We start from the raw sequence: 54,177 nt of genomic DNA on the forward strand, positions 1-54,177 counted from the left end.
AGGAATACTTCTTCCTCAAGATCCGCGCCGCCTTCCCCGGAATTCCTCGATGAACCTTTTTTTGACACTGGCTGGCGGCGCTTACTTGCTCTTGCCTGCGTGCTTATGCTGCATGGATTTGCCATGCTGGTGCGCACGGTCTGCCGCACGCGCCCTACCTTTGTCGTGGTCCAGGCTGTCGTTGCCGTTGGTGTTGGCCATGCCCTGGCTGCTGATGTGCGCCGCTGATCCACCACCCGCGTTGCCCTTGGCCTGCGCCGACAGCGAAACGGTGCACAGCGCAGTCATGGCTGCAGCCACCATCCATTGTGCTCGGGTCATTTGCATCCTCCTTCTGGTTTTTGGTTCCACCGATTGTAAGTAGGCACAGATGAGAATGTGCTTTTCTGTGCAACCAAACGTAACGGCCTCTCGCGATGCGGGCAAGGTGCGTGTCTGCGACGAAGCTGGCTACACGGAAGCGGTGATCGACGCCCGCGTTCAGGGACCAGGGACATGCAGGCAGACGGAAACCATGGGCTGTGGATCGGACCCAAGCTGCGGCTCGCGCTCATCGCTTGCAAGGACAAGGGGCGCTTCAGCGTGGCAGAGCAACTTCGGTATTTTCCAGACCACTTTGCTGTTTTCCCGATCCCTTTGGCCGTATCGACAGCGGTTCAGCCGTTCGAACCCTCAGCAATATCGCACGTCCCTTGGTAAAATCTATCGACATCCCCAAGCCGATTGATCGCCATGACGCTCACCGAACTCAAGTACATCGTCGCCGTTGCGCGGGAACGCCACTTTGGGCGTGCCGCCGAAGCCTGCTTCGTCTCGCAACCGACGTTGTCGGTCGCCATCAAGAAGCTGGAAGACGAGCTGGCCGTGCAGATTTTCGAGCGCGGCGCGTCAGAAGTGAGCGTCACACCCGTTGGCGAGCAGATCGTCACCCAAGCGCAGCGGGTGCTTGAACAGACCATGGCGATCCGCGAGATTGCCAAGCAGGGCATGGACCCTTTGGCTGGGCCGCTGCGCCTGGGGGTGATCTACACGATTGGGCCGTACCTGCTGCCCGCGCTGGTCAAGCAGATGATCGATACCGTCCCGCAGATGCCGCTGATGCTGCAGGAGAACTTCACTGTGCGGCTGGTGGAGCTACTCAAGCAGGGCGAGATCGACTGCGCCATCATGGCCGAGCCGTTTCCTGAAGCCGGGCTGATGACGGTGCCGCTATACGACGAACCGTTTGTCGTGGCGGTGCCGCGCGACCACGACTTGGCCAAGGCGTCGTCGGTGGACCCGGAGGCGCTCAAGCTGCAGACCATGCTGCTGCTCGGCAACGGGCATTGCTTCCGCGACCACGTGCTGGGCGTGTGTCCGGAGCTGTCGCGCTTCTCGCAGAACGCTGACGGCATTCAGAAAACGTTCGAAGGCTCGTCGCTCGAGACGATCCGCCACATGGTGGCCAGCGGCGTGGGCATTACTGTGCTGCCGCGCACATCTGTGCCGAACATGCAGCCGGCCGCTACCGATCTGCTGGCCTATGTGCCTTTCCAGGAGCCGGCGCCCGACCGGCGCGTCGTGCTGGCCTGGCGCAAGAGCTTTACGCGCATCGCCGCGATCGAAGCAGTGGCCAAGGCGGTCGCGCAATGTGAACTGCCTGGCATCAAGCCCCTGCCTTTCACGCCGCTCGTTCATTGATGACTGCGTGTTTGCCGTCTGTCGCCATAGCGAAGAAAATTAGAAAAAACGCTATCTTGCTTAGAGAAAATAGCAAAGTAAGTTAGAAAAAATAGCGAAGTTTGCTGAACTGGATGGCGTAGATCGTGTTGCGGTGTCAATGCTGGGCCATTCCGGCTTGCTTCGCTCGTGCTAGTACAGGCTTCGCGCTCGCGCCGGGACTCGACACTGGTGACCTGCTCCCGGTAACAGGGCCAGAGGGCTTCTAGTAAAGCCCAATTCAAGTTTGCTCCTGAGCGGCAGGAGCCACCGCTGTTGCCCGATACCGCGCCGCGAACTCTGCGGGCGATTGGTAATTCAATGCGCTGTGTGGCCGCGCCTCGTTGTAATCCTGGCGCCAGGCTGCGATGACAGCGCGTGCACGTGCAAGGCTCGTGAACCAGTGCTCGTTCAGGCATTCGTCCCGGAACTTGCCGTTGAACGACTCGATGTAGGCATTCTGCGTCGGCTTGCCGGCCTGAATCAATTTCAAGGTTACGCCGTTGGCGTAGGCCCATTGGTCCAGCGCTCGGCTCGTGAACTCCGGCCCCTGGTCCGTGCGCAGCGCTTTGGGGTAGCCCCTGAAGCGCGCCGCGTGGTCCAGCGCTCGCGCCACATACAAGCCCGAGATGCCGTGGTCCACGACGATGTCGACCGACTCCTTCGTGAAGTCGTCGACAATGGTCAGGCACTTCAGACGCCGTCCGTTGGACAGCGCATCCATCACAAAATCAATCGACCATACCTCGTTCGGCGCGGCCGGCAGCGCCAGTGGCTCGCGCTCCACCATCACCCCGTGGCGCCGCCGCCGGCGCCGCACAGCCAAACCTGCCTCGCGGTACAACCGGTGCACGCGCTTGTGATTTGCATGTGTACCTTCGCGCTCTAGGAGGGCGTGCAGTCGCCGGTAGCCGAAACGCCGGCGCTCATGCGCCAGCTCGACCAGCCTCGCTTTGAGCATCTCGTTTCCGGAGTCACTTTGGGCTGCGTAGTGCAGCACGCTGCGGGACAGCCCGACAAGCCGGCAGGCGCGACGCTCGGAGATGTTGACCTTCTGCCGAATCGCCACGACCGCCTCGCGCTTGGCTTGTGGGCTCAGGGCTTTCCCTTGACCACCACCTTCAGCGCTTCCATGTCCAACATCGCCTCGGCCAGCAGCTTCTTCAGCTTGGCGTTCTCGGCTTCCTTCAGGAACCCGATGATTTGCTCTTCCGTAAATCGCTTCTTCATGTCCGCCTTCCTCTCCGAAAACGGACTCTACTAGCTTCCCGGTGGACCGGTTTATTGGGGGCAGGTCACTGGCAACCCTCCATGGCCGCCTATAACCTAGCTCGACAAGCTTGGCAACGCGATATCCAAATGCATGCCGTGCTCGGCATCAAGGATTACGCATGGCAAAGCCTGTATCACTTTACCGTTGGCTGCGCCATGATCGATCAACGCTTGTCGACGCTTGCTCAATATGAGGTTCAGGCTTGACACGGATGTTCTGCTCCGGGAAAGCTCCGCCAATCCATCAGCTTTCGGACTCCGCTTGGCAAGGACACCGCAATCCAGGCTTTGGAACTCGTGTGGGTTGCGGGGGCAGAATTGTGGAGGCGCGTTGGCGCGCCACGCGCGACGCACCACATCCCGGCCTGTCAGAGCTTTCCAGGAGTCTGCGACTATGCATATGGCAGCGTCCCAAGCCTCGGCCAGGCAAATCCACCACGTCGGGTGTATGGTCGCCTTGGCCTGCGGGCCAAATATTCGTGATGCTGTGTGTGTGTTGGCGTTGTAAGGGGCCTAGCTCCACCACCATGGGCTGCGATCGAGCAGTCAGCCCGCAAAGGATTTCGCAAGGCACTCCACGATCAGATCGCGCAAAGAATTCGCAGTCAGGTCGCTCAGATCAAGGGTGATCTCAGAGGTTGACGCCGTTCCGCTACGGTTGGAAACCACCATGTGCACGTGAACTTTTTGGTCGAGCGCGTCGCCTATCAACGTGATCTTGGGGTATTGGTTGGCGTGCCCTGAGTCATATTCCTGTGCCTCCCTGCCGGCGGGAAAAACATGGAGCGTCGTGCTCAGTGCCGTCATTTCGACTTTGAAGCCATGGCCGCGTTTCTGCAGGTGGGCGCCGATGTCTTCAAAGACGGGATGCGCTGTCTTCATTCGGAACGCCGCGAAATCGGTCCGAAATTTTTCCACTGCGATCTGCTTGTCGGCAGCGTCTTCCTTCTCTTCGGCCTTGCGCTTGTCGAACGCATTCATTGCTGCGTCAAGCTTGTCATAAGAGCTCATATTCGTCCCTCGCTAGGATGGGGATCTACACCGCGAGCCGGCTCAGGATTGTCCTGGACTGGACTGCCACATCGATCATGGGCGCTGCCGCCATGGCGATGTTCCTATCATTGTAGGCATCGACACGCAAACACATTGTGCGCATCTCGACGCTGACCTCTTGCAACGGGTTGGCGCCGTGCCTCCCTCAATGGCACTGCCTGCTTCAGCGCGCAAACTCAGCGCACTGTTGCCCCGGTCGTATCCCAGCGCTGAATGCGATGCCAGAGGAAATGGATCCTTCCGGGATAGCGGCCCCTGCCCAGCCTGTGGCACGTCCATCATTGGGCGTGAAGCGATATTCGGAAAACCATCGCCGGTCACTACGCTGCGTCGTGCGCACTTCGAGCGCTCCGTTGGGCAGGTCAAGCGAGCTAATTATGGAGATCCTCGTTGCGGTCACCCTGGTATGCCGGAACGTGCCGGTTCACTGTTATTTGTGATTCCAACGTAGTTTGCTGGTGAGGACCTGTCGGCTCGGTACCGTACAGAAGTCGGTCGGTTGTTGGTCCCTTAGATCGAAGCTGTTGCACCGCCACCGTCATGCACAAACACATCGGAGCAGACCACGCGATCAATGCGTCTGCTGCCGTACCGACACCTTCCCAGCGATCAAGGATCTTGGTTCTTGGGACATTCGCGCGACACATGCCTATTGCCGCACGGGTGCCCCCCTCCAACGGAGATCGCCATGGATGCCTATCCGACTTGCCAATACAAGGGGTACGACGTTTATCCCTTGATCTACCTGTTTGACCCGCCTCGGGAATGGCACGAGCGTCGTCCAGATCGGTCATACAGCGCCTCTGTGATGATCTGCCTCGAAGGCGCATTTCCGGATGCGGAGCATTCCCGTATTTTTCGCCTGAGCGGTGAACCATGGGAGAGCATCGGTACGGCCAAGCGTGCCGCCATGAAGGGCGCTGAAGAGATCATCAACGGCTTCGTTCCCGTTCAGTCCATGGCCTTCGCGTGATCGCCCACCAGTTTTTGGGCAACGGTCGGGACTCCGCGACGCGGCTATTCACCCATCACTTTTTTTCCAACAACCATGTGGCTCCGGGGGCTACAGGAGGGTCGTATGGTTCGCATGCGCTACTCAGTCCGCTTGGCCTATGAGGTACGTGATCCAACTGCGGATTTCATTTTTAATGTTCACGCCGCGAAGACGTCTCGCCAGACGATCGTCGCCGAGTCACTGCATCTGACGCCGGCGATGTCGGCCGTGCCTCATACCGAACCGACCTTGCGCAATCGCCGTTTGCGTGTACGGGCGCCTCGGGGCAACTTCACCTTGACCTATGAGGCGACGGTGGACATAGAACACCTATTGACGCCCGCCGAACTGCTGCACGAAGTCCCTATTGCGGATTTACCGCTGTACGTTGTCCCATTCTTGACCCCTAGTCGCTATTGCGAGTCGGACCGGCTCATGGAGTTTGCGCAGCAGGAATTTGGCGGCTGCCAACGTGGCTATCCGCTGGTTATCCGGATTCGTGACTGGGTCTGTCGTTACGTGCGATTTGTACCGCAGTCAACGAGCGAGCGAACGTCTGCGGTCGGCACGCTCGTGGAGCGAAAGGGCGTGTGCCGCGACTATGCGCACTTGATGATTGCATTGTGCCGCGCGCTGAGCATACCGGCGCGCTTCGCAACCAGTCTCGACTATGGTGCCGATCCATCGCTGGGATTGCCTGACTTCCACGCCTTCGTGGAGGTTTTTCTGGGAAACCAATGGTATCTGGTCGACCCCTCGCAGGCGGCGGTGCCCATGGGGCTTCTGCGAATCGGTACCGGACGCGATGCGGCGGACGTGCCCATTGCCCTGGTGTTTGGTAACGTCAAATTGTCGCGGCCGATCGTGGAAGTTCAGGCCCTTGAGAACGCGGATCTGAAAACCAGCGTGCCAATTGACACTGTCCAAGGAATCAGTACGTGGTGAGAGGTGGATGTGGCGACTTATCGCTCGTCCGTCGCGGGAGACTCCTCTTCTGGGCCGAGAATCACGTCTACTGCGGCGCGGCCTGCCAGTTCGCCAATCAGGTGCGCCCAGCGTCGAGAAAAAGGGCTGCCGTGGACCTTGATGCGCTTGCCTATCGCAGCGACACCAGGCGGCTTCATGGGGCCGTCGATGCTGAACCACAGATCGAACATGTCCTTCTGCGTCCCAATCAATTGCAGATGAATTTCGAAGCCTCGGTACTCGGTTGTACGGGTCATGCTGCGCCTCCATTCTTCGCTGCCGCCTCTGCAAGCGTAGTGCATCAAACGGGGAGAAATGACCGTTATTGCAACGGTCGTGCGCATCTTATGCGGCAAACCAGAATGGATCGTGCAGTTCGGAGCGCCAAGTAGGCCCAATCCAAGCGGTAGTTCGATCGCTTCTTGCCGGACGTTTAGGCAGCCTGAACTGCCTTCTTCCAGCGTGTCTCGGTTCTTCCCACCACGATCCTTTAAGCCTCCCGTCGGTAGGACGTTACGTACGGTACCGGACCGTCTTTACGCTCCCAAGCATTTACCCTGGATCAAGGTGGAACTACGTATTCTCAATGAGAGTTCTTGCGGCTCCGGGCTCGATTTGGCACTGGAAGCGTGTTGGACGCAGGTTCGCCAGGATGTGCACGGGAGCCTGCCAGAGGAGCGCGTCATGTCTGTCGGTGTCCTGCTACTTACCATCTTGGCCATCGCTCTCGTCGGGGCGATTCCGGTGTGGCCCTACAGCGCTGAGTGGACTTACTGGCCAAGCGGAGCCATTGGCGTTCTTGTTCTTTTCGTGCTCGTGCTGATGCTCACGGGGCAAATCTGAACGCGCGCGGCAGAGTTTCGTCAATGATTTTCCAAAATAATCAGTTATGCGAGGGATGTCATGCCAGATACGAACGTAAGGCGTACTTTTCGAGGGCTCCCGTTGACCGCTGCCCAGGATGCCGAGATCCGTCATTACATCAAAGCCAAAACGCGGCGGCATGAACCGTGGGACACGCCAGAGTTGGAGGCCATGCTCAAAGACATGCTGACGCCTCCTATTGGTGCGCAAGAGGAGTCGGTGGAATTTCTGGAGCAAGCGAAGGCATCCGCAGAGCGTGCCGAATCTTCAGTGGACGAGGCAATGGACCCTACCGAGGCCTATGAGGAGCGAAACGCGGCCAAAGAAGCGGAGGCAATGAAAAGGCCACGGGGGTGAACCCTTTCGTCCCCAAGCCGGGCGCTTGCAGCGCTTCCTGTGCCTCCGGTGTTGCTTGCTGGTCTTGGATGCGCTTCTCTTCATTCAATGCGCAGACCAATGCACAGGGATGTTGCAGAACAGCTTTTGCGGACCCGCGATGCTTCTGGTCCTCGGTAGAGCGCTATGATCATCTCCAGCCGACCTTCGGTGAACAAGGACTCCCAGAATGGATGCCAGTGGACACCACCGGGTCAATCTTTATCGCACCTTGCGGGCGCGGTTGAGAGATCATCCCTTGTCCCGCGTTGGCCCTGGCCTCATCACCGGGGTGGCCGATGACGATCCGAGCGGGGTCGCGACCTATTCGCAGGCCGGCGCACAGTTTGGGTTGGACATGCTTTGGACGATGCCGCTCGCTTTCCCCTTGATGGCCGCGATTCAATCCATGTGCGCAAACATGGGACGTGTCACCGGAAAGGGGCTCGCCGCCAACATCAAGGATGTCTTCCCGCCGAGTGTGCTGCGCGGTGTCGTGCTGCTATTGCTGGTCGCAAACACACTGAATATCGCCGCAGACGTCGCGGCGATGGGCGAGGTCGTAGAACTTGTTTCCGGTGTCGACCGGCACCTCATGACGGCATTCGTCGTGTTTGGCACGCTGGCGCTGCAGATATTCGTTCCTTACCATCGTTACGTCTTCTTTCTGAAGTGGCTGACAGCTTCCTTGCTGGCCTACGCAGCCGTCTTGTTTACAGTGCATGTCCCGTGGGGCCAAGTTGCGCTGCATACGGTGTGGCCCCACTTCAAGCTCAAAGCGAGCGCCGCATCCATGGTCGTTGCGGTCTTCGGGACCACCATCAGCCCCTATCTCTTCTTTTGGCAGGCTTCCGAGGAGGTTGAGGACATGCACGCGCGCCCATCGCTGAAACGCGATGGCGCCAAGGCTGGCACGGAGCTACGGCGTATCCGGTGGGACACGTGGAGCGGCATGCTTTATTCGAACGTGACCGCGTATTTCATCATCCTGGCGACAGGCGTGACCCTTCATGTGTCCGGCGTCACCGACATCACGACGGCGGCACAGGCCGCCAGTGCATTACGGCCGCTTGCAGGAGACTTTGCGTACCTGCTGTTCACCATCGGCATTTTGGGCGTCGGTCTCATCGGCGTACCCGTGCTGGCCGGCTCGGGCGCCTACGCGCTTTCCGAAACCATGGGTTGGAAGGAGGGGCTGGAACGCAAGGTAAGCGACGCACGTGGGTTCTACAGCATCATCGCGGTCAGCGTACTTGCAGGGCTTGCAATTCAGTACTCTCCGATCAGCCCGATGAAAGCGCTCTTTTGGAGCGCAGTCATCAATGGCGTGGTGGCGGTACCGCTGATGGTGGTCATCATCCTGCTGGTCTCGAAACCCGCTGTCATGGGGCCTTACACCGCAAGCCGACCCATGATCGTTCTGGGCTGGACCGCCACGGCGATCATGGGCGCTGCCGCCATGGCGATGCTCCTATGATACGAGTCGACACGTAGACACATTGTGAGCATGCCGATGTTGACCTCGTGCGGCGGTACCTCTCCCACAATGGCACTACCTGCTTCAGCGGGTAAGCTCAGCGCATTGTTGCCCCAGTAGTATCCCCGCGCTGAATGCAAGACCAGAAGAAACGAATCCTTCCGGAATCGCAGCCTGTGCCCAAGCGGTGACACGTCCATTGTTGGGCGTAAAGCGATATTCAGAAAACCATCGCCTGTCACTCCGCTGCGTCGTGCGTATTTCAAGCATTCCGTTTGACAGGCTAAGTGAACTGTTCATAGAGATCCTTGTTGCGATTCCCTCGGTATGCCGGGATGTGCCGGCTCACTGCAATTTGTGACTGCAGCGTAACGTGATGGGGGAGTCGCTGTCGGCCCGGTACCGTACAGAACTCGCTCTTTCTATTCCTTGCTCGAACCCGCGGCACCGCCGACTAGATGCGCGAACACAATCGAGCATCAAGCCCCGTGCATTTGCGTCTGCCGCCGTACCGACACCGTTGCTGTGACCGAGGATATTGATCCTTGAGGCATTCGCGCGACACCTACCTATTGCCGCAGGGGTGCCCTGATGGGCTGTACGCCGTTCATGGTCTGTACAGAAAATTCAAGTCTCGCGTCAGCGTTCTCTGCAACAAGATGCTTGGGGTGCGATCGAGACGGAGGTGCACAAAATGCGTAACGATCGAATAGCAGGACTGTGCGGCGCGATGGTGTTGATCGCGACGCTTGCGACTGGGTGTGCCGGGATGTCTCGACGCGGTACGGATACCGCAATCGGTGCGGGTGTCGGCGGTGTCGCCGGCGCAGTGCTGACAGGCGGGAGTGCCGTGGGGACAGTGGGCGGTGCAGTCGTTGGCGGGGTGGTGGGCAACCAGGTTGGAAAATAGGGCTTAGCCGAGACCATGGAAGCGGAACACGGCATTCCCACATCTGCGGGAATGCCGTGTTCCGTATCGCTACGCCGCAGCTACCGCCGTCTTGATCGGCACGACAGGACTCGCCGGCTCTGTACTGCTGGAAACCCCGAACGCGACCGCAACGGGATTCATGCTGTCGACCATCGACGTTGGCATCAAGATCGTCGCACCGCGCTCCTTAGTGGTCTCGTAGATGATGTTCATTGCGCGCAACTGCAGCGCTTGTGGATGCCCCTCGTACATGCCGGCAGCCTCGACAAACTTGGCTGCAATGGCCGCTTCGGCCGAGCCCAGAATGACGCGGGCTTGCTTTTCGCGTTCCGCCTGCGCTTGCCTGGACATCGCATCCTGGAGTGCCACGGGGATGGCCACGTCGCGCACCTCCACCGAGGATACGGTCACGCCCCATGCTGCAGTCTTCTCGCCGATCTCGGCGCGCAACTGCTCATCTGCCGCTTTGCGATCGGATAGCAATGCCGACAGCATCGAGGCCCCAATCATTTCACGCAACGACGTCTGCGCGACGCGGTCGATTGCCTGGCGATAGTCGGTAATGGCCAATGCGGCTTTCTGTGCGTCATGGACGTGCCAGAAGATGATCGCGTCAACGTTGACTGGCACGGTGTCTTTCGTCAATGCCTGCTCCGCATTGAATCCGGTAGTCTGGATGCGTTCATCTATGACTGCCGTCACGCTGTCGACAATCGGCAGGATCATGAACAACCCGGGCCCTTTTACGCTTTGCAGCTTGCCCGCACGCAAGATGACGAACTTCTGCCATGCGTTGGCCATCTTGAGTGTTGCGGCGAGCAGGATTGCGGCGATGGCAAACAGGGGCGCCAGCAGAACAGAGACGAATACGCCGGTGGCAGCCCCCAGGAACAGGAGAAGCACAACGAGGAATGCGGTGATGGGATTCATATAGGGCCTCGCAAGCGAATGAAGCTGCAACCGATGGCCTAAAGACACGCTCTTTAGGACCGGGGATCCGATATGCCCGACCCCCTACCTATCCGAAAACGCGTGACCGGATATCGTCCTCGAAATCGATGACCCATTCCGGGCCCAGTGCTCCGTCGTACTCGCGGGCAGTCTTGCCCATCCGTACAGTGATGCAGCGGTCTAGCGCCGCGCCGGCCGAGGCGCTCGAAAAATGCTCGACGGAGGACACGTCGAAGCCATCGGGCGCCAGACCGTTTCGCAAGCAGACCTCACGAAATGCATCGCGCTCCACCTCCGGGAATTGGTGAATGGTTTGATCGAGCATCACGTTCTCCTCATGCTCGCGCTGTGCCGCCGCCTATGCTTCGGACCCCTTGGGGTGTACCGAAACATGCGCTTTAGAGTCGCCCCATGAGCAATAGCACGAGAACGATGAGCAGACCCAAGCCGAGCGCACCGCTTGGCGCGTAGCCCCAACCATTGCTGTAGGACCACCTTGGGAACGCCCCAACCACCAAAATGGCTAGGACGATTAGCAGTAGGATTCCGAGAGACATGATGTCCTCCTCGTTGAGTAGATTCCCCCCCACCCGTGTGCCCAACGCCGGGCGAAAAGCGCTCCACGGTTGTTTCATCATGAGGTTGACGCTCGCCTCTTCTTGATCGCTGTTCGTGGGGGCTGAGCGCGCCTCATCTCCTTAAAGGATAGATGGGAACGGGCTTGAAAACGGTCCGGTAGCGTACGCACTGGCACGCCAGATTGCGTACCTTGTGCCGTCGAAAAGCGATGATCACCCGGTAGCCAGCCGGGGCGTCGAGTGATGGCTCCCCTAGCGATGCTCATGATCTCTGGACTCCTCATGGTCACGTTCGTAGCCACCGTGGCGATTCCCCTCGTATCCGCCACGTTGGCCATTTTCATAGCCACCCTGTCGAGCGTCGTGGTAACCGCCATCAGGAACCCACAGGCAACCAACCAACGAGGCGATCCAGATCCCCATGGCCGTATAGATAACCGCGCGCATGATGTCCTCCTGACAACGTAGCCCTACGATGAGGCGATGACACAAGCCGCACAGACGGCCGGCGGCCTCACTTTTTCGCTACAGCGATTTGAGCTTTGTGACCTTCGTGCCCTCGAGCGTCACGCCTGCCATCAATCCACTGTTTGTGAGCACGAATGCCTGGATTGGTCCAGTCGCGGTCGAGCTATCAATGGTGCCGTTTGCACCCACCTTCAGCACGGCAACCGACGCGTCACCACCCACGGACCAGCCCTCGCTATTGCGAAATCGTTCAAGCGAATCCTGGGTCATGAAGAGGAAGATGATGGCTTTCGATTGCGCGCCAATCTGCCATCCAATCGAAGCCGTTGTCGTGCTGTAGTACCCAGTCGTGCCGCCGCCGGCGCGCAGTGATCCTTCACCATACTGGCCACCGATGCCAAAACCGGCGGCAATGACCGATGGGAACACCAGTACGCCTCGGGCTTTGCCAACCAGTTCACGTGAGCCATTGGCAGCGGTATACAGGCGCGCAAGTGTCGAGTCGACGGCCGTGTCGATCGTGTGTCGCTTGTCGGGTTGGTGCGCGGCTGCTTCCGATGCCCCGGTCGTTGTGCGGCCGGGCGTCATGAAACTGATTGTCGTAGCGACAGCCATCGTCGTCATTGCTACCAAACGGTCTTTCCGCTGTTGATTTGCACCGAATCCTGACCCACCCGAGGTAGGTTTTTGCATCGAATGTTGACCCACGTATAGAACACTGTCCCGCTCGGCAACGAGCGGGAGATCGGAGTGATCGACGTGGCCATACTGAGCATCATTCGACGCTGGCATCTTCGCGACCAGATCCCGCTGCGCGAGATCGCCAGACGCCTGGGCATCTCCAGGAATACGGTCAGGCGCTATCTGCGCGCTGACACCACCGCACCGGCCTATCCTGCTCGGCAGAGCCCAAGCAAGCTCGACGGTCATGCCGCCAAGCTCTCCACCTGGCTCAAGACCGAGGCCAACAAGCCGCGCAAGCAACGGCGCACGCTCAAGCAGATCCACACTGATCTGTGTGCCTTGGGCTTCACCGGCTCCTACGATCGCGTTGCTGCATTCGCTCGCCGCTGGCGCCAGGAACAACAGGAGCAAGCCCGCACGTCGGGGCGCGGCACCTTTATCCCGCTGCGCTTTGCCGAGGGTGAAGCCTTCCAGTTCGACTGGAGTGAGGACTGGGCGGTCATCGCCGGCGAGCGCACCAAGCTGCAGGTGGCTCAGTTCAAGCTCAGCCACAGTCGCGCCTTCTTCCTGCGTGCCTATCTGTTGCAGACTCACGAGATGCTGTTCGATGCCCATCACCACGCCTTTGTGGCCTGGGGCGGTATCCCGCGTCGCGGCATCTACGACAGCATGAAGACCGCCGTGGATCGCGTGCGCCAAGGCAAGTTGCGTGACGTCAACTTGCGCTTCAGCACCATGGTCAGCCACTACCTGTTCGACGCCGAGTTCTGTAACCCGGCCTCAGGCTGGGAGAAGGGGCAGATAGAGAAGAACGTGCAGGACAGCCGTCACCGCATCTGGCACCGCATGCCGGCATTCGGTTCGCTAGCTGCGCTCAATGACTGGCTGGCCGACCAGTGCGTGCGGTTGTGGCAGCAGACCCGCCATCCTGAGCTGGACATGACCCTCTGGGAGGCCTGGTCGCTGGAGCGGCCGCACCTGATGCCGGTGGGCCAGCCGTTCGATGGCTTTGTGGAGCACACCAAACGCGTCTCACCAACCTGCCTGGTGACCTTCGAGCGCAACCGCTACAGCGTACCGGCCTCGTTTGCCAACCGGCCCATCAGCCTGCGCGTCTATGCCCATCGGCTCGTGTTCGTCGCCGAAGGCCAAGTGATTGCCGAGCACACGCGGCACATCGACCGCAGTCATCAGCTTGGGCGCACGATCTATGACTGGCACCATTACCTCGCAGTGCTGCAGCGTAAGCCCGGTGCGCTGCGTAACGGTGCCCCGTTTGCTGAACTGCCAGAGGGCTTCCGGCGCCTGCAATCCACACTGCTCAAGCGCCCCGGTGGCGATCGCGAGATGGTCGAGATTCTGGCACTGGTGCTGTTGCACGATGAGCAGGCTGTGCTGACTGCGGTGGAACTCGCACTGGAGGCGGGCGCACCGTCCAAGCAAACCATCCTGAACATCCTGAGCCGCCTCCTGGAAGGCGAGCCCGTGGCACCGATCACCTCACCGCAGGCACTGGCGCTGCACGTCGAACCGCAGGCCAACGTCGGCCGCTACGACAGCCTGCGAGATCGGGAGGTGCATCATGCAGCATGAAGTCATGTTGGAGATGCTCAAGTCGTTGAAGCTGCATGGCATGGCGCAAGCGCTGGGCGACTTGGCGGCGCAGGACTCGCCGGCCTACCAGTCGGCCGTGGCCATCCTGTCGCGTCTGCTCAAGGCCGAACTCACCGAGCGCGAGGTGCGCTCGCTGGCCTATCAGATGAAGGTGGCGCGCTTCCCGGTCTATCGAGACCTGACCGGCTTCGACTTCAGCTGCAGCGAGGCCAACGAGGTGCTGGTGCGCCAGCTTCACCGCTGCGAGTTCCTCGAGTCGGCGCACAACATCGTATTGGTCGGCGGCCCGGGTACCGGCAAGACCCATCTCGGCACTGCCATCGGCGTGCAGGCCGTGGAGCATCATCATCGTCGGGTGCGCTTCTTCTCGACCGTGGAGTTGGTCAACGCGTTGGAGCTGGAGAAGGTCTCGGGCAAGCCGGGACACCTGGCCACGCGACTCATGTATGCCGACCTGGTAATCCTCGATGAGCTGGGCTATCTGCCATTCAGCCAGACCGGAGGTGCATTGCTGTTCCACCTGATCAGCAAGCTCTACGAGCGCACCAGCCTCGTCATCACCACCAACCTGAGCTTCGGCGAATGGTCCAGTGTCTTCGGGGACGCCAAGATGACCACCGCGCTACTGGACCGCCTCACGCACCACTGCCACATTGTTGAAACCGGCAACGATAGCTATCGTTTCAAGCACAGCACCACCCAGCCCAAGAAGGAGAAACGCACCGCCAAACAACCCGCACAAAGCGACACCTAACAGCCTTTGGGGTGGGTCAGTTTTCGATGCAAATCCTGGGTCAGGATTCCGTGCAAATCAACAGGTCTTTCCGCATCTCTGTCTCCACCATGTCTCAAAGTACATTGAGCCTATGCGACGGCGGCGGCGGTGACGGTACGACAGCGTACCGAGACGTATGACTTGAGCAGAGGTTGTGAGGGAGGCGTCGTGCGCTACACGTCGGCAGTTTCGGTCCAACGTTGCTGATCAAGCGATTCGAAGCGGCAAGTGAGGGCGTCAACATGTCGCCTTCGTTCGCCGCCGTACAGACGGTATGCCGACGTTGGACTAAGAATGGTCATTCGTTGGACAGGGTCTTCGTCTGCGCAGGTCGCGTGGCAGTTTGGCGCTCCAAGCATGGCGCGGTTAAGACGTGATGTACCTGGCGATCAACGCAGGTGCCGAGTTTGGAAGGAGCGTTGTCATGAACAAGGATCAAGTGAAGGGCCGCATTGAAGAAGCGAAGGGAAAGATGAAGGAAGCCGTCGGTAAGGTCACCGGAAAAGACGCAACCGCAGCGAAAGGAAAGGTCGAACAGATTGCAGGAAAAGCGCAAGCCGCGTACGGCGACGCGAAGGAAGCTCTCAAGAAGCAGCGCAAGCCCTGAGCGACCGTTCAGGGACGACGGACCGACGATCAGAGCGCCTGAAGGTCGGGGAGCAGGCGGTCAAACTCCCGCTTGACCACGGCGTAGCATTCACAGACGCGGCCTTCGAGGCCTGGCCGGTCCAGCACTTCGATATTGCCGTGGCTATAGCGGATCAGTCCGGCGGTCTGCAGCTTCAGCGCCGCCTCGGTGACGCCGGACCTGCGCACACCCAGCATGTTGGCGATCAGTTCCTGTGTCATGCGCAGCTCGTTGGACGGCAGGCGGTCCAGGCTCAGCAGCAGCCAACGACACAACTGCTGGTCGATCGAGTGGTGGCGATTGCAGACAGCCGTTTGCGCCATCTGCGTAATGAGTGCCTGGGTGTAGCGCAACAAAAGACGTTGCATGGCACCGGCGCGGGTGAACTCCTGTTTGAGGACGCGAGCGCTCAGGCGATACGCGGCTCCCGCGCTTTGAACCACTGCGCGGCTGGGCGTGGTTTCGCCGCCCATGAAGATGGCGATGCCGATCAGCCCTTCGTTCCCGACAATCGCGATTTCTCCTGACGAGCCGTTCTCCATGACATAGAGCAGGGACACGATGGCCGTGATGGGAAAGTAGACGTACTCAGGTCGGTCGCCCGATTCGTAGACAACTTGCCCCAGCGGCATGTCGACCAGGACAAGCTCTGGCGAGATTCTCGACCAGTCGTCAGGAGGAAGCACGGACAGCAGATGGTTCCGCTTCGGATTTGGTTGCGCCACCATGGCAGCCTCCTTTCCACTCGCCGTAGATTCGTATCCCAGCCATCAATGACTGTAGGGTTACAGAAACGATGGCTGCCGTGGGTCAACGCACCTCGTTGCCTAGGCTTTGTGCGGCCCACGCTCGTGACAGCACAATTTTAAGCGCGGCGATCACGGGTACCGACAAAAAAATGCCCGCAACCCCACCGAGTTGTTCGCCTGCGAGCAGCCCCACAATGACGAGGAGTGGACTGACCTTCACCCCCTCGCTCATCAGATAGGGGTTCAGCGCGTAGTCTTGGAACAGGCGGTAGGCGACGATGAATCCGATCAGCCAGAGCAAGTGCGGATACCCGCTAAAGCCGGCGACCGTGACTGTCGCCACCACCGCGGCCAACGGCCCAGCGAACGGAATGAACTCCAGCACTGCGGCCGTGGTTGCCAGCAGCAGCGCATAGGGCACGCCCAGCAAGTAAAACGCGATGCTGTAGACAATCAATGTGGCCAGCGACAACAGCAAGAGTGCCCGAACATAGCGAGACAGGAGGGTATCCAGATCCTCAATGATGCCCGCCCACAGGCGCCTATCGGAAGAGCGTATCCACGAAAGCAGCGCGGCATGAATCGATGGCGCTTCGTTGATCATCAGAAAGCTCATGATGGGGATGAGCACGAGATAGACGAGATTGCTAGCCGCGTGCATGACACCCAATCCAACGCTGCGAACCAGCGGCATGGCCTGGTCTGAACTCGTCGAGAGTTGCTCACGTACGAATTCCAGGATGCGCGCACGCAATGGTTCCAGGAAGCTCGGCAGCGAAAGACGATCTGCCATGGTGCTGGTATCAAGCAACTTTGGGAGTTGATCGGCGAGCCTGCCCGCTTCGTCCTGGACCGTCACACCAAACACCGAGCCAGCGACGATCGCCACGACAACGACCAGGATGAAGACGATACCGATCGATACGCTACGTGGTACCTTGCGCGGCATGTGCCGTTCCAGTCGCTCGACCAGCGGGTACAGCAAGTAGCTGAAGAACACAGCGAACACCGTGACCAACAGCACGGAGGCAATCTTGTAGACGATCAGTACGGCAAGCGCGAATAAGAAAACTGTCCAGACAATTTTGCCGGCACGTGGGTCAAATCCGAGCATGACGATTCCTCCTTGTCGGGGCTGTAGCAAAGCGAACCCCGATCGTTAGATTTGGCTCACGTGCGTCGCAATGCTTACACTGATTTTGGTGATCACCGCGTGGACCTTCGTCAGCGTGTCTAAGAACTCGCTGAAATGCGCCGCGTCCATACGATGATGCGTCGCGATTGCATTGGCCAGTTGTTCTCTAAGCTGACGAATGTTGGCAAGCAATGCGATGACATCGCGCACGAGTTCAGGGGTACTGAGGTTGTGCAACTGAATTGCGGCGATCGCAGCTTCAAGCTCATCAATCGCGCGAATATCGAATGACCTTTCTCCTGTGGCGATCGCGCTGACGGCTTGCTTATCGGGCAGCTCGCTGATAACGCGTCGTACCAGCTCCTCTGCCGCCATGGCAATTTCGCTCACCGCTTTCGCCAATGTGCGCCTCTCCATTCGCCTTTCCGTGCGCTGAAGGAGCCAACCTGCCAGCCACGTTCCCGCAATCGCGACAATGATGGCGACTGCCTGTACCCACGCCGCTAACGCGGGATGCTTTTCGATCCAATCCAGAAGGCTGCTCATGAGAGAGTTTTCGGTTCTTGACCCAAACGCAAACTGTCTCGTCTTCACCTGGGGTAGGTGGCCAGCGTCAAAACGGCATGCGAGACTCATTCCGACTGATTGAACGTGCCGGCTTCGATATCTTTCCTGAAATGCTGGACCCAATCGGCTCCATCGCCGAGTGGGTATTCCCTTGTAATTTTGGTCGATAGTCGGGTTACCGTCACGTAGCCCTGTAAACCGAGGTTCTCGTCGCCTTTTGGGTCAGTCGTATCTACTTCAAGAAGTTCGAAGTCATCTTCTGCCTGACCATTGCGCTGCAAGGTTGCAAGAAATTCCCGTTGTTCATCCGGTTCGATCAGTCGCACGATTGGTACCTCATCTGTTCAAAGGGGGGCGAACCGAGTGAAGGCCAGGAGTTCTGGGGTAGGTCATTGGGTGCCTTTCTACGCCGGCGTCCCGATGCCCGACCTCGCTTTCTCGATTGAACAGTTCGATCCGCCGAGTGTGTTTGTTAATGGCCCGAGAAAATTGTCGGACCGACCAGCGAAGTTGATGCAGTGGAGTGAACCGGCGACAAACGGTTGTCCGGAACGATGACGGCATGACGAAGGGGCACCTCCAGAGAGCCGCTCAGAGGCCAATTCGGCAGATCTTTCATCGCCGCCTGCTCAATTTATGCAACTTTCGCCGTTTGTTTGCTGCATTTATAGGCCATTCGTCGAAGCGATCCAGCCTCTTGCTGATGCAGACCATGCCATGTTGGCTAGGCACCAGCTTGCGCCTGTAATGGCTTGACTGTCATGTGCGCACTACATAAGCACTGCTGGTCGACCTAGACTGAAAAGCGCTCACAACGCTGAGCCCCCTCGCGATGGAGGGTCGACAAGTCTGGGTGCGGAAAGCAAGAATCCACGGATGTGTGCTTTGTGGAGCGCTTTATGCCGGTGCGCCGGATCCCCAAAAACTACCTCTTCGTCACGGGACGTCACGCCTCCCCACGGGCGGCCCAAGTCATTGAGTTCGAGTCGATTCTGGAGAAGGAGTACATGCTCCTGTTGGACTCGGATCCGCAAGTCGAATCGTACGAAGGCCAGCCCGTCGAGATTCCATTATCTCGCGGGCGGATCTATGTCCCAGATCTGCTGGTGACATATCGCCCCGCGTCTTTGGGCCTTCAGCGACCACCAGAGCTGGTGGAAGTCAAAACACAAGAGCACCTCAACCGATACGCTGAGAAGTACCGCGAGAAGTTCGCGGCGGCAGTTGTTTTCGCTGAAGAGCGGGGCTGGATTTTCGTGACCCGAACAGAGGCGGATGTCAGGACACCTCGCATCCAAAACCTGAAGTACTTGCACCGGTACCGCCATACACCAGCAGATCCGGCTGCCGCTGAGCGCTTGCTTGATGCGATGCGTCTGGAGGGTAGTCCAACAACGCCGGCGGCATTGCTCGGCAATCTGGCGGGCAGCCTAGAGGAACGTGCAAATTGGACCCCAGTACCACATCGACATTCATCTGCGGCCTGTCAAACAACCTCGCTATGGCGGGCACATCGAGCGGCTCATGGGAACCGTGTCGGAAGAATTGAAGGGGCTGAAAGGCGCAACCTTCGCGAACCCGCGGCAGAAGGGGGAATACGATGCCGAGGGTAATGCCTGTATGACCTTCGATGAGCTGGAGAAGTGGCTCGTCTTGATGTTTGCGCGATACCACCGCGCAGTGCACTCGGGCATCGGCACAACACCACTGACCAAGTGGCGCGAAGGCATTCTTGGAACACGGGAAAAGATCGGCCGCGGATTGCCACCGATACGCACCGATGCAGAGAAGGTCCGGATCGATTTCATGCCATATGAGGACCGGACCATCCAAGACTACGGTGTCGCGATCGCCGGAATTCACTACTTCCATGACATCTTGCGCCCGTGGGTGAACGCACGGGACCCAAAGGATTCGAAGCGGACCAGGCAGTTCCGGTTTCGCTACGACCCTAGCGACATGAGCGTGCTGTACTTTTTCGATCCCGATCTCAAACGCTATTTCGCGATCGACACCTTCCAGATCTTGATCCGGAGAAGGAGGTGACCAAGTCTCCGGTGGTGATGATTGACGCGCCGCCTAAGCCTGATCTCTCGGACTTCTACAGCCGGATTATGGATAGTCTGATGACGCCGTATAAACCAACGGCTCCGGTCTATGAAAAGTACTCGCAGGTCAAACGGCTTTTCGGCGAGATGGATGTGCGAATCCTCATCGTTGACGAGATCCATCATTTGATTGCCGGGGGGCTCACCAAGCAGCGCGAATTTCGCAATGCCCTCAAGAGCCTGAGCAACGAAGCGAAGATCAGCATCGTCGCCTCCGGGATCGAAGAGGCGTACAACGCGTTCAACGCTGATCCACAGATGTCGAGCCGATTCGTACCAATCGAGATGCCTAGCTGGACGCCGGGCCGGCAGTTGGGAACGTTGCTGATGACCCTTGAACACCGGACACCGCTTCGTAAGCCGTCAGGGCTGCATCGCCCGGAGATGATGCAAGCGATCTACATGAAGAGCGAGTCTACCCTCGGAGACATCTTCGACCTCGTGAAGACTGCGGCGGTGGAGGCCGTTCGGTCCGGGAACGAGGCGATCACAGAACACCAGCTTACCGAGTTGGATTGGGTCCCACCCTCCAAGCGCAGGACGTACACACGACGGCTATGAAAACGTGGTCATGTGCAAAGACGCCGCTCTGGCCAGTTCGGTACAAGCCCATACCGGGTGAGCTTTTATCGAGTTGGATCGTGCGGCTAGCGCATGGCCATGGAATGAGTGTGATGCCGTTCTGCAATGTGGCACTTGGCCCTGCAACTCGGGTGCTGACAGTGGATATTGATCGACACGGTCCCGAATCGCTTCTGACATCACTGGCCTTGCACACTGGAACCCCTCTGGAGGTAGTTCGTCGGGCCACGCTCCGTGTCTATGAGCAGATCCTGTACCCACAGTTTCACGTTGGGGGATCCCTTCCGTGGGTGATCTCCATCAATCTGCCGCGGGGAACCCGGTTCGGTCCAGGTCTTCAGTTCTGTCCATACTGCCTGAGGGGCGACCCAATACCGCACTTCCGCCTCCGCTGGCGGGTTGCACTGCAAACCTTCTGTGAGCGGCACCAATGTGTACTACTTGATCGGTGCCCGCGCTGCCGCGCTTGCTTGTTCATCCAGCGGGTGGATGCGAGTTTGTATCATGTCGAAACTGACGGAATTTGCCATTGCCCCAACTGCGACTACGACCTTCGGCTGGCGGAGGCGCCCGTCGTAGACGATCGAGGGAGCGGTCTCCTTCCGCAGCTGCAGCAACTGACGCGCGACCTCTCCGTCGAGAACGCAGTCGGTCGGCGTGAACTGTTGGAGCGTCTACACGCTATGGCAGTGACAGTGTTGTCCTGCAAGGTTACACCGCGTCTCTGCAATTGCTTAGCTTGCCGCTTCGGCTGCTCCGACTTGGAAATTCAGCAGGCCAGAAAGCCGGCGCTGGAATTGCAATCTGTGCTGACCCGGCACGCCGTGCTGTTATGGTCGCTCTGGCTTCTTCAACATGATCCCGAAGCGCATGAGCGTCCAGTCAAGCCCATCGCTCCGCTGCACCATCCGTTCATCAAAGATATCTTTGCGCAGTACCGGCGCGAAGCAACCGTCCAGGCACGTCCCGATTCACCGGTCGAGCTTTCGATGGTAAGAAGCAGCTCATCGCCGATACGTGATGGCCGCGTGTTGCAGCTGCATTGAGATCCACGAGCGCAATTCTTCGGGAGCACTGATCTGGGTGTGCTCCAAGGCCATAACCTGATACTCGGTACCGTCCTGGACCGAGATGAACGCTTCCGTCGCTGCCTGGATCGCACGCTGTATCGTGTCTTCACCCTTGTCCTCCAACGGGACGGCAAACGATATGGGTGGGCAGGCTTCGTGAACCATGAGCAACGTGGACGCTTCCTTAGAGGAGACCGTGAAGGCGGCTACACGCTTGAGCCTGTGCCCGTCTTCCGGAACCAGCAGGTGTTCGTTCAGTACTCCATCCTCGTCCGCGATCAGTGGCATCGGAACGGACCACCCGTCGTCACGACTCGCCGTCAGTACTCGCACAGAAGTGTCATTCAGTGCGGATAGTGCTTTGACTGCGTGATCCAAGAATTCCGGTGGGTCGGGGATTTCGTCGTCGCCTTCGACGATTTGCGCTTCTCGGATTCGCTTCGTGGAGCCAGGGTCGCCGATCGCGTGCTCGCTGATTGGTTCACCACGTGAGGCACTTGCACGGGGCCTTTGTCCGGCGATAGTGCGATCCGCGAAGACCCATTTATTCTCCAAGTCGACGAACCGCCGATTGCCGCGCATGGGCATCGTGGCCGGAGCGAGCTGTGACGAGGGGTCACGCTCCTCGAGGCTGATTTGGGAGGGCTCCTTCGCTCTCCGGGCTGAAGGCGCTGCCTCCTGTGGCGGGGTATCAGGCGCCGTACTGGAGCCGCGCGCTTTCTTCGTGCCCGTCACGCAGAATCGCAATGACTTGAAGGGGAACGGGTAACCCCAGATCGCCGAAGTCGTCTGATGTCCCGCATACGCAGCAAGAACACCAAGCCCGAAGTCGAAGTGCGATCAACTTTGCACCGAATGGGATATCGATACGTGCTGCATAAGCGAGGGCTCCCCGGTACCCCCGATCTGGTGTTTCCGGCCCGAGCGAAGGTTCTTTTTGTTCATGGGTGCTACTGGCATGGGCACACATGCAAGTACGGCAAGGCGCAGTCGAAAAGTAATGTCGAGTTTTGGCAACAAAAGATCGACACTAACCGCCGTCGTGATCGTCGCAACTTGCGCAAGTTGCGTGCTGCGGGATGGAGCGTTGCGACGGTCTGGGAGTGCCAAATTAAGCAGCGCAAATGGCTAGATCGGATTGTCCGATTTCTTGAGGGATGATTGGATCCTGAGGCTCGATATACAGCCCTCCGAAAATCCCGGGTTTAGGCGCTGGAAGCAGGACGGCCCCTGAAAACGGTCATGCCCAGAGTACGCCAAACTTATGGCTCAAGGATCACTTTCTTTCCTTGGACTCCTGCGCGGTGCTAGGGGTAGGCTGAGCTTCCAACTCATTGTTTCGCGCGCGCTGGATGTAGGTGGGTGAAATGTTCTGTTCCTTGAGTCGATGCACTGCCTGGGCAACTGCCGCGTTAGCGCGTACTAGGAACAGATTGCTGGTCATAAAACGCCCGAGTTTGTCAGTCGGCATCGCTTTCTCCGTCTCGTCTGCATACAGCATACCGCTGTCGGTGTCCTAGCGTCGCTTGGTACGCGACCCTAAGAGGTCGCGCCTCGTAGTCGGGAGGCGTTTGTTCGCGCGGTGCGAAATTCATCCATCCACGAGTTGTCGCTAGCGCGGCTGGGGACGCGGATCTGGGCGATTCAGTGTTGAAGAGCAACTTTGATATTTTCTAGCCTACTTCGCTATTTTCTAATTTCCTCCGCTACGTTGACACCGTCACACTTTGTGACGGCAATAGCGCACGCCTAATTGATAGATAAAAACAATCAAATTAACTAAGCAATAGGCTGAAGGTAGACTATCTTCCATGGTGAGCCCCATCGCTCACCTCCAAACCATGGAGTCAGTCATGTCTTTGCACCTTGCCTCAAACGCTGTTGCGACCGTGCTGGAATGGCTCGCCGCCTATGGTGAATCGCGCTGATCGGATGGCTGTAAGAGGTGGCCCTCACCTGTGGTGTGGGACGCCAGGACGGCGCAGGGTCGCAAGGAGAAAGAATCGTGGCAATGGTGCGAATGTTTGTTTCGGAATGGCAGGGGTTTGTGGGCACCGTGCGCGCTTCGCAAGCTGAGGTGCCGACGCTGTCTGGCATGCCTGGCAGTGCAGCCGGTGGCTGCGGCATGCGTGTCGCAGAATCCGCCCGCCTGCAACGCAAGTGGGTGCGCAAGCAGATCGGTCTGACCATCGTGGCCGCCGGCGCTACGATCGTGCTCCTGCACGGTATCGTGCAGTTGAGCGCCTGATTGTTCAGTTGCCACCCGCGTTGCGTTTCGTCACGGGACGAGGCGACGATCGGAACTTGCCGCGCGAGTGGCAACCGAAAGAGGGCCTGGCGCACGCACGGCCCGACGCTGAATCAGCGGGCATCGCGTTTTTTCACACCACTTCAATAGGGGAATCCAGATGGCAAAGAAGAACAGCGGCGCGACTGCCGCCGCCCAGATCAACATCGGCATTGCTGACAAGGATCGCAAGAAGATCGCCGAAGGCTTGTCGCGCCTGCTGGCCGATACCTACTCGCTCTATCTGAAGACGCATTACTTCCACTGGAACGTGACCGGCCCGATGTTCAACACGCTGCATCTGATGTTCGAGACGCAGTACAACGAACTGTGGAATGCCGTCGACCCGGTGGCCGAGCGTATCCGCGCACTGGGTTATCCGGCGCCGGGCTCGTATTCGGAGTTCGCCAAGCTGTCGTCGATTCCGGAATCGAAGGGCATTCCTGAGGCGATGGACATGGTGCGCGAGCTGGTGGCCGGCCACGAAGCCGTGACGCGCACCGCCCGCAGCCTGTTCCCGGATGTCGACAAGGCCGCTGACGAACCGACCGCTGATCTGCTGACGCAACGTATGGACACGCACGAAAAGACCGCGTGGATGCTGCGCTCGCTTCTGGCATAAGACTGGCTTGACGGCCGTCCGCCAAGTTTGCGGCAGGCGTTTCAACAGCAGCGAATGGTGCCCCACCCGCGAGCCCGCTGTGTTGCGGGAGGGGCTGCATCAACCCCCATGACCCAAACGAGAGAACCATGACGACTGAAGCTAAATGCCCGTTTTCCGGCCATGCCCCCGCTGCTTCCCACGCCTTCGGTGGCGGTACGTCCAACAAGGACTGGTGGCCCAATCAGCTGCGCGTGGATTTGCTGAACCAGCATTCCGAGAAGTCGGATCCGCTCGGCGCCAAGTTTGACTACCGCGAGTCGTTCAAGTCGATCGACTACGACGCGCTCAAAGCCGACCTGCGCCGACTGATGACGGATTCGCAAGACTGGTGGCCGGCAGATTTCGGCCACTATGGCCCGCAGTTCATCCGCATGGCCTGGCACGCTGCCGGCACGTACCGCACGGGCGATGGCCGCGGCGGCGCAGGCCGGGGCCAGCAGCGCTTTGCGCCGCTCAATTCGTGGCCCGACAACGTCAACATCGATAAATCGCGTCGCTTGCTGTGGCCGATCAAGCAGAAGTACGGCCAGGCGATCTCGTGGGCCGACCTGCTGATCCTGACGGGCAATGTGGCACTCGAAACCATGGGTTTCCGCACCTTCGGCTTTGCTGCGGGCCGTGAAGACACCTGGGAACCGGACAACGATGTCTATTGGGGCAATGAGAGCACCTGGCTGGCCGCGACCCGCTATTCGGGCGACCGCAACCTCGCCAACCCGCTCGCCGCTGTGCAGATGGGCCTGATCTACGTGAACCCGGAAGGTCCGGAGCATGCTCACGGCGATCCGCTTGCGGCTGCGAAAGACATTCGTGACACCTTCGCCCGCATGGCAATGGACGACGAAGAAACCGTCGCGTTGATCGCTGGCGGCCACACTTTTGGCAAGACGCACGGCGCGGGCGCCGCCAACCACCTTGGCGCCGACGTCGAGGCTGCGCCGCTCGAGGCCCAAGGCCTGGGCTGGGCCAGCACCTATGAGTCTGGCAAGGGCGCCCACGCGATCACCAGCGGGCTGGAAGTCACCTGGACGCAAACCCCCGCGCAATGGAGCAACTACTTCTTCGAGAACCTGTTCGCGTACGAATGGGTACAGGAGAAGAGCCCGGCCGGTGCGCTGCAGTGGGTGGCCAAGGATGCCGAGGCGGTCATTCCAGGCCCGACGCCCGATTCGCCCAAGCGCCGCCCGACCATGTTGACGACCGATCTGTCGCTGCGTTTCGACCCGGCGTACGAGAAGATCTCGCGCCGCTTCCTCGACAACCCGCAGGCGTTTGCTGAAGCGTTCGCGCGCGCTTGGTTCAAGCTCACGCATCGCGATCTTGGGCCCAAGTCCCGCTACCTCGGTCCGGAAGTGCCGCGTGAAGACCTGATCTGGCAAGACCCACTGCCGGCCGCAACGCACAAGCCGACGGCGGCCGATATTGCCGACCTGAAGGCGACGATTGCCGCCTCGGGCCTGTCGGCATCGGAACTTGTCGCGGTGGCCTGGGCTTCTGCCTCGACCTTCCGTGGTTCGGACAAGCGTGGTGGCGCAAATGGTGCGCGCATCCGTTTGGCGCCGCAGACCGACTGGGCGGTCAACCAACCGGTTGCCGGCACGCTGGCGAAGCTCGAAGCGATTCAGCAGGCCTCGGGCAAGGCCTCGCTGGCGGACGTGATCGTGCTGGCCGGCGGCGTGGGGATCGAGCTGGCCGCCAAGGCAGCCGGCACGACCCTCACCGTGCCGTTCACGCCGGGCCGCGTTGACGCCACCGCCGAACAGACCGACGCCACTTCGTTCGCACCGCTCGAGCCCGTTGCCGATGGCTTCCGCAACTATCAGAAGGCGGCGTACGCAATGCCGGCAGAAGTCCTGCTGCTCGACAAGGCGCAGTTGCTGACGCTGACCGCGCCAGAGCTTACCGTGCTGATCGGTGGCCTGCGTGCCATCAACATCAATGCAGATGGCAGCCAGCATGGCGTGTTCACCGCCACGCCGGGTGCGTTGACCAACGACTTCTTCGTCAACCTGCTCGACATGGGCACCGAATGGAAGGCCGTCGGCGACATCTATGAGGGCTACGACCGCAAGACGGGTCAGCTCAAGTGGACCGGCACGCGCGTCGATCTGGTGTTTGGCTCCAATTCGATCCTGCGTGCCCTGGCCGAGGTGTTTGGCAGCGCCGACGGCAAGGAACGCTTCCTCAGTGAGTTCGTGGCAGCGTGGGTCAAGGTGATGAATCTGGACCGTTTCGATCTGGCCTGAGCCTGAATCCTCAACCCCAAGTCATCGGGACTAAAATGGCGCCTTGCCTCGTGCAGGCGCCATTTTTCTTTGGTGATTTCCCATGCAATCGTCCGCTGCCCAACCCAGCCGCCTCATGCTCTACGCGCGCCTGATGCGCATGGACAAACCGATCGGCACGCTGCTGCTGCTGTGGCCGACGCTGTGGGCGCTGTGGATGGCCGCCGATGGGCATCCGCCGCCGTCGCTGGTGGCAATCTTCTCGGTCGGCACGTTCCTGATGCGCTCGGCCGGCTGTGCCGTCAATGATTGGGCAGACCGCGATTTCGACAAGCACGTCAAACGCACCAGAGAACGGCCGCTCACCGCTGGACTGATCGCCCCATGGGAAGCACTGGCCGTGGCTGCGGCGCTGTCGCTCGTCGCTTTCACGCTGATCCTGCCGCTCAATGCGCTGACCAAGTGGATGTCGGTGGCGGCCATCGTGATTGCCGGCACGTATCCGTTCTTCAAGCGGTTCTTTGCGATTCCGCAGGCGTACCTGGGGATTGCGTTTGGGTTTGGGATTCCGATGGCGTACGCGGCGGTGCAGGATCAGGTGCCGGTGCTTGCGTGGCTGATGCTCGTGGCCAATGTGTTCTGGGCCATTGCCTACGACACGGCTTATGCGATGGTGGATCGTGATGACGATCTGCTCATTGGCATCAAGACGTCGGCGATTACCTTCGGCCGCTATGACGTGGCGGCGATCATGCTCTGCTACGTCGGGTTTTTCGGGATCATGGCCTGGGCCGGCCATGTGATGGCGCTAGGTGTGGCGTATTGGATTGGGTTTGCTGCCGCCGTGGCGTTGGCGCTTTGGTATTACCCGATGCTGCAGACGCGGGATCGGATGAAGTGCTTCTTTGTTTTCCGGCATAACAACTGGCTGGGGGCTTGCTTGTTTGCCGGGGTGGCGGTTGGGTATTTGCTGCGCTAAGGCGCTAGTGGCGTCCCTTTCGTTCCCTGCAGGAGGGCGAAAGGGACGCCACTAACACAACCCGTCACCAAAAACCCAGTTCCAAAACCTCAATCCCGCCCAAACTCCTCACCCATCTCCTTACCGCGAGCCGCCGCGGCATGCATGGCCTGCACAAAGGCCGCCTTGATGCCAGCACCTTCCATTGCAGTGAGCGCCGCATAGGTCGTACCGCCCTTGGAGGTCACGCGCTCGCGCAGCACTTCAACCGGTTCAGTCGATTGCCCGGCCAGCGTGGCAGCGCCAATAAACGTCTCCACCGCCAACGTGCGCCCATCTTCAGCCGATAGCCCCAGCTCTTGAGCCGCCTGCTGCATCGCCTCTATGAAATAGAACACATAGGCCGGGCCGCTACCCGAGATGGCCGTCACCGCATCAATCTGCGCCTCGGCAGGTACCCACACACTCTTGCCGACAGCGTTGGCAACAGCGCTGGCCGTCGCGCGATCACGCTCCGACAGACCGGCGTTGGCCGCCAGACCCGTCATGCCAAGGCCTGACAACGCAGGTGTATTGGGCATCGCGCGCACAACACGCACATGGTCATTCAGCCAGCGCGACAGATCCTGGATACGAATACCCGCCGCCACCGACAGCACCAGGCTGTCACGCAGATGCGGCGCCAGTTGCGCACACACCTCACGCATCTGCTGCGGCTTCACGGCCAGGACGATCACGTCGCGGTCGGCCAGCTCGGCCCCCGGGGCAGCAGCGGTGCGGACACCCCAGGTTTGTTCAGCGCGGCTGCGGGCCGGCTCGGTCGGGTCAACCACCACAATGTTGGCGCCGTGCGCGCCCTTGGCAATCAGGCCGCCGATAAGGGCCGCCGCCATGTTGCCGCCGCCGATGAAGCCGAGTTTCAGAGTGTCGAGCATGAGAGTGATGGTGAAAGAGAAAGCAGGAATTCAGGCGTTTGCATAATGTCGCGCGCCGAAGATGGCACTGCCGACGCGCACGATGGTGGCGCCCTCTGCCACTGCATCTTCCAGGTCGGCGGACATGCCCATCGATAGCGTATCGAGCGGGATGCCGGCCTCGCGCAGCCGATCCGCCAGCACGCGCAGATCGGCAAAAGGCTGGCGCTGGGCGGCGGGATCGTCGCTGGGCTCAGGCACAGCCATCAGGCCGCGCAGTTGCAGGCGGGGCAGGGCCGTCACAGCGCGCGCCACAGCCAGCACTTCGCCAAAATCGGGCGGCAATCCATGCTTGCTGGCCTGGCGACTGACGTTGATTTCCAGGCAGACCTGCAAAGGTGGAAGATGGTCGGGGCGCTGGGCCGAGAGGCGTTCGGCAATTTTGAGCCGGTCGACGCTGTGCACCCAATCGAACTGCTCCGCCACGGCGCGCGTTTTGTTGCTTTGCAGCGGGCCGATGAAGTGCCAGTGGATCGGGTCGGCACCCGTGCGCAGGTCGGCCAGCGCGTCGATCTTGGCGATGCCTTCCTGCACGTAGTTTTCGCCGAAAAGGCGTTGGCCGGCGGCATGCGCGGCGCGTACGGCATCGGCGTCGAACGTCTTGGAAACGGCCAGCAATGTGACACCCGCAGCATCGCGCGAAGCCAGTGTGCAGGCCGTTGTGATCCGTTGACGCACGGCTTGCAAGTTGGCTGCGATTACAGACATAATCCGGCGACGTTTGTTACAAATAAACAAGGTTCCGGCACGTCAAATCAACGGCTCGGAGCGCGTCTGGAGGCGCCATTGCGACGCCCGGGCGACATAAAAAAGTCGGGGGTCATTATAAGATGGACATCGCGCAGCTTTTGGCGTTTTCCGCCAAGAACAAGGCGTCGGACTTGCACCTGTCGGCCGGACTGCCGCCGATGATCCGGATCCATGGCGACATGCGCCGGATCAACGTGCCGCCGCTGACGCACCAAGACGTGCACTCCATGGTGTACGACATCATGAGCGACGGGCAGCGCAAGGTCTACGAAGAAAACCTGGAAGTCGACTTCTCGTTTGAGATCCCGGGCCTCTCGCGCTTTCGGGTCAACGCTTTCAACCAGAACCGCGGCGCTTCGGCCGTGTTCCGGACGATTCCGTCCAAGGTGCTGTCGCTGGATGACCTGAAGGCGCCTGCCGTGTTTGCCGATCTGTCGATGAAGCCGCGCGGCCTGGTGCTTGTCACCGGCCCGACCGGTTCGGGCAAGTCGACCACGCTGGCGGCGATGGTCAACCACCGCAACGAAAACGACATGGGCCACATCCTCACGGTGGAGGACCCGATCGAATTCGTGCACGAATCCAAGAAGAGCCTGATCAACCAGCGCGAACTCGGGCCGCATACGCACTCGTTCGCCAATGCGTTGAAGTCTGCACTGCGTGAAGACCCGGACGTCGTCCTGGTTGGCGAATTGCGTGATCTGGAAACCATCCGCCTGGCGCTTACCGCGGCAGAAACGGGCCACTTGGTGTTCGGCACGCTGCACACCAGCTCGGCGGCCAAGACCATCGACCGGGTCGTCGACGTGTTCCCGTCGGACGAGAAGGAGATGGTCCGAACCATGCTTTCCGAATCGCTGGAGGCGGTGATCTCGCAGACGCTGCTCAAGACGCGCGACGGCTCGGGCCGGATTGCGGCGCATGAGATCATGATCGCCACGCCGGCCATCCGCCATTTGATCCGCGAGAACAAGATCTCGCAGATGTACTCCATGATGCAGACCAGCAGCGGCATGGGCATGCAGACGCTCGACCAGTGTCTGGGCGATCTCATCAAGCGCTCGGCGATCAACTACGCAGACGCACGCGCTATCGCCAAGAACCCGGACGCGTTCGCTAGCTGACGCATTGACGGTCGCCACTGCGACCTATCATCGATTTCAAGGAGGGGCACGCCATGCTGGACCGCGAAGCCGCCACCAAATACATCCACGAACTTTTGCAGTTGATGGTGAGCAGCCGTGGCTCGGACTTGTTCATCACGTCAGATTTTCCGCCCGCCATCAAGGTGGACGGCAAAATCACGCCGATCTCGCAGCAGCCGCTGAACGCGGGCCAGGCCATCGGTCTGGTCAAGGCGATCATGAACGAGAAGCAACTGCGCGAGTACGAAGAAAGCTCCGAGTGCAACTTCGCTATCACGGCGCCGGGCGCCGGGCGTTTTCGTGTGTCGGCGTTCATACAGCAGGGCCGCGCGGGCATGGTGCTGCGGACCATCAACACGAAGATCCCGACGCTGGGCGAGTTGGATCTGCCGCCGCTGCTCAATGAGATCGTGATGAGCAAGCGCGGCCTGGTGATCGTGGTGGGCGCCACGGGCTCGGGCAAGTCGACCTCGCTGGCGGCCATGGTGGGCCATCGCAACGCGAATTCGTACGGCCACATCATCACCATTGAAGACCCGGTGGAATACGTGCACGCGCACCAGAACTGCGTGGTCACGCAGCGCGAGGTGGGCGTCGATACCGAGTCGTGGCACGTGGCCCTGAAGAACACGCTGCGTCAGGCACCGGATGTGATTCTGATTGGCGAAATCCGGGATCGCGACACGATGGAATACGCCATTCAGTATGCGGAAACCGGCCACCTGTGTCTGGCCACGCTGCACGCGAACAGCTCGAACCAGGCCATCGACCGGATCATCAACTTCTTCCCCGAAGAGAAGCGTCAGCAACTGCTGATCGACTTGTCTTTGAACCTGCGCGCCATGATTGCGCAGCGCCTGTTGCCGCGTAATGGCAAGAAGGGCCGCGTGCCGGCGGTCGAGATCATGTTGGCCACGCCGCTGGTACAGGACCTCATCTTCAAGGGCGAAGTGCACGAACTGAAAGAGGTGATGAAGAAATCGCGCGAGCAGGGGATGATTTCGTTCGACCAAGCGCTGTTCGAGCTGTACGAGGAAGGCAAAATCACGTACGAAGATGCACTGCGCAATGCAGACTCGCTCAACGACTTGCGCCTGCAGATCAAGCTGCATAGCAAGCGCGGTGGCCAGACCGACCTCTCGGCCGGTACCGAGCACTTGAACGTGGTGTGACGTAGTCAAATCACTACATCATTTGAGGTATTTTGGGGCGCATAACGTTTGCGCCCCATACTGCGTCACCCAAAATTCATTCCGGTTCCTTAATATTTGACGAGAATTGCCGTTTGAAGGGCAAGCGCACGTCCCGGGTCTCATTGGAGGGCGTGCGTACTAAAACGATAAGTGCATCAGCAAATACGGGTGGGTAGAAAACGTGGCAAGCAAGCCGATACGCCTGCGCGCGCAAGCGGCGCGGGGCTTTACGCTGATTGAGTTGATGATCACGGTGGCGATCGTCGCCATCCTGGCCGCCATCGCTTATCCCAGCTACGTCCAATACATCGTCCGCTCCAATCGGGCAGCGGCGGAATCCTTCATGCAGGAAGTGGCGGCCGCGCAGGAGCGCTACCTGCTCGACAATCGAGCCTATGCGCCGGACTTGGCGGCTCTGCAGTACGCCAGCAACGTACCGGCCAACGTTGCGCCCAACTACACCTTCCTGCTGAGCGCCAGCAGCGTGCCGCCGTCATACCAACTGGCCGCGAATCCGAAAGGTTCGCAGCAGACGAACGACACCACGTGCGGCACGCTCACCCTGACGAACACTGGTGCCAAGGCGGCTTCCACTGGCGCCTTGAACTGCTGGAAATGAGGCAAGCCATGGATACGCTGCGCAAGCCCACCCGAGGTTTCACGCTGACCGAGCTGATGGTCACGTTAGCCGTGCTCGCCATTCTCGTGACGATTGCCGTGCCGTCCTTCTCAGGCATGATCGCGACCCAGGCGACGCGCAATGCGTCGTTCGATTTGTCGTCAGCCGTGTCATTGGCGCGGGCGGAGGCGGTCAAACAGAACGCCATCGCAACGGTGTCGACTACCAGCAACTGGGCCGCCGGCTGGACGCTGAAGGTTGGCACATCCGCCACGTTGATTCGCACATTCGGCCCCTACAGCGGCGTCACCATTGCGACGAACAGTGGCACCACGCTGTCGTTCGGTAACGATGGCCGGCCCACCGCGGGCGGCGTCACGTTTCAGATTACGCCGACAGGTTCGTCGCAATCGGTTTCGCCGAGTTGTGTGCAGGTGGGCGGCACGGGACGCGTTGCCGTGGTTTCGGGGGCATGCACATGAGCGACATCGCACGCTTGCTCCATCGCCGGTTGCGCAAGGCCGAGCAGCGCGGCTCGACCCTGATCGAGATCCTGATCTCGGTGGTGATTTTGCTAGTGGCGCTGCTGGGCGCTGCCGGAATGATGGTGCGCTCGAACCAGTCGGAGATGGAGTCTTACCAGCGCGTGCAAGCCCTGACGCTGTTGCAGGACATGGCCGCGCGGATCAACGCCAACCGCCAGGTCGCTACGTGCTACGCGGTGGCGGGCACCACCACTACGGTTGGCACGGGTGGTACCTCGGCACCGAGTTGCACGACGGGCACGGCCGCGCAGAAAGCCACCGTGTCGACCGATTTTTCCGACTGGAATAAGGCGCTGCTCGGCAATACCGAGACCGCCGCAAGCGGTGCCGTTGCCCTTGGCACCATGATCGGCGCGCGCGGCTGTATCGATGCCGTTGACCCTGTTAACCAGATCTATCGCGTGACGGTCGTGTGGCAAGGCGTGATCAAGACCGTGGCGCCCTCGTTGCCATGCGGCAGCGGCAATTTCGGTGACGAAACCTACCGCCGCGCCATCAGCGTGCAGGTGCGAATGGGGGTGCTGTCATGACCCCAAATCGCACGTTGCGGCACCTGCAGCGCGGGATGTCGCTGATCGAACTGATGGTCGGCATGACGCTGGGGCTGTTGTTGCTCACCGCGCTGGCAAGCCTGTATGCGTCGACCTCGCAATCGCGCGTGCAACTGAGCAACAGCGCCACGCAGATCGAGAACGGCCGCTATGCGCTCGACATCATCAGCCAGGAGGTCGGGCTCGGAGGCTTTCTCGGCGGTCTGAATCTGCTGGGTACCTCCGCACTTGCCACGCCCGATGTCTGCGCCGCTGCTACCAACGCCCTTGGCTTCAGCAATAGCCCGGCGACGGTGCCGGTGGCTATTTATGGTTACGCGCCGGGCGCGAACGCAGCGCCATGCCTGCCCAACCGGTGGGCCAATTCGGAGATCCTGGTGGTGCGGCGCGTGTCGAGCACCAAAATTCCGGCGAGTGCGGCCGTAGCGGGCCAAGCCTATCTGCAGGACTCTTTCTGCGGCACAGACACCGTGCCCTTCGTATTCAGCGCGACCCCGACAGACTTCACCCTCAGTGACAAGACCTGCAACAAGCGGGCGGATGTGCGCCAAGTCAGCGTGCGCGCGTTCTATCTCGCCACATGCGACCTCTGCGGCACGGGCGGCGACAGCATTCGCACGCTCAAGATGGTTGAATTTTCCAACGGCGCGATGCAGCAGCCGCCCAACTCGATTGCCCAGGGCATCGACGACGTGCATTTTGCCTATGGCGTTGACGTGGACGGCAATGGCTCGCCCGATTGCTATGTCGCCGATCCGGGCGTCGACAACAGCACCGCGTGCCAAAACGTGGGCGGCTACAACTGGCTCGCCTCTGCCACGACCAACTGGAGCAACGTGACCGCCGTGCGCATCAACGTGCTTGCGCGCACGCTGAGCGCGTCACCGGGCTGGACGGATACGCGGTCCTACGACATGGGCCGCGGCACGCTCACCCCCTCTTTCAACGATGGCTACAAGCGACATGTCTATGCAGAACTCGCGCGTGTTGCCAATGTTGCCGGCCCACGGGAGTAGGTAGCCATGCGGCGCTTATCGGTTCGCCACTCGGCACGTCAGTCCGGCGTGACCCTCGTTGTCACGCTGATCTTCCTGGCGATCTTCATGGGCATCGTCGTGATGATGATGAACTCGGGCGTGATCAATACCAAGATCGCCGCCAACCAGCAATACGGTGTAGAAGCGCGCAGCGCCGCGCAGCAGGGCATCGAACAGGTCATCAGCGTGGATTTCACCTCTAACCCGGTCGCCACCAGCGTGCCGGTGGATGTGAACGGCGATGGCAAGACGGACTACACCGCGCAAGTTGCGGCGCCCACTTGCCTGGCTACCAAAGCAATTGCCAACACGCAATTGACCACGGACACGAGCAACCCGAACTTCGCCACTGATTCATCTTGCTTCGGTGGCGTGAACAACAACTCCGACACCGGCATCCTGACCGCCGCCGGTACGCCGGGCGGCCAGTCGAATTGCAGTGCAACGCAGTGGGATGTTGTCGCCAGCGTCAATGACGCCAATGGCACGGCAGTCAGCACCCAGTTGCACCAGGGTGTTGCCGTTCGCGTGTTGACCGGCACCGCTTGCCCCTAAGCCTCCGCGCAAACCAGGAAGAACCCATATGCGCTCCATTGCCCAACGACTTGCTTTTGCCGCTACGGCAACCCTGGCGCTTGCGCTGGCGGCTTCGCAGCCTGCCGGTGCGGAAGACATCGATCTCTATACCGGACTGACGCCACAGTCGGGCAAACCGAACGTCCTCATTATTTTTGATGACGGCGCCAACTCCGATGCCAACGCCACCTTCACGTGCGGGGCGCAGGGGCTGACGGTCTCCAATCCGACCAAGAGCTCGGGGGCCGAGCAATGCGCGCTGTATGGGGCGTTGCAGTCGATTGGGACCACCGCCAATTCTCCATTGCTGGGGAACTTCAACCTCGGGTTGATGATGTTTGACCCGAAGAGCCCTGGGGGCGTGTTCAGGTTTCCTTCGACCAGCCCGCAGGCCCTGCAGTTGATGGACGCCAACGGAATCAACAGCTTCCTCGCGTACATGCAGAACAAGTTCCCAAGCGATCTCAATGGGAACAACGTGCAGACCTCTGGCGCAATGCAAGAGGCCTGGGCGTTCTATGCCGGCAAGACCGGGTTGTCCGGCACCAGTTACACCTCGCCGATCACCAATCCGTGCCAGCGCAACTACATCATCTACATCGCCAACGCGACCAACAGCGGCCACCCGGCGGAAAGCGACTCGCAGATGGCGAGCGCGCTGCAGGCCGCCGTGCCTACGCCCACGACTGCGCAGATGCAGCAGATCGTCATTCCCAACGGTAGCAAGTACGCGTCGAACTGGGGCGACGAATGGGCGCGCTACATGTATCAGACCGATCTGAAAGGGAGCACGGCGACGTACCCGCAGAACGTGACGACGTACACCATTACGGTGTCGGACGGCAACAACTCGGACTACGCCAATTTTGATCAGAGCATGTCCACCAACGGCGGTGGTTCAGACACCTACGTGCAGTTGGGCAAGCCGGGCGCGCTGGCCGATGCCATTCTCAAGATCCTCAATGAAGTGCAGGCGGTCAACAGCGTGTTTGCCTCGGTCAGCTTGCCGGCGGCGGTCAATGCGCAAGGGCAGTTTCTGAACCAGGTGTACATCGGCATGTTCCGCCCGGATGCCACCGCTGCACCGCGCTGGATGGGCAACCTCAAGCAATATCAGGTCGGCTATGACACCAGCGGCAACCTCATGCTGACGGACTCCGCTGGCAATGCCGCCTTGAGCAAGGCTGGCACGGGGTTTATGTCACCCAACGCCGTCAGCTTCTGGACGGGGGAGCCGCCATTGTCATTCTCGGGATCGAGCTATGGCAGTAGTGGCGTTGCAAACTGGCCAAGCGCCGGCTTCTGGCAGAACAGTCCGGCGGGCGTTGGCGGGGCGTTTGATTCCCCCGACGGTGAGGTTGTCGAAAAAGGCGGCGCGGGCGAGATGCTGCGTGCCCAGTACCTGACTGACCAGTCGCAGCGAAACCTGCTGACCTGCAATGGCGTGGGTGCGTGCCCGACATCGACGGCCATGCCGTCGTTCAACACCGGTAATACGTGGTTGACGGGCAGCAAGGGGCTCAATGCCATCAATTCCTATAACAGCACCAATGGCGCGCCGACTATTGTCTCGTCCGACCAACTGAACTTCATCAATTGGGTGCTGGGCCGTGACGTTAATCTGGTGGACCATGACACCAACGCTGGCGTCGAGGGAAAGCCCGGCCCGGCTGCGTCGGCAACAAGCAAGAACCCCTCGCCGATAACGATTCGTCCCTCGATCCATGGCGACGTGCTGCACTCACGCCCCGTCGTTGTGAATTACGGCACCTCAACGTCACCCAATGTTGTCGTGTATTACGGCGCGAATGATGGCGTGTTCCACGCCGTCAACGGCAATCAGAAGGCGGGTATCAATGGCGTGCGCCCAGGCGGGGAATTGTGGGGCTTCATTCCGCCCGAGTTCATTGGCAAGCTGAGCCGCTTGTATGCCAACTCGCCGGAAATCAAGCTCTCCACCACGCCGACTGGCATTACGCCGACGCCGACGCCGCGCGACGATTTTTTTGACGGCAGCACCACCGTCATGCAGGACCAGCGCAACCCGGCGAGCCCGCACACGGTCCTTTACCTGAGCGCGCGGCGTGGCGGCGCGCTGCTGTACGCGCTGGACGTCACCGACCCCGTCAATCCGCGCTACCTGTGGTCGCGCAGCAATACCGACATCCCGGAGCTTGGTCAGACTTGGTCCAAGCCGCGTCTGATGACGGTGGCTGGGTATTCGGGCCCGTTGCTGATCATGGGCGCGGGCTATGACGCAGCATCTGAAGACAGTGATCCCGCACCGAGCAGCGACTCGGTAGGGCGCGGCATTATCGTGCTCGACGCCTACACCGGAACGCCGGTCTGGAGTGCGCTGGCCAATTGCACCGGCGTGGCCGGCGTCTGCGTAACGAATGCGGCGCTCACGCGGTCGATTCCGTCGGATGTCACCGTGGTCGACCGCACTGGCAGCGGCAACATCCAAATGGCCTACGCGGGCGATGTTGGCGGCAATATCTGGCGCGTGGATTTCCAAACCAGCGCCGGCAACGCTCCCGCCAACTGGACGTTGACCAAGCTGGCCACGCTGGGCGGCGCTGCCAATACGAACAACGCCCGTAAATTCTTCTACGCGCCCGACGTCGTTCCCACGGCTGGCTTTAATGCCGTCCTGGCCGGAACCGGCGACCGCGAGCATCCGCTCTATTCGGCTTCGCCTACGCCCGGTGTTGCCTACAACGTGGTCAACCGCTTCTACATGGTTAAAGACCCGAACCTGGGCAGCATGCCGTCGGGCTGGACGCCGCTCACGGAGGCCAACCTCTTTGATGCATCGTCGCAGACGTATGACGGCTCGGGGTCAGGGTTCTTCGTCACCCTGCCCAATGCTGGCGAAAAGGTTGTGAACGCGCCGCTGACGGTAGGCGGCTACACCACCTTCGGGACCAATACGCCTGCGGTTCCGACCAGCGGCACGTGCTATCCGAACCTTGGCGTTGCGCGCACCTATTCCGTGAGCTTCCTCACCGGGACTGGCCAGAACCCGAGTCGCTCCGTCTTGCTTGACGGTGGCGGGTTCCCGCCCTCGTCGGTCTATGGCGTGATCCTGGTCAGCAACGGCAACGGCGGTACGACGCCGGTGCCGGTGTGCTTCGGCTGCGGCAATCAAACGGGTTCTGGCGGTGGCGGATCAGCGCTTTCGCCGGTGAAGGTCATCCCCAAGGGACTCGGCAAGCGCAAACGTACCTTCTGGTTCTCTGAAACCGACAAGCACTGATCTGTTGATTCCGACCTCAACGGCCCGCCCACGCGCGGGCCGTTACAATTCTGCCGAGATGCGGAGCACTCCTGCTTGCGCAATCTTCCGGAGAGTAGCCATGAGTGACGTCTACGCATTCGAAGCCGATTCACTGACCGGCCAGCGCGTGCCGCTGTCGCAGTACAAGGGCAAGGTCCTGCTGATCGTGAACACGGCAAGCAAGTGCGGGTTCACACCGCAATACGCGGGGCTGGAGGCGGTGTACAAGCGGCTCAATGAGAAGGGGCTGGAGGTGCTCGGTTTTCCGTGCAACCAGTTCGGCAAGCAGGAGCCCGGCGGCGAAGACGAGATCGGCGCGTTCTGCGAAAAGAACTACGGTGTGTCGTTCCCGATGTTCGGCAAGATCGACGTGAACGGGTCGAACGCGCATCCGCTGTACAAGTGGCTGACGTCTGAGAAGCCCGGCGTGCTCGGCATCGGAGCGATCAAATGGAACTTCACCAAGTTTCTGCTGCGCCGCGACGGAACGGTCTACAAGCGCTATGCGCCCATGACCAAGCCGGAAGAGATCGCCGACGATATTGAGCGACTGCTGGCGGAGCCGGATCCCGCCTGAGGTTGCGTCAGTCCGACGACCCCCGCACCTTGCGCATGAAATCCGCCAGCGAGCGCTCGGCGGATTCGGCAAAGTGGCGCTCCAGAATATCGACCTTGACGCAGCGGTCGAGGCGGAACGTGCGGTAGTCCTGGCGATGCTCGCACCATGCGGCCACCAGCCAGACTTGTCCCCAGAAAAACAGCCCAAGCGGCTGGATGCAGCGCTCGGTCAACTGGCCTTGCACATCGCGGTAGGAGAGCCGCGCAACGGCGTGGCGGCCCAGCGCGGCATGCAACGTGTCAAACACCTGCTTGACCTCGCTGCCCATGCCGTAGCCAGGCGCGAAGATGCGCGTGGTCTCGGCTTCGGTGCGGCGCTCGGCGGGCAGGGCGCCCATCAGCTTTTCCAGCGCCGCTTCTACGGAATCGGCCATGGTGCCACCACCCCACGCCTTGATCATCCGCGCGCCGGCCACCAGAGCCTCAACTTCATCGGCGGTAAACATGAGCGGCGCAATGTCGAAGCCGGCGCGCATGCGATAGCCGATGCCGGCCTCGCCTTCGATTGGTACGCCTGAGACGGAGAGATCACGGATGTCGCGATACACCGTGCGCTCGGACACGCTCAGGCGTTCGGCCAGCATGGCCGCCGTGGTTAAACGGCGGCCTCGCAGGATCTGAGCAATCTGGAACAGGCGGTCGGCGCGGCGGGTCATGCGCGGCATTGTAGTGGGCTTCTTGCCGCGCGCCATCCGCACGATCTTTCTCCTTATGCGCCGAAGGGCGTCAGCTCGCGTTGCGGGTGGATATCCACCACGTCGACCTGTTCGCCACGGCGCAGCATGCGCTTGCCCAGCCGCGGGAAATCGGCAATCTCGATGTTGAGATGTTCCCCGCCGCACAGGTAGAGCAAGTCTTCCTTGCCGCAGTTGCGCAGGTGGTGCGCGATTCCTGTGGGGAAGGCCATGAAATCGCCCGAGCGTACGGTGAAGATGCTGTCTGCGATCTCGGCCTGCGCCTCGCCCGAGAGGATGTAGATCCATTCCTCTTCGCGCTGGTGTGAGTGATAGACGAACGATTCCTTGCCCGGCGGCACGCGCGCGAAATTGATGCCGGTGCGCTTGAGCCCCAGCAGCCGGCCCATCATGGTGCCGTGGATTTCCGACAGGCTGTTCCAGGGATGCGAAAACGACTGCGTGCGCGCAGCAATATCGGCGGCGCGCATGAGATACGGGGACTGACTCGGCATGGTGTTTTTCTCTGTCTGGGTAAGTCAGGCCGACGCTCGCGCGCCGGCCTGGGGGCATTACTGCTGTAGCAGGTACGCCTGCGTCTTGGCGTCCGGCTCGTGCAGGCCGATGCGGTTGCCTTCGGTATCGACGATGTGAGCGATGCGGCCCATGTGGTCGGGCAGCGTCATCGGGCCGAACACGCATTGGCCGCCACTGCCGTTCACGCGCTCCAGCACGGCGTCCAGGTTGGGCGCGTTCAGGTAGACCACACTGCCCTTGTCCGACGGCGCAAAGCCTTCGCCCTTGACCAGCGCACCGTGAACTGTCGTCTCACCCGCCGGAAACACGCCCATGGTCAGGTCGCCCATGTCTTCCTGCTTGAGCTGCGTGTCGAAGACGTTCTCGTAAAACTTCACCGCGCGGGGGAAATCGTTGGCGGGAATTTCAAACCAGTTGATGACGCTTGCCATGGTGTTCGCTCCGATGGGTGGCGCAGGCGGTTGGGGGTGCCATTGCCGGTTGAGTTGGAGCGATTCTGGCGGGGGGCTCCTGACAGCGTTCTGTCAGGAGCGTTCAGGAGGGTGCGTGAGCGTGCGTGAGGGTGTTGTACGTTGCCCAGGCAGTGAAATGCCGGGCAGAGGGAGGCGCGACTCAGTGCGGGATCCAGCCCGCCAGCAGCGGCACCAGCACCGACGTCAGCACGCCGTTCAGGCCCATGCCCAGCGCTGAGAACGCGCCCGCCTCCGGATTGACCTGAAACGCGCGCGCCGTGCCAATGCCGTGCGCCGCAATGCCGGTCGCAAAGCCGCGCACGCTGTACTCGCGCACGCGCAGCAGGTTCAGCAGCCGCGTTGTTGTGGTCGCGCCGACAATGCCGGTAATGAGCACCAGCACAGCCGTGATCGTCGGTGTGCCGCCAATCTTTTCTGAGATGCCCATGGCGATCGGGATCGTCACCGATTTCGGTGCCATCGAGCGCAGCGTTTCGGGCGATGCACCCAGCAGCCACGCGATACCCACGGCTGACACCACCGCCACGACCGATCCGGCGAGGAGTCCGCCCATGAGCGGCAGCGCGTGGCGGCGCAGCTTTGCCCATTGCTGGAACAGCGGCACCGCCAGCGCCACTGTGGCTGGCCCCAGCAGGAAGTGCACGAACTGCGCGCCGTCGAAGTACGTCTTGTACGGCGTGCCCGTCAGCGTCAGGAGTGTGCCCAGGATGACCACCGCAATCAGCAGCGGATTGACCATCGGGTTGAAGTGGCTGCGCTCATGAAGGCGCACGCCGATCAGGTATGCGATGAGCGTGGCGGTCAGGCCCAGCAGGGGGCTGGCTGACAGGTAGACCCAGAGCTGGTGAAGGTTCGGAGCCATCGCGTTCATGGGGCAAGCTCCTCGTGGGGGCCGCTCCGGTCACCCATGCGGCGCATCAGCGCACGTGTGACGAGCGCCCCTGCAGCAATCGACAACCACGTCGACACGACCGTCGCCACCACGATCGGCAGCCATTCCTGCCCGATGCGGTTCAGTTGTGTCATCACGCCCACACCGGCCGGCACGAACAGGATGGTCAGGTGCCGCAGCAGATCGTTGACGGTGCCCTGCATGACTTCAAGCACGCGGCCCTTGTCCACCAGCAGGTAGCTGAGCAACAACACCATGCCGATCACCGGGCCGGGCACCGGCAAGTGCAGGGAATACGTCAGCAGCTCTCCGATTGACTGGAACGTCAACAGGATCGCGAAGGTTTGCAGCATGGGGCCTCCGGGCGAAACGAAGCGCCAAGTATAGAACCCGGCTGCGTTCGTTTCAGGCCAGCATGCGGTCGACCAGCTCGATCCAGTGCTCGACCGGCGTGTCCGTGCCGCTCTGCAGATGCGTTACGCAGCCGATGTTGGCGGTGACGATGCGCTCGGGCTGCGTGGCTTGCAGCTTGTTCAACTTGTCGTCGCGCAGGCGGTAGGCAAGCTCCGGTTGCAGCACCGAATACGTGCCCGCCGAGCCGCAGCACAGGTGGCTGTCGGCGCAGAGTTTGACGTCCACGCCCAGCGAGCCGAGCAGCGTTTCCACCGCCCCGCGAATCTGCTGACCGTGCTGCAGTGTGCAGGGCGGGTGCCATGCCACGCGCGGGCGTTGTGCTTCGGGTTTGGCCTTCTGCAGAAGCTGCTGCGAGAACGCCGGCAGCACCTCGCACAGGTCGCGCGTCATGGCGGACACGCGCGCCGCGCGCTCGGCATAGGCCGGATCGTCGCGCAGCAGATGGCCATATTCCTTGACCATCGCGCCGCAGCCGGAGGCCGTCATGACGATGGCCTCGGCACCCGCTTCGATGTGCGGCCACCACGCGTCGATGTTGGCGCGCATGTTGCCCAGGCCGCCCGCGTGGTCGTTCATGTGATAGCGGATGGCGCCGCAGCAGCCGGCACGGTCGGCGCTGATGAGCTGCACGCCCAGCCTGTCGAACACGCGCGCCGTGGCCGCATTGATGTTGGGCGACATGGCCGGTTGTACGCAGCCTTCGAGCAGCAGCATCTTGCGTGCGTGCGCGGTGCCTGGCCGCATGCCGGCGTGGGGCTGCTTGGCCGGAACCTTGTTGCGTAGCACTTGCGGCAACATCGGCCGCACCGCCTGTCCGAGCTTGAGCGCGGAGCCGAACAGTGCTGGCCGTGTCAGCCCCTCGCGCAGCGCCCAGCGCACAGCGCGTTCGCCCAGGGGGCGCGATTTGCCTTTCGCATCAAGCTGGTCGTCGACGATCTTGCGGCCGATCTCTACCAGGCGCCCGTAGGTCACGCCGGACGGGCAGGTCGATTCGCAGTTGCGGCAGGTCAGGCAGCGGTCCAGGTGCAGACGCGTGGCCTCGCCGGCGGGTTGGCCCTCCAGCACCTGCTTCATCAGGTAGATGCGTCCGCGCGGGCCGTCCAGCTCATCGCCGAACAGTTGGTAGGTCGGGCAGGTGGCTGTGCAGAAACCGCAGTGCACGCACTTCTGCACGATGCTTTGGGCTTCTTCGCCCTGTGGGGTGTTGCGCAGGAACGCAGCGAGCGTGATTTGCATGATGAGCGCGCGTTAGAAATCAGCGTACAGACGGCCGGGGTTGAAGATGCCGAGCGGATCAAAACTGTCCTTCAGGCGCTTGTGCACAGCCATTAACGGCGCGGCGACGGGCGTGAAGATGTCGCTGGCACGGTCGCCATTGCGGAACAGCGTGGCGTGGCCGCCGGCCTTGCGGGCAGCATCGCGGATGATGTCGGCAGATGCGTTTGCTGTGTCGATCCACCAGCGCTGGCCGCCACCCCATTCGACGAGCTGTTCGTTGGCGGATGCATGCCCGAGCGCCAATGGCGGCGTGGCCGGGGGCAGGGCGATGCGCCACAGCGGCTGGTTGCCTTGCACCGCGCGCGCGAAGAACGTGTGCGACTGCTCGCGCAGGCCGTGCCAGAACGTAATGGCTTGTGCATCGTCAACGCGCTCGCCACCGAGTTTGATGATGGCTGCCCGCACGGCGGCATCAGCACCGCACAGGCGCACCCACAGCGCACCGTCGATCCATGCAGACGCGGCAATCGGCAGCGGCTGGCCGCCCCAGCGGTTGAGCGTGTCGATGGCCTCGGCTTGCGGCATGGCAAAACGCAGCGTTGCGTCGCAGAACGGCATCGGCAGCACCTTGAGCGACACCTGCACGACCAGACCGAGTGTGCCGAGCGCACCGGCCATCAGGCGTGAGACGTCGTAGCCCGCCACGTTCTTCATCACCTGGCCACCAAAGTTGAGCATGTCGCCGCGGCCATCCATCACGACCGCGCCGAGCACGAAATCACGCAGCGCACCCACCGATTGCCGGCGCGGGCCGGACAGGCCCGATGCAAACGCGCCGCCCACTGTTGCCTGCTTGCCGTCTGCGGCAAAGTGCGGTGGCTCGAACGCCAGCATTTGCCGATGCTCGGCCAGTGCGGCTTCGATCTCGGGCAGTGGCGTGCCGCTGCGCGCCGTGATGACCAGTTCAGCGGGGTCGTAGTCGACGATGCCGGACCACTCACGTGTGTCGAGCACGGTGCCGTTGGATGCTGGCGCGCGGCCGTAGAAATCCTTGGTGCCGCCGCCACGCAAGGTCAGGGGTGTGTGGCTGTCGGCAGCCTGCGCGATAGCATCGCGCAGGCGCGCGAGCGTGGGCGAAAGGGCGGTGTCTGGCGTGGTTGGCATGACGAACCTTCTGGTGCGCAGCTCACTGGCTGTTCGCAGTCTCGGGTGGGTGGGGTGGAAGCTTGGTGCCGCAGCGCTTGCAGAATGCGGCATCGGTGTCGTGGCCGTCAGTGGTGCAATGGGTGCACGCACGGGTGGGCAGAGGCTGCGCTGAGGCAGGGGCGGCCTGTCGCATGCTCGATACCAGTTCCGCGCCGATGATGCCGGTCGGGAACGCGATGATGCTGTAGCCGAGCAGGATCGTGAGCGAGGTGATGAACTGCCCCAGCGGGGTCTTCGGCACCAGGTCGCCAAAGCCCGTGGTGGTGAGCGTGACCACCGCCCAGTACATGCTGACCGGGATGCTGGTGAAGCCGTGCGCCGGCCCTTCCACCACGTACATCACGGTGCCCAGGATGATGGTGATGATGAATACCGTGCCCAGGAACACAAAAATCTTGCGCCGCGCATTGACGAGCGCACGCAGCAGCACCTGCGCTTCTTCAAAGTAGATCGTGAGCTTGAGCACCCGGAACACGCGCAGCAAACGCAGCAGGCGCACGTCAATCAGGTACGCCATTTCCGGCGCGAAGACGGCAAGCCAGGTCGGCAGGATCGAGACGAAATCGATGACGCCGTAGAAGCTCAGCACATAGCGCCACGGCTTGCGCACCACCAGAATGCGCATGACGTACTCGGCCGTGAACAGCAGCGTGGCCAACCATTCGATGACTGCGAAGAGCGTGCCCGCGCGGTCGTGCATGCTGGGCAGGCTGTCGAGCATCACCACCAGCACGCTGGCGAGAATGACGATCAGCAGCGTCACGTCAAACTGCCTGCCTGCGCGCGTCTCAGCCTCGAAGATGATGACGTACCACTGGCGGCGCCAACCGTCCTCTTCAGGTTTGCCGAGGTATTGCCCCAGGCGCGTGTTGTGCGCGTGCCATCGGCTGGTGCGGGACGGGTTCTGGCTCATGGCTGGCTCAGCGGAGCTCAGAAACGCGGCAGGTCAGGGTGCGGAAGCAGGCCGTTGCGCACGTGCAGCTTGCCGTATTCGGCGCAACGCGCGAGCGTAGGGATGGCCTTGTCGGGGTTCAGCAGGCGCGCCGGGTCAAAGGCGGCCTTCACGCACAGAAATGCGTCGCGCTCCTGGGCCGAGAACTGCACGCACATCGAGCTGAGCTTTTCCACGCCCACGCCGTGTTCGCCGGTAACGGTGCCGCCGAGTTCCACGCAGGTCTCCAGGATGTCCGACCCGAACAACTCCGCGCGGTGCCATTCGTCCTGATCTTCGCCATTGAAGAGAATGAGCGGGTGCATGTTGCCGTCGCCCGCGTGGAAGACGTTGATGCAACGCAGCGCGTACTTCTGCTCCATCTCCTGGATGCGCTTGAGCAGCGTGCCGATGTGCTTGCGCGGGATGGTGCCGTCCATGCAGTAGTAGTCGGGCGAGATGCGTCCGGCTGCCGGGAAGGCATTCTTGCGGCCGCTCCAGAATTTAAGCCGTTCGGCCTCGCTTTGCGAAACCTGGATGCGCGTGGCACCCGAGGCGCGCAGCACCTCGCTCATGCGCGCGATCTCTTCGGCCACCTCTTCGGGCGTGCCGTCGGATTCGCACAATAGGATGGCGGCGGCGTCCAGGTCGTAGCCGGCGCGGACGAATTCTTCAACCGCCGCCGTGGCGGGTTTGTCCATCATCTCCAGCCCGGCCGGGATGATGCCTGCGGCAATCACGTCGGCCACGGCATTGCCGCCGGCTTCCACGTTGTCAAAGCTCGCCATGATCACCTGTGCAAGCTGCGGCTTGGGGATCAGGCGCACGGTCACTTCCGTCACCACGGCCAGCATGCCTTCGGAGCCGATCACGGTGGCCAGCAGGTCCAGGCCAGGTGCGTCCGGCGCCTCGCTGCCGAATTCGACCACCTCGCCGTCCATCATCACGGCGCGCACGCGCAGCACGTTGTGCACGGTCAGGCCGTACTTCAGGCAGTGCACGCCGCCCGAGTTCTCGTTCACGTTGCCGCCGATGGTGCAGGCAATCTGCGACGACGGATCGGGTGCGTAGTACAGCCCGTGTGGGTTGGCTGCTTCCGAAATGGCGAGGTTGCGCACACCCGGCTGCACCACCGCCGTACGCGTGTACGGGTCGACTTTGATGACGCGCTTGAACTTGGCCAGCGACAACACCAGCCCGCCCGGCGTGGGCATTGCGCCGCCCGACAGGCTCGTCCCCGCGCCGCGCGGCACCACGGGCACGCCCATGCGGTGGCAGACACGCAGAATCTCAACGACCTGCGCCTCGGTGTCCGGCAGCACCACGGCCAGTGGCACCTGCCGGTAAGCGGCGAGGCCGTCGCATTCATACGGGGTGGTGTCTTCGCGCTCCCAGAGCAGGGCGTCGTCGGACACGATCTGCGCCAGCGCGGCAGTCAGCTCAGCCTGCAGCGCAGACAGGTCGCGGGTGTTGGAGGGCAGCGGCGCATTCATGGGGTGTCTCTCATGGTTCTGCCCGACAGCGGTGGCCGGGGTGGGAGGCACTATAGCCCGGCCGCCGCGCCGTGCGGCGTGTTAAGGACTTTTGCTGCGATGAATTTGGCTCGCGCAAACGGCCAATGTGGTTCATCGCGGTGCTGCAAGGTCAAACGAACGCGCCAACTCAGCACAGGAGCCGTAAACAAAGCCTTCTCGGCGTACCGTTTTGACGGTCAGCCCTAAGCGGTAGTTGGCCTGATAGGGCTCCACCGCTGATGAGCGCCTACCAATCCAGCCCAAGCAACCAATCCACAAAATGCTGCGCCTCGGGCTTCATGGGCGCCTGCTCGCGCTGGACGATGTAATAAGCATGCGGCGAGGTCGATTCGATGTCCAGCAGCCGCACGATCTGCCCCGAGGCGAGCCAGTTGCGCGCCATCTCCTGCCGCACCAGCGCCACACCCTGGTTGGACGCCACCGCCTCCAGCATTAACCCGATGTCATTGAAGAGCGAGCCGGTAGCCGGCTCCGGCGCATCCAGCCCGGCAGCCTCGAACCATGGGCGCCACGGCTCCAATGGGCTGCGCAGCAGCGTGAGGTTCAGCAGTTGCGAGGCCTCGGTGATGGTGTTGCCGCTGATCTGCTCGAAGTAGGCGCGCCCGCATGCCGGGAATACCGGCTCGTTGAGCAGCAGCGTCGTTTTCAGGTCCGGATAGCGGCCGGTGCCATAGCGGATTTCGACGTCGGTGTCCTCAGCCTTCACGTCGAGGAACGGGATGGCCAGGTGCAGTTCGATGTCGATGTGTGGGTACAGCGTGTTGAACTCGGGAATGCGCGGCACCAGGTGTTGGCGCCCGAACGTGGGCGGAATCGCAACGCGCAGCCGTGCGCGCTGCTTGCTGAATTCGGGCCGCGCCAGCTCGTGCAGGCTCTTGAGCGCGTCTTGCACGCTGCGCAGATAGCGCGTGCCGGCGGCTGTCAGCCGCAGCGCTGTGCCGGTGCGCACGAACAGGTCTTCGCCCCACAGCTCTTCGAGGTTCTTGATGCGGTGGGATACCGCGCTGGGCGTGACCGACAGTTCCTCGGCCGCACGCGCGAAGCTCGCATGGCGCGCTCCCGCTTCGAAGGCAATCAGCAGATGCAGCGGAGGAACGCGTTTGAAGACGGAGGACATGCGGGCGATCGCCGGTAGGTGGCTCGGTTACAGGTGGAAGATCTTGCCTGGGTTCAGGATGTGCTTTGGGTCCAGCGCCTGCTTGACGCTGCGCATCAGGTCGATGGCATCGTTGCCGTGCTCGGCGATGAGGAAGTCCATCTTGTGCAGGCCCACGCCGTGTTCGCCAGTGCAAGTGCCGTCCATGGCAATTGCACGCGCGACGATGCGCTGGTTAATGCGCTCGGCTTCCTCCAGTTCTTCCGGTTTGTTCGGATCAATGAGGAATGCGACGTGGAAATTGCCATCGCCCACATGCCCGACGATAGGGGCGGGCAGATGCAGCGCGCTGGCGAGCAGGTCTTTCTCGGTTTCCACCACGCATTCGGCCAGGCGCGAAATCGGCACGCACACATCGGTGGTGACGGCGCGGCAGCCGGGCTTGAGCTGCAGGAAGGCGAAGAAGGCGTTGTGGCGCGCGTTCCAGAGGCGGCTGCGATCTTCGGGTCGCGTGGCCCATTCAAAGCCCTGGCCTTTGTGTTCTGCGGCGATCTGCTGAACGGTCTCCGCCTGTTCCTGCACACCGTGTTCCGAGCCGTGGAACTCGAAGAACAGCGTCGGCATTTCGGGCAGCGTCAGCTTGTCGTACTGGTTGATCGCGCGGATGGCCAGCGCGTCGACAAACTCCACGCGTGCAATCGGCACACCCATCTGGATGGTGTCAATCACGGCGGACACCGCGTCGCCCATGCTGGGGAAGGCGCACACGGCGGCGGACACCGCCTCGGGCTGCGGATACAGCTTCAGCGTGATCTCGGTGATGATGCCCAGCGTCCCCTCGCTGCCGATAAAGAGGCGCGTCAGGTCATAGCCCGCCGACGATTTACGCGCGCGGTTGGCCGTCTTGACGACGCGGCCATCTGCGGTCACGACCGTCAGGTTCAGCACGTTCTCGCGCATCGTGCCGTGGCGCACGGCGTTGGTGCCGGAAGCACGCGTCGCGCACATGCCGCCGATGGATGCATCCGCACCGGGGTCGATCGGGAAGAACAGGCCCGTGTCGCGGATCTCGTTATTGAGCTGCTTGCGCGTAACGCCTGGCTCGACCGTCACCGTCAGGTCTTGCGGATGGACGAACAGCACATGGTTCATCTGCGAGAGATCCAGGCTCACGCCACCCGCCACGGCCAGCAGATGGCCTTCGAGCGATGAGCCTGCGCCGTACGGGATCAGCGGAATTTCGTGCTCGAAGCATAGCTTGGCGATGGCGGCGACTTCCTCGGTGGTCTGCGCGAAGACGACGGCGTCGGGCAGCATCGGGTCGTAGGCGGATTCATCGCGGCCGTGGTGGGCGCGCACGGCGTCGGCAGTGGAGAGGCGTTCACCGAAACGGGCACGCAGCGCGTCGAGCATGGCCGGCGGAATCGGCTTGCGCACCAATCCGGGGTGGGGGAGCGGGTGGTTCATGGCGTCTCGCTATGTTGTGCGGCTCTCGGCGGGCCAAAGAGTCATTCTAACGCCGGGGTGTCACGCCGCTTGCGATAATGACGGATACCAACGCGCCAACACAGGAGACGCACCGTGGGCAATCGCCTATCCAAAATCGCCACCCGCACCGGCGACGACGGCACCACCGGCCTTGGCGATGGCAGCCGCACGGCCAAAGACAGCCTGCGCATCGCCGCCATTGGCGACGTCGACGAGTTGAACTCGCACATCGGTGTGCTGCTAACAGAGACGCTGCCAGACGGCGTGCGCGCGGCGCTCACGGCGATCCAGCACGATTTATTCGATCTGGGCGGCGAGCTGTGCATTCCGGGCTACACGATGGTCACGACTGCGCATGTGCTGCGGCTCGATCAATGGCTGGCCGATTACAACGCTGGTCTGCCACGCCTGGCCGAATTCATCCTGCCGGGCGGCAGCCGTGCTGCGGCGCAGGCGCATATCTGCCGAACCGTCGCGCGCCGGGCGGAACGCAGCATCGTCGCGCTTGGTCGCGCCGAGGCGATTGGCGAGGCGCCGCGTCAATACGTCAACCGCTTGTCGGACCTGCTGTTCGTTCTGGCCCGCGTGCTCAACCGCGTGGATGGCGGCACGGACGTCCTCTGGAAACGCGACGAGCACACGCCGACGTAATCGCACGCATCGCCGCAAAACAAAACGGCCCGGTAATTGCGCCGGGCCGTTTGCTTGGTAGCGTTGGATTTCAGTTCACGCTTGTCGGCGTCGTCGTGCTTTGTGCCACGGCTGCCAACCCCGCCAACTGCCCAGGCGTGGTGATCGTCAGCGCCTGCGACGGCGTGGGTGCCGGGAAGCCGGCTTCAGCCAGTGCTTCCTTGATCGTGCGGTTGGTGTCGAAATACACCTGCCAGTAGTTGTCGTTGTGCGTGTACGGGCGCACGGCCAGCACCGGCCCAACCAAGTTGAACTCCAGGATTTCCACATCGACTGGCGGATCGGCCAGCACGTTCGGAATGGCCGCAACCTTTTCCTTGAGCAGCGTCATGGCGGCACGGTGGTCGGCGCTGCCGGCCAGTTGCGCTTTCAGCTCCACGCGGCGGAATGGGTTGGCGGTGTAGTTCTGGATCGTATCCGCAAAGATCTTGCCGTTGCCGACAATCGTGACAACGTTGTCCGGCGTGTTGATGGTGGTGGCAAACAGGCCGATCTCCTTGATCGTGCCGGTCACCCCGCCGGCCGTCACGAAGTCGCCCACCTTGAACGGCCGCAACACGATCAGGAACGCGCCCGCCGCAAAGTTCGACAGCAGCCCCGACCACGCCATGCCGATGGCCACACCGGCCGCTGCAATCAGCGCCGCAAACGTCGTTGTCTGGATGCCGAAGTACCCCAGGATACCGATCACCAGCAGCACGTTCAGCGTGACGGTAATGATCGAGCCCACATAGCGCAGCACGGTCGGATCGACCTTCTGCCGGCTCAACGAAGCTTCCACCATGCGTACCGCGAAATTGATCAGCCAGCGGCCCACCACCCAGAAAATGATGGCGGCGAGGATCTTCATGCCGACATCGGTGGCGTATTGCGCAATGATCGCCTGGTACTTGCTTGCGGTATTGGCGGCGGTATCCGCCAGGGTGTCTGCCATGGTTGCCTCCGGGATGGGCAAGGGGAATCTCCCTACGATATGCCAAAGGCAGCGCACTTGTGTGATTTTGATGCGTTTTGATCACATTTTTTATACATTGCGCCGCCCCAACCGCAGGGAACGAAAAAGGACGCCCGCAGGCGTCCTCTTTCTTAGACCGCTGTCGCAGACTGACTGCGCTCAGTTGCCGCTGCCCGGCACCAGACGGCGCTTGCGCACGGCCTCTGCCAGCGTTTCCAGCACCTTCAGTGAGTCGTCCCAGCCGATGCAGGCGTCGGTCACGCTCTGGCCGTAGGCGAGGTCGGACACCGGCGTGCCCTGCACATGGTCCTGGCGGCCGGCGTTGATATGAGACTCGACCATTACGCCGACGATGCGATTGTCGCCCGCAGCCATCTGGCGGCCGATGTCTTCGCACACCGGGATCTGGTTCTCGTGCTTCTTGCTGCTGTTGGCATGCGAAGCGTCGATCATCAGGCGCGCGGCCAGACCCGATTTGGATATGGCGTCGCAGGCTTCCTGCACGCTGGCCGCGTCATAGTTGGGCGCCTTGCCGCCGCGCAGGATGATGTGGCAATCCTCGTTGCCCGCCGTCGACACGATGGCCGAGTGGCCGCCCTTGGTGACTGACAGGAAGTGGTGCGGCTGCGATGCGGCCTTGATGGCGTCCACGGCGATCTTCACGTTGCCGTCGGTGCCGTTCTTGAAGCCGACCGGGCACGACAGGCCGGAAGCCAGTTCGCGGTGCACCTGCGATTCGGTTGTGCGCGCACCGATCGCGCCCCAGCTCACCAGATCAGCGATGTACTGTGGGCTGATCACGTCGAGGTATTCGGTGCCGGCGGGCAGGCCCAGCTCGTTGATGTTCATCAGCAGCTCGCGCGCGGTGCGCAGGCCGTCATTGATCTTGAAGCTGCCGTCCATGTGCGGATCGTTGATCAGGCCCTTCCAGCCGACCGTGGTGCGCGGCTTCTCGAAGTACACGCGCATGACGATTTCCAGCTCGTTCTTGAAGCGCTCGCGCTGCTCCACCAGGCGGCGAGCGTAGTCCATTGCAGCCTTGGTGTCGTGGATGGAGCAGGGGCCGATGATGACGATCAGGCGATCATCCATGCCGTGCAGGATGCGGTGCATCGCGTTCCGGCTTTGGTAGATCAGGTCGGACACGGTGTCGCTGCACGGGAATTCGCGGATCAGATGCGACGGCGGCGTCAGCTCTTTCAGTTCGCGAATGCGCAAATCATCGGTGTTCTTCGGCATGGAAAGCTCCAGGGGGATGTCTTGGTTCGTGTATTGGAAACGTCTACTGTGTTCGGATCATGTTTCGCGTCGATGCCGGGGTGGGGCAGGTGACTGGGCGAAAAAAAACCGCCAGGGTCGCTGGCGGTTTTCGGTATCTGCTGGGTGCTTTATTTTTGCTGCAAGCGCCCCTCTCCTTCCGCCAGCGGTGCGAGATGCCAAAAGTAAAAGTAAAAAAACTTGGCGAAGGACATGGAGAGGAAAACCAGGCGATGCAAGAAAAAAAGGGGAAGCGCTACTGCGCCGCACCAATCGAACCGTCTTTATAACCCCTTTTTTTGGGGGCCGCAAGTGAGAATTCTCCGAGAATGCGGCTCCCTGGCGACGGCCCGGAGGCCGATCAGGCCGTGCCGCCCACCGTCATGTTCTCCATGCGCAGGGTCGGCTGGCCAACGCCCACCGGCACGCTCTGGCCTTCCTTGCCGCACACGCCGATGCCCGAATCGAGGCGCATGTCGTTGCCGATCATGGTCACGTGCTTGAGCGATTCCGGCCCGCTGCCGACCAGCGTTGCGCCCTTGACCGGCGCGGTGATCTTGCCATCTTCGATCAGGTACGCCTCGCTGGCCGAGAACACGAACTTGCCGTTGGTGATGTCGACCTGGCCGCCACCAAAGTTGACCGCATACAGCCCCTTCTTCACGCTGGCGATGATCTCCTGCGGGTCTTTGTCGCCGCCGAGCATGTAGGTGTTGGTCATGCGCGGCATCGGCAGGGCGGCGTAGCTTTCACGGCGGGCGTTGCCAGTCACGGGCATCTTCATCAGGCGCGCGTTGAGCGTGTCTTGCATGTAGCCGGTCAGGATGCCGTCTTCGATGAGCGTGTTGCACTGCGTGGGGTTGCCTTCATCATCGAGGTTGAGCGAGCCGCGGCGGTTGGCAAGTGTGCCGTCATCCACCACGGTGACGCCCTTGGCCGCCACGCGCTCGCCCATGCGGCCGGAGAACGCCGACGAGCCCTTGCGGTTGAAGTCGCCCTCGAGCCCGTGGCCGATGGCCTCGTGCAGCAGCACGCCGGGCCAGCCGGGCCCAAGCACGACGGTCATCGTGCCCGCCGGTGCCGGCTTGGCTTCCAGGTTGACGAGTGCCGAGGAAACCGCTTCATCCACGTATTCGCGCAGCAGATCGTCGGTGAAGTAGCCGTAGGCATAGCGGCCGCCACCGCCGGAGCTGCCCATCTCACGGCGCCCGTTCTGTTCGGCGATGACGGTGACGGAGATGCGCACGAGCGGGCGTACATCTGCGGCGATCACGCCGTCGCTGCGCGCGACCAGCATCACGTCGTATTCACCGGCCAGGCCGGCCATGACCTGCACCACGCGCGGATCCTTGGCGCGGGCGAGCTTTTCAATGCGTTCGAGCAGGGCGACCTTTTCGGACGCTGTCATCGAATCGAGCGGGTCGTTCGGTGCATACAGCGAGTGGCCGCTCGGGCCACTGGCCAGGCTGTTCGCCACCTTCACGCGGCCGGCGCCGGCTTTGCCGATGGTGCGCGTGGCACCGGCGGCCTGCATCAGGGCGGGCAGGCTGATGTCGTCGGAATAGGCAAACGCGGTGCGATCGCCCGAGACGGCCCGCACGCCCACGCCCTGGTCGATGCTGAAGCTGCCGGACTTGACGATGCCTTCTTCCAGGCTCCACGCCTCGTTGCGGGTGTACTGGAAGTAGAGGTCGGCGTAGTTCACGCGGTGCGTGAAGATGTCAGCCAGCGCGCGCTGCAGGTGTGCTTCATCAAGGCCGTATGGATCGAGCAGCACGCGGCGCGCGATGGACAGGTTCTGGATGGCGATGTCGCCTGCGTTCATGGTGGGTTCTCGCAAAGAAATTCGA

General features: G+C 61.4%; 60 protein-coding genes and 2 pseudogenes. 32 read left to right on the plus strand and 30 right to left on the minus strand.

The window, feature by feature from the left end; all coding sequences use genetic code 11:
* Positions 1-81: 81 nt before the first annotated feature.
* Positions 82-321: a hypothetical protein gene (locus PSUB009319_RS16340; RefSeq protein ID WP_124383257.1), complete on the minus strand. Its 240-nt coding sequence runs from the start codon at positions 319-321 to the stop codon at positions 82-84.
* A gap of 411 nt (positions 322-732) precedes the next feature.
* Here PSUB009319_RS16340 and PSUB009319_RS16345 point away from each other — a divergent pair, with 411 nt between their 5' ends.
* Positions 733-1,680, plus strand: coding sequence for a LysR substrate-binding domain-containing protein (locus PSUB009319_RS16345; protein ID WP_124383258.1), 948 nt, complete (start codon positions 733-735; stop codon positions 1,678-1,680).
* Between the two features lie 259 nt (positions 1,681-1,939).
* On the opposite strand, the pseudogene PSUB009319_RS16350 reads toward PSUB009319_RS16345, so the two are convergent.
* Positions 1,940-2,928: pseudogene (locus tag PSUB009319_RS16350) on the minus strand (IS3 family transposase).
* Positions 2,929-3,009: 81 nt separating this feature from the next.
* Here PSUB009319_RS16350 and PSUB009319_RS22945 point away from each other — a divergent pair.
* The gene (locus tag PSUB009319_RS22945) at positions 3,010-3,177 is read left to right on the plus strand and encodes a hypothetical protein (protein WP_167309917.1); all 168 of its coding nucleotides are present in this window, start codon (positions 3,010-3,012) and stop codon (positions 3,175-3,177) included.
* A 339-nt stretch (positions 3,178-3,516) separates the two neighbouring features.
* On the opposite strand, the gene PSUB009319_RS16355 is transcribed toward PSUB009319_RS22945, so the two are convergent.
* Positions 3,517-3,981, minus strand: a complete 465-nt coding sequence (locus PSUB009319_RS16355; protein WP_124383260.1) for a hypothetical protein — start codon at positions 3,979-3,981, stop codon at positions 3,517-3,519.
* Positions 3,982-4,711: 730 nt separating this feature from the next.
* Between PSUB009319_RS16355 and PSUB009319_RS16360 the strand changes: the two genes are divergently transcribed.
* On the plus strand, positions 4,712-4,996 hold the full coding sequence (locus tag PSUB009319_RS16360) for a hypothetical protein (protein WP_102066785.1): 285 nt from the start codon (positions 4,712-4,714) through the stop codon (positions 4,994-4,996).
* Positions 4,997-5,101: 105 nt separating this feature from the next.
* Positions 5,102-5,962 (plus strand): transglutaminase family protein, encoded by an 861-nt coding sequence (locus PSUB009319_RS16365; RefSeq protein ID WP_124383261.1) that lies wholly within the window; start codon positions 5,102-5,104, stop codon positions 5,960-5,962.
* Positions 5,963-5,979: 17 nt separating this feature from the next.
* Here PSUB009319_RS16365 and PSUB009319_RS16370 read toward each other — a convergent pair whose 3' ends face one another.
* Entirely contained in the window at positions 5,980-6,240 is a 261-nt protein-coding gene (locus tag PSUB009319_RS16370) for a hypothetical protein (protein WP_124383262.1), read from the minus strand.
* Positions 6,241-6,667: 427 nt separating this feature from the next.
* On the opposite strand from PSUB009319_RS16370, the gene PSUB009319_RS16375 reads away from it, so the two are divergent.
* The 4 genes from PSUB009319_RS16375 (at position 6,668) to PSUB009319_RS23480 (ending at position 9,609) form a co-directional block, all read left to right on the plus strand.
* The gene (locus PSUB009319_RS16375; protein WP_102066783.1) at positions 6,668-6,826 is read left to right on the plus strand and encodes a DUF3309 family protein; all 159 of its coding nucleotides are present in this window, start codon (positions 6,668-6,670) and stop codon (positions 6,824-6,826) included.
* 60 nt (positions 6,827-6,886) lie between these two features.
* Positions 6,887-7,204 carry a hypothetical protein gene (locus PSUB009319_RS16380; RefSeq protein WP_102066782.1) on the plus strand — a complete coding sequence of 106 codons (318 nt, stop codon included), beginning with the start codon at positions 6,887-6,889 and terminating at the stop codon, positions 7,202-7,204.
* Positions 7,205-7,412: 208 nt separating this feature from the next.
* Positions 7,413-8,699 (plus strand): NRAMP family divalent metal transporter, encoded by a 1,287-nt coding sequence (locus tag PSUB009319_RS16385; RefSeq protein ID WP_124383263.1) that lies wholly within the window; start codon positions 7,413-7,415, stop codon positions 8,697-8,699.
* A 769-nt stretch (positions 8,700-9,468) separates the two neighbouring features.
* A complete protein-coding gene (locus PSUB009319_RS23480; protein WP_180815261.1) occupies positions 9,469-9,609 on the plus strand; it encodes a glycine zipper 2TM domain-containing protein in 141 nt (46 codons plus the stop codon).
* 69 nt (positions 9,610-9,678) lie between these two features.
* Here the strand turns inward: PSUB009319_RS23480 and PSUB009319_RS16395 are convergent, their stop codons facing one another.
* The 4 genes from PSUB009319_RS16395 to PSUB009319_RS16410 form a co-directional block, all read right to left on the minus strand.
* Positions 9,679-10,560 carry a slipin family protein gene (locus PSUB009319_RS16395; protein WP_102066779.1) on the minus strand — a complete coding sequence of 294 codons (882 nt, stop codon included), beginning with the start codon at positions 10,558-10,560 and terminating at the stop codon, positions 9,679-9,681.
* 88 nt (positions 10,561-10,648) lie between these two features.
* Positions 10,649-10,906 carry a hypothetical protein gene (locus PSUB009319_RS16400; RefSeq protein ID WP_124383265.1) on the minus strand — a complete coding sequence of 86 codons (258 nt, stop codon included), beginning with the start codon at positions 10,904-10,906 and terminating at the stop codon, positions 10,649-10,651.
* Positions 10,907-10,979: 73 nt separating this feature from the next.
* Positions 10,980-11,219 (minus strand): DUF3309 family protein, encoded by a 240-nt coding sequence (locus PSUB009319_RS16405; protein ID WP_374704205.1) that lies wholly within the window; start codon positions 11,217-11,219, stop codon positions 10,980-10,982.
* A gap of 465 nt (positions 11,220-11,684) precedes the next feature.
* Positions 11,685-12,251 (minus strand): YSC84-related protein, encoded by a 567-nt coding sequence (locus PSUB009319_RS16410; RefSeq protein ID WP_124383389.1) that lies wholly within the window; start codon positions 12,249-12,251, stop codon positions 11,685-11,687.
* Between the two features lie 126 nt (positions 12,252-12,377).
* Between PSUB009319_RS16410 and istA the strand changes: the two genes are divergently transcribed.
* From istA to PSUB009319_RS16425, 3 genes are all read left to right on the plus strand, one after another.
* Positions 12,378-13,904 carry an IS21 family transposase gene (istA, locus tag PSUB009319_RS16415; protein WP_124383267.1) on the plus strand — a complete coding sequence of 509 codons (1,527 nt, stop codon included), beginning with the start codon at positions 12,378-12,380 and terminating at the stop codon, positions 13,902-13,904.
* A complete protein-coding gene (gene istB / locus PSUB009319_RS16420; protein WP_124383268.1) occupies positions 13,894-14,679 on the plus strand; it encodes an IS21-like element helper ATPase IstB in 786 nt (261 codons plus the stop codon). The genes istA and istB overlap by 11 nt, the downstream gene beginning before the upstream one ends.
* Before the next feature lie 445 nt (positions 14,680-15,124).
* Positions 15,125-15,307 carry a CsbD family protein gene (locus tag PSUB009319_RS16425; protein WP_021155150.1) on the plus strand — a complete coding sequence of 61 codons (183 nt, stop codon included), beginning with the start codon at positions 15,125-15,127 and terminating at the stop codon, positions 15,305-15,307.
* A 29-nt stretch (positions 15,308-15,336) separates the two neighbouring features.
* Here the strand turns inward: PSUB009319_RS16425 and PSUB009319_RS16430 are convergent, their stop codons facing one another.
* From PSUB009319_RS16430 to PSUB009319_RS16445, 4 genes are all read right to left on the minus strand, one after another.
* The gene (locus PSUB009319_RS16430) at positions 15,337-16,056 is read right to left on the minus strand and encodes a Crp/Fnr family transcriptional regulator (RefSeq protein WP_124383269.1); all 720 of its coding nucleotides are present in this window, start codon (positions 16,054-16,056) and stop codon (positions 15,337-15,339) included.
* Positions 16,057-16,138: 82 nt separating this feature from the next.
* Complete coding sequence (locus PSUB009319_RS16435) at positions 16,139-17,191, minus strand: AI-2E family transporter (RefSeq protein WP_124383270.1); 1,053 nt, start codon at positions 17,189-17,191, stop codon at positions 16,139-16,141.
* A gap of 45 nt (positions 17,192-17,236) precedes the next feature.
* Positions 17,237-17,758 carry a hypothetical protein gene (locus PSUB009319_RS16440; RefSeq protein ID WP_102066930.1) on the minus strand — a complete coding sequence of 174 codons (522 nt, stop codon included), beginning with the start codon at positions 17,756-17,758 and terminating at the stop codon, positions 17,237-17,239.
* An 86-nt stretch (positions 17,759-17,844) separates the two neighbouring features.
* Positions 17,845-18,105 carry a transcriptional regulator gene (locus PSUB009319_RS16445; RefSeq protein ID WP_102066774.1) on the minus strand — a complete coding sequence of 87 codons (261 nt, stop codon included), beginning with the start codon at positions 18,103-18,105 and terminating at the stop codon, positions 17,845-17,847.
* A 681-nt stretch (positions 18,106-18,786) separates the two neighbouring features.
* Here PSUB009319_RS16445 and PSUB009319_RS16450 point away from each other — a divergent pair.
* The 5 genes and pseudogenes from PSUB009319_RS16450 (at position 18,787) to PSUB009319_RS23295 (ending at position 21,515) form a co-directional block, all read left to right on the plus strand.
* Positions 18,787-19,392, plus strand: coding sequence for a heteromeric transposase endonuclease subunit TnsA (locus PSUB009319_RS16450; RefSeq protein ID WP_260393021.1), 606 nt, complete (start codon positions 18,787-18,789; stop codon positions 19,390-19,392).
* Positions 19,304-19,825 (plus strand): Mu transposase C-terminal domain-containing protein, encoded by a 522-nt coding sequence (locus PSUB009319_RS16455; protein WP_260393010.1) that lies wholly within the window; start codon positions 19,304-19,306, stop codon positions 19,823-19,825. The genes PSUB009319_RS16450 and PSUB009319_RS16455 overlap by 89 nt, the downstream gene beginning before the upstream one ends.
* Positions 19,822-20,448, plus strand: coding sequence for a TniB family NTP-binding protein (locus tag PSUB009319_RS16460; protein ID WP_260393011.1), 627 nt, complete (start codon positions 19,822-19,824; stop codon positions 20,446-20,448). Before PSUB009319_RS16455 ends, PSUB009319_RS16460 begins: the two co-directional genes overlap by 4 nt.
* Positions 20,445-20,897 (plus strand): annotated as a pseudogene (locus PSUB009319_RS23290) (TniQ family protein); the annotation flags it as partial. The gene PSUB009319_RS16460 and the pseudogene PSUB009319_RS23290, both read left to right, overlap by 4 nt.
* Positions 20,898-21,230: 333 nt before the next feature.
* Positions 21,231-21,515, plus strand: a complete 285-nt coding sequence (locus PSUB009319_RS23295) for a hypothetical protein (protein ID WP_260393024.1) — start codon at positions 21,231-21,233, stop codon at positions 21,513-21,515.
* Here PSUB009319_RS23295 and PSUB009319_RS16470 read toward each other — a convergent pair.
* The gene (locus PSUB009319_RS16470; RefSeq protein ID WP_260393012.1) at positions 21,474-22,121 is read right to left on the minus strand and encodes a hypothetical protein; all 648 of its coding nucleotides are present in this window, start codon (positions 22,119-22,121) and stop codon (positions 21,474-21,476) included. The genes PSUB009319_RS23295 and PSUB009319_RS16470 overlap by 42 nt on opposite strands.
* A 210-nt stretch (positions 22,122-22,331) precedes the next feature.
* Between PSUB009319_RS16470 and PSUB009319_RS16475 the strand changes: the two genes are divergently transcribed.
* Positions 22,332-22,700, plus strand: a complete 369-nt coding sequence (locus PSUB009319_RS16475) for a very short patch repair endonuclease (protein ID WP_124383272.1) — start codon at positions 22,332-22,334, stop codon at positions 22,698-22,700.
* 115 nt (positions 22,701-22,815) lie between these two features.
* Here PSUB009319_RS16475 and PSUB009319_RS16480 read toward each other — a convergent pair whose 3' ends face one another.
* The gene (locus PSUB009319_RS16480) at positions 22,816-23,010 is read right to left on the minus strand and encodes a hypothetical protein (protein ID WP_124383273.1); all 195 of its coding nucleotides are present in this window, start codon (positions 23,008-23,010) and stop codon (positions 22,816-22,818) included.
* Between the two features lie 534 nt (positions 23,011-23,544).
* Here PSUB009319_RS16480 and PSUB009319_RS16485 point away from each other — a divergent pair.
* From PSUB009319_RS16485 to ubiA, 4 genes are all read left to right on the plus strand, one after another.
* Positions 23,545-23,787, plus strand: coding sequence for a hypothetical protein (locus PSUB009319_RS16485; RefSeq protein WP_124383274.1), 243 nt, complete (start codon positions 23,545-23,547; stop codon positions 23,785-23,787).
* 160 nt (positions 23,788-23,947) lie between these two features.
* Entirely contained in the window at positions 23,948-24,448 is a 501-nt protein-coding gene (locus PSUB009319_RS16490) for a Dps family protein (protein ID WP_124383275.1), read from the plus strand.
* A gap of 128 nt (positions 24,449-24,576) precedes the next feature.
* Positions 24,577-26,736, plus strand: coding sequence for a catalase/peroxidase HPI (gene katG / locus PSUB009319_RS16495; protein ID WP_124383276.1), 2,160 nt, complete (start codon positions 24,577-24,579; stop codon positions 26,734-26,736).
* Positions 26,737-26,818: 82 nt separating this feature from the next.
* Positions 26,819-27,694 carry a 4-hydroxybenzoate octaprenyltransferase gene (ubiA, locus tag PSUB009319_RS16500; RefSeq protein ID WP_124383277.1) on the plus strand — a complete coding sequence of 292 codons (876 nt, stop codon included), beginning with the start codon at positions 26,819-26,821 and terminating at the stop codon, positions 27,692-27,694.
* An 89-nt stretch (positions 27,695-27,783) separates the two neighbouring features.
* Here the strand turns inward: ubiA and proC are convergent, their stop codons facing one another.
* Both proC and PSUB009319_RS16510 read right to left on the minus strand, forming a co-directional pair.
* Entirely contained in the window at positions 27,784-28,608 is an 825-nt protein-coding gene (gene proC, locus PSUB009319_RS16505) for a pyrroline-5-carboxylate reductase (protein ID WP_124383278.1), read from the minus strand.
* A gap of 30 nt (positions 28,609-28,638) precedes the next feature.
* On the minus strand, positions 28,639-29,355 hold the full coding sequence (locus tag PSUB009319_RS16510; protein WP_124383279.1) for a YggS family pyridoxal phosphate-dependent enzyme: 717 nt from the start codon (positions 29,353-29,355) through the stop codon (positions 28,639-28,641).
* 122 nt (positions 29,356-29,477) lie between these two features.
* Between PSUB009319_RS16510 and PSUB009319_RS16515 the strand changes: the two genes are divergently transcribed.
* From PSUB009319_RS16515 to PSUB009319_RS16555, 9 genes are all read left to right on the plus strand, one after another.
* A complete protein-coding gene (locus PSUB009319_RS16515) occupies positions 29,478-30,521 on the plus strand; it encodes a type IV pilus twitching motility protein PilT (protein ID WP_124383280.1) in 1,044 nt (347 codons plus the stop codon).
* 53 nt (positions 30,522-30,574) lie between these two features.
* Entirely contained in the window at positions 30,575-31,714 is a 1,140-nt protein-coding gene (locus tag PSUB009319_RS16520; protein WP_124383281.1) for a PilT/PilU family type 4a pilus ATPase, read from the plus strand.
* 202 nt (positions 31,715-31,916) lie between these two features.
* Positions 31,917-32,354 (plus strand): type IV pilin protein, encoded by a 438-nt coding sequence (locus PSUB009319_RS16525; RefSeq protein WP_124383282.1) that lies wholly within the window; start codon positions 31,917-31,919, stop codon positions 32,352-32,354.
* 8 nt (positions 32,355-32,362) lie between these two features.
* Entirely contained in the window at positions 32,363-32,836 is a 474-nt protein-coding gene (locus tag PSUB009319_RS16530; RefSeq protein WP_124383283.1) for a GspH/FimT family pseudopilin, read from the plus strand.
* Positions 32,833-33,429: a type IV pilus modification protein PilV gene (gene pilV / locus PSUB009319_RS16535; RefSeq protein ID WP_124383284.1), complete on the plus strand. Its 597-nt coding sequence runs from the start codon at positions 32,833-32,835 to the stop codon at positions 33,427-33,429. Before PSUB009319_RS16530 ends, pilV begins: the two co-directional genes overlap by 4 nt.
* Positions 33,426-34,466 (plus strand): PilW family protein, encoded by a 1,041-nt coding sequence (locus PSUB009319_RS16540; RefSeq protein ID WP_124383285.1) that lies wholly within the window; start codon positions 33,426-33,428, stop codon positions 34,464-34,466. The genes pilV and PSUB009319_RS16540 overlap by 4 nt, the downstream gene beginning before the upstream one ends.
* Before the next feature lie 6 nt (positions 34,467-34,472).
* Positions 34,473-35,042: a PilX N-terminal domain-containing pilus assembly protein gene (locus PSUB009319_RS16545; protein ID WP_124383286.1), complete on the plus strand. Its 570-nt coding sequence runs from the start codon at positions 34,473-34,475 to the stop codon at positions 35,040-35,042.
* 28 nt (positions 35,043-35,070) lie between these two features.
* The gene (locus PSUB009319_RS16550) at positions 35,071-38,322 is read left to right on the plus strand and encodes a pilus assembly protein (RefSeq protein ID WP_124383287.1); all 3,252 of its coding nucleotides are present in this window, start codon (positions 35,071-35,073) and stop codon (positions 38,320-38,322) included.
* Positions 38,323-38,422: 100 nt separating this feature from the next.
* A complete protein-coding gene (locus PSUB009319_RS16555; RefSeq protein ID WP_124383288.1) occupies positions 38,423-38,920 on the plus strand; it encodes a glutathione peroxidase in 498 nt (165 codons plus the stop codon).
* Between the two features lie 7 nt (positions 38,921-38,927).
* Here the strand turns inward: PSUB009319_RS16555 and PSUB009319_RS16560 are convergent, their stop codons facing one another.
* The 11 genes from PSUB009319_RS16560 to PSUB009319_RS16610 all read right to left on the minus strand — a co-directional run bounded on the left by PSUB009319_RS16560 (position 38,928) and on the right by PSUB009319_RS16610 (position 49,404).
* The gene (locus tag PSUB009319_RS16560; protein WP_124383289.1) at positions 38,928-39,626 is read right to left on the minus strand and encodes a YafY family protein; all 699 of its coding nucleotides are present in this window, start codon (positions 39,624-39,626) and stop codon (positions 38,928-38,930) included.
* 44 nt (positions 39,627-39,670) lie between these two features.
* The gene (locus PSUB009319_RS16565; protein WP_124383290.1) at positions 39,671-40,150 is read right to left on the minus strand and encodes a cupin domain-containing protein; all 480 of its coding nucleotides are present in this window, start codon (positions 40,148-40,150) and stop codon (positions 39,671-39,673) included.
* Between the two features lie 57 nt (positions 40,151-40,207).
* Positions 40,208-40,603, minus strand: coding sequence for a VOC family protein (locus PSUB009319_RS16570; RefSeq protein ID WP_124383291.1), 396 nt, complete (start codon positions 40,601-40,603; stop codon positions 40,208-40,210).
* Positions 40,604-40,784: 181 nt separating this feature from the next.
* Complete coding sequence (locus PSUB009319_RS16575; protein ID WP_124383292.1) at positions 40,785-41,516, minus strand: LrgB family protein; 732 nt, start codon at positions 41,514-41,516, stop codon at positions 40,785-40,787.
* Positions 41,513-41,890 (minus strand): CidA/LrgA family protein, encoded by a 378-nt coding sequence (locus PSUB009319_RS16580; protein ID WP_124383293.1) that lies wholly within the window; start codon positions 41,888-41,890, stop codon positions 41,513-41,515. The genes PSUB009319_RS16575 and PSUB009319_RS16580 overlap by 4 nt, the downstream gene beginning before the upstream one ends.
* 52 nt (positions 41,891-41,942) lie before the next feature.
* Positions 41,943-43,187, minus strand: coding sequence for a glycolate oxidase subunit GlcF (glcF, locus tag PSUB009319_RS16585; protein ID WP_124383294.1), 1,245 nt, complete (start codon positions 43,185-43,187; stop codon positions 41,943-41,945).
* 12 nt (positions 43,188-43,199) lie between these two features.
* The gene (glcE, locus tag PSUB009319_RS16590) at positions 43,200-44,333 is read right to left on the minus strand and encodes a glycolate oxidase subunit GlcE (RefSeq protein ID WP_124383295.1); all 1,134 of its coding nucleotides are present in this window, start codon (positions 44,331-44,333) and stop codon (positions 43,200-43,202) included.
* A 22-nt stretch (positions 44,334-44,355) separates the two neighbouring features.
* Positions 44,356-45,288 (minus strand): ion transporter, encoded by a 933-nt coding sequence (locus tag PSUB009319_RS16595; protein ID WP_124383296.1) that lies wholly within the window; start codon positions 45,286-45,288, stop codon positions 44,356-44,358.
* A 17-nt stretch (positions 45,289-45,305) separates the two neighbouring features.
* Positions 45,306-46,799 (minus strand): FAD-linked oxidase C-terminal domain-containing protein, encoded by a 1,494-nt coding sequence (locus PSUB009319_RS16600; RefSeq protein WP_124383297.1) that lies wholly within the window; start codon positions 46,797-46,799, stop codon positions 45,306-45,308.
* Between the two features lie 268 nt (positions 46,800-47,067).
* Entirely contained in the window at positions 47,068-47,958 is an 891-nt protein-coding gene (locus PSUB009319_RS16605) for a LysR substrate-binding domain-containing protein (protein WP_124383298.1), read from the minus strand.
* A gap of 27 nt (positions 47,959-47,985) precedes the next feature.
* The gene (locus PSUB009319_RS16610) at positions 47,986-49,404 is read right to left on the minus strand and encodes an FAD-binding oxidoreductase (RefSeq protein WP_124383299.1); all 1,419 of its coding nucleotides are present in this window, start codon (positions 49,402-49,404) and stop codon (positions 47,986-47,988) included.
* 114 nt (positions 49,405-49,518) lie between these two features.
* On the opposite strand from PSUB009319_RS16610, the gene PSUB009319_RS16615 reads away from it, so the two are divergent.
* Positions 49,519-50,076, plus strand: a complete 558-nt coding sequence (locus tag PSUB009319_RS16615; protein ID WP_124383300.1) for a cob(I)yrinic acid a,c-diamide adenosyltransferase — start codon at positions 49,519-49,521, stop codon at positions 50,074-50,076.
* Positions 50,077-50,146: 70 nt separating this feature from the next.
* Here the strand turns inward: PSUB009319_RS16615 and PSUB009319_RS16620 are convergent, their stop codons facing one another.
* The gene (locus PSUB009319_RS16620) at positions 50,147-51,049 is read right to left on the minus strand and encodes a mechanosensitive ion channel family protein (RefSeq protein ID WP_124383301.1); all 903 of its coding nucleotides are present in this window, start codon (positions 51,047-51,049) and stop codon (positions 50,147-50,149) included.
* A gap of 180 nt (positions 51,050-51,229) precedes the next feature.
* Positions 51,230-52,309, minus strand: coding sequence for a 3-deoxy-7-phosphoheptulonate synthase AroG (aroG, locus tag PSUB009319_RS16625; RefSeq protein ID WP_124383302.1), 1,080 nt, complete (start codon positions 52,307-52,309; stop codon positions 51,230-51,232).
* A 59-nt stretch (positions 52,310-52,368) separates the two neighbouring features.
* Here aroG and PSUB009319_RS16630 point away from each other — a divergent pair, with 59 nt between their 5' ends.
* Positions 52,369-52,617: a hypothetical protein gene (locus PSUB009319_RS16630; RefSeq protein ID WP_124383303.1), complete on the plus strand. Its 249-nt coding sequence runs from the start codon at positions 52,369-52,371 to the stop codon at positions 52,615-52,617.
* A gap of 71 nt (positions 52,618-52,688) precedes the next feature.
* Here the strand turns inward: PSUB009319_RS16630 and tldD are convergent, their stop codons facing one another.
* Positions 52,689-54,152 carry a metalloprotease TldD gene (tldD, locus tag PSUB009319_RS16635; protein ID WP_124383304.1) on the minus strand — a complete coding sequence of 488 codons (1,464 nt, stop codon included), beginning with the start codon at positions 54,150-54,152 and terminating at the stop codon, positions 52,689-52,691.
* Between the last annotated feature and the right edge of the window lie 25 nt (positions 54,153-54,177).

The organism is Ralstonia sp. SET104 (genome assembly GCF_003851545.1).
Classification (GTDB): Bacteria; Pseudomonadota; Gammaproteobacteria; order Burkholderiales; family Burkholderiaceae; genus Ralstonia.

What these genes read in the sequence shown, in the direction of transcription:
- PSUB009319_RS16340 (WP_124383257.1), bottom strand. Translation starts at nt 321, where the DNA reads ATGACCCGAGCACAATGGATGGTGGCTGCAGCCATGACTGCGCTGTGC.
- PSUB009319_RS16345 (WP_124383258.1), top strand. Translation starts at nt 733, where the DNA reads ATGACGCTCACCGAACTCAAGTACATCGTCGCCGTTGCGCGGGAACGC.
- PSUB009319_RS22945 (WP_167309917.1), top strand. Translation starts at nt 3,010, where the DNA reads ATGGCCGCCTATAACCTAGCTCGACAAGCTTGGCAACGCGATATCCAA.
- PSUB009319_RS16355 (WP_124383260.1), bottom strand. Translation starts at nt 3,981, where the DNA reads ATGAGCTCTTATGACAAGCTTGACGCAGCAATGAATGCGTTCGACAAG.
- PSUB009319_RS16360 (WP_102066785.1), top strand. Translation starts at nt 4,712, where the DNA reads ATGGATGCCTATCCGACTTGCCAATACAAGGGGTACGACGTTTATCCC.
- PSUB009319_RS16365 (WP_124383261.1), top strand. Translation starts at nt 5,102, where the DNA reads ATGGTTCGCATGCGCTACTCAGTCCGCTTGGCCTATGAGGTACGTGAT.
- PSUB009319_RS16370 (WP_124383262.1), bottom strand. Translation starts at nt 6,240, where the DNA reads ATGACCCGTACAACCGAGTACCGAGGCTTCGAAATTCATCTGCAATTG.
- PSUB009319_RS16375 (WP_102066783.1), top strand. Translation starts at nt 6,668, where the DNA reads ATGTCTGTCGGTGTCCTGCTACTTACCATCTTGGCCATCGCTCTCGTC.
- PSUB009319_RS16380 (WP_102066782.1), top strand. Translation starts at nt 6,887, where the DNA reads ATGCCAGATACGAACGTAAGGCGTACTTTTCGAGGGCTCCCGTTGACC.
- PSUB009319_RS16385 (WP_124383263.1), top strand. Translation starts at nt 7,413, where the DNA reads ATGGATGCCAGTGGACACCACCGGGTCAATCTTTATCGCACCTTGCGG.
- PSUB009319_RS23480 (WP_180815261.1), top strand. Translation starts at nt 9,469, where the DNA reads ATGTCTCGACGCGGTACGGATACCGCAATCGGTGCGGGTGTCGGCGGT.
- PSUB009319_RS16395 (WP_102066779.1), bottom strand. Translation starts at nt 10,560, where the DNA reads ATGAATCCCATCACCGCATTCCTCGTTGTGCTTCTCCTGTTCCTGGGG.
- PSUB009319_RS16400 (WP_124383265.1), bottom strand. Translation starts at nt 10,906, where the DNA reads ATGCTCGATCAAACCATTCACCAATTCCCGGAGGTGGAGCGCGATGCA.
- PSUB009319_RS16405 (WP_374704205.1), bottom strand. Translation starts at nt 11,219, where the DNA reads ATGATGAAACAACCGTGGAGCGCTTTTCGCCCGGCGTTGGGCACACGG.
- PSUB009319_RS16410 (WP_124383389.1), bottom strand. Translation starts at nt 12,251, where the DNA reads ATGACGACGATGGCTGTCGCTACGACAATCAGTTTCATGACGCCCGGC.
- istB (WP_124383268.1), top strand. Translation starts at nt 13,894, where the DNA reads ATGCAGCATGAAGTCATGTTGGAGATGCTCAAGTCGTTGAAGCTGCAT.
- PSUB009319_RS16425 (WP_021155150.1), top strand. Translation starts at nt 15,125, where the DNA reads ATGAACAAGGATCAAGTGAAGGGCCGCATTGAAGAAGCGAAGGGAAAG.
- PSUB009319_RS16430 (WP_124383269.1), bottom strand. Translation starts at nt 16,056, where the DNA reads ATGGTGGCGCAACCAAATCCGAAGCGGAACCATCTGCTGTCCGTGCTT.
- PSUB009319_RS16435 (WP_124383270.1), bottom strand. Translation starts at nt 17,191, where the DNA reads ATGCTCGGATTTGACCCACGTGCCGGCAAAATTGTCTGGACAGTTTTC.
- PSUB009319_RS16440 (WP_102066930.1), bottom strand. Translation starts at nt 17,758, where the DNA reads ATGAGCAGCCTTCTGGATTGGATCGAAAAGCATCCCGCGTTAGCGGCG.
- PSUB009319_RS16450 (WP_260393021.1), top strand. Translation starts at nt 18,787, where the DNA reads ATGCTCCTGTTGGACTCGGATCCGCAAGTCGAATCGTACGAAGGCCAG.
- PSUB009319_RS16455 (WP_260393010.1), top strand. Translation starts at nt 19,304, where the DNA reads ATGGGAACCGTGTCGGAAGAATTGAAGGGGCTGAAAGGCGCAACCTTC.
- PSUB009319_RS16470 (WP_260393012.1), bottom strand. Translation starts at nt 22,121, where the DNA reads ATGCGCGGCAATCGGCGGTTCGTCGACTTGGAGAATAAATGGGTCTTC.
- PSUB009319_RS16475 (WP_124383272.1), top strand. Translation starts at nt 22,332, where the DNA reads ATGTCCCGCATACGCAGCAAGAACACCAAGCCCGAAGTCGAAGTGCGA.
- PSUB009319_RS16480 (WP_124383273.1), bottom strand. Translation starts at nt 23,010, where the DNA reads ATGCCGACTGACAAACTCGGGCGTTTTATGACCAGCAATCTGTTCCTA.
- PSUB009319_RS16490 (WP_124383275.1), top strand. Translation starts at nt 23,948, where the DNA reads ATGGCAAAGAAGAACAGCGGCGCGACTGCCGCCGCCCAGATCAACATC.
- katG (WP_124383276.1), top strand. Translation starts at nt 24,577, where the DNA reads ATGACGACTGAAGCTAAATGCCCGTTTTCCGGCCATGCCCCCGCTGCT.
- ubiA (WP_124383277.1), top strand. Translation starts at nt 26,819, where the DNA reads ATGCAATCGTCCGCTGCCCAACCCAGCCGCCTCATGCTCTACGCGCGC.
- proC (WP_124383278.1), bottom strand. Translation starts at nt 28,608, where the DNA reads ATGCTCGACACTCTGAAACTCGGCTTCATCGGCGGCGGCAACATGGCG.
- PSUB009319_RS16510 (WP_124383279.1), bottom strand. Translation starts at nt 29,355, where the DNA reads ATGTCTGTAATCGCAGCCAACTTGCAAGCCGTGCGTCAACGGATCACA.
- PSUB009319_RS16515 (WP_124383280.1), top strand. Translation starts at nt 29,478, where the DNA reads ATGGACATCGCGCAGCTTTTGGCGTTTTCCGCCAAGAACAAGGCGTCG.
- PSUB009319_RS16520 (WP_124383281.1), top strand. Translation starts at nt 30,575, where the DNA reads ATGCTGGACCGCGAAGCCGCCACCAAATACATCCACGAACTTTTGCAG.
- PSUB009319_RS16530 (WP_124383283.1), top strand. Translation starts at nt 32,363, where the DNA reads ATGGATACGCTGCGCAAGCCCACCCGAGGTTTCACGCTGACCGAGCTG.
- pilV (WP_124383284.1), top strand. Translation starts at nt 32,833, where the DNA reads ATGAGCGACATCGCACGCTTGCTCCATCGCCGGTTGCGCAAGGCCGAG.
- PSUB009319_RS16540 (WP_124383285.1), top strand. Translation starts at nt 33,426, where the DNA reads ATGACCCCAAATCGCACGTTGCGGCACCTGCAGCGCGGGATGTCGCTG.
- PSUB009319_RS16545 (WP_124383286.1), top strand. Translation starts at nt 34,473, where the DNA reads ATGCGGCGCTTATCGGTTCGCCACTCGGCACGTCAGTCCGGCGTGACC.
- PSUB009319_RS16550 (WP_124383287.1), top strand. Translation starts at nt 35,071, where the DNA reads ATGCGCTCCATTGCCCAACGACTTGCTTTTGCCGCTACGGCAACCCTG.
- PSUB009319_RS16555 (WP_124383288.1), top strand. Translation starts at nt 38,423, where the DNA reads ATGAGTGACGTCTACGCATTCGAAGCCGATTCACTGACCGGCCAGCGC.
- PSUB009319_RS16560 (WP_124383289.1), bottom strand. Translation starts at nt 39,626, where the DNA reads ATGCCGCGCATGACCCGCCGCGCCGACCGCCTGTTCCAGATTGCTCAG.
- PSUB009319_RS16565 (WP_124383290.1), bottom strand. Translation starts at nt 40,150, where the DNA reads ATGCCGAGTCAGTCCCCGTATCTCATGCGCGCCGCCGATATTGCTGCG.
- PSUB009319_RS16570 (WP_124383291.1), bottom strand. Translation starts at nt 40,603, where the DNA reads ATGGCAAGCGTCATCAACTGGTTTGAAATTCCCGCCAACGATTTCCCC.
- PSUB009319_RS16575 (WP_124383292.1), bottom strand. Translation starts at nt 41,516, where the DNA reads ATGAACGCGATGGCTCCGAACCTTCACCAGCTCTGGGTCTACCTGTCA.
- PSUB009319_RS16580 (WP_124383293.1), bottom strand. Translation starts at nt 41,890, where the DNA reads ATGCTGCAAACCTTCGCGATCCTGTTGACGTTCCAGTCAATCGGAGAG.
- glcF (WP_124383294.1), bottom strand. Translation starts at nt 43,187, where the DNA reads ATGCAAATCACGCTCGCTGCGTTCCTGCGCAACACCCCACAGGGCGAA.
- glcE (WP_124383295.1), bottom strand. Translation starts at nt 44,333, where the DNA reads ATGCCAACCACGCCAGACACCGCCCTTTCGCCCACGCTCGCGCGCCTG.
- PSUB009319_RS16595 (WP_124383296.1), bottom strand. Translation starts at nt 45,288, where the DNA reads ATGAGCCAGAACCCGTCCCGCACCAGCCGATGGCACGCGCACAACACG.
- PSUB009319_RS16600 (WP_124383297.1), bottom strand. Translation starts at nt 46,799, where the DNA reads ATGAATGCGCCGCTGCCCTCCAACACCCGCGACCTGTCTGCGCTGCAG.
- PSUB009319_RS16605 (WP_124383298.1), bottom strand. Translation starts at nt 47,958, where the DNA reads ATGTCCTCCGTCTTCAAACGCGTTCCTCCGCTGCATCTGCTGATTGCC.
- PSUB009319_RS16610 (WP_124383299.1), bottom strand. Translation starts at nt 49,404, where the DNA reads ATGAACCACCCGCTCCCCCACCCCGGATTGGTGCGCAAGCCGATTCCG.
- PSUB009319_RS16620 (WP_124383301.1), bottom strand. Translation starts at nt 51,049, where the DNA reads ATGGCAGACACCCTGGCGGATACCGCCGCCAATACCGCAAGCAAGTAC.
- aroG (WP_124383302.1), bottom strand. Translation starts at nt 52,309, where the DNA reads ATGCCGAAGAACACCGATGATTTGCGCATTCGCGAACTGAAAGAGCTG.
- PSUB009319_RS16630 (WP_124383303.1), top strand. Translation starts at nt 52,369, where the DNA reads ATGTTTCGCGTCGATGCCGGGGTGGGGCAGGTGACTGGGCGAAAAAAA.
- tldD (WP_124383304.1), bottom strand. Translation starts at nt 54,152, where the DNA reads ATGAACGCAGGCGACATCGCCATCCAGAACCTGTCCATCGCGCGCCGC.